49 protein-coding genes, 2 tRNA genes and 1 pseudogene (1 of these 52 running past the window's edge) are annotated in these 57,671 nt (G+C 46.6%); 27 read left to right on the top strand and 25 right to left on the bottom strand.

The annotated features are described in order from the left end of the window. Window positions 1–183 precede the first annotated feature (183 nt). Window positions 184–1,638: a decarboxylating NADP(+)-dependent phosphogluconate dehydrogenase gene (gene gnd, locus QZW47_RS26345; RefSeq protein WP_293133994.1), complete on the bottom strand. Its 1,455-nt coding sequence runs from the start codon at window positions 1,636–1,638 to the stop codon at window positions 184–186. A 289-nt stretch (window positions 1,639–1,927) separates the two neighbouring features. Here gnd and QZW47_RS26350 point away from each other — a divergent pair, with 289 nt between their 5' ends. Continuing rightward, a complete protein-coding gene (locus tag QZW47_RS26350; protein ID WP_293133996.1) occupies window positions 1,928–2,350 on the top strand; it encodes a hypothetical protein in 423 nt (140 codons plus the stop codon). Between the two features lie 614 nt (window positions 2,351–2,964). Here QZW47_RS26350 and QZW47_RS26355 read toward each other — a convergent pair. Beyond that, the gene (locus QZW47_RS26355) at window positions 2,965–3,561 is read right to left on the bottom strand and encodes a Uma2 family endonuclease (RefSeq protein ID WP_293133999.1); all 597 of its coding nucleotides are present in this window, start codon (window positions 3,559–3,561) and stop codon (window positions 2,965–2,967) included. Between the two features lie 476 nt (window positions 3,562–4,037). Then, window positions 4,038–4,217: a hypothetical protein gene (locus tag QZW47_RS26360; protein WP_293134002.1), complete on the bottom strand. Its 180-nt coding sequence runs from the start codon at window positions 4,215–4,217 to the stop codon at window positions 4,038–4,040. A gap of 106 nt (window positions 4,218–4,323) precedes the next feature. Here QZW47_RS26360 and QZW47_RS26365 point away from each other — a divergent pair, with 106 nt between their 5' ends. Together QZW47_RS26365 and QZW47_RS26370 are read left to right on the top strand one after the other, a co-directional pair. Then, on the top strand, window positions 4,324–7,866 hold the full coding sequence (locus QZW47_RS26365) for a CHAT domain-containing tetratricopeptide repeat protein (protein ID WP_293134005.1): 3,543 nt from the start codon (window positions 4,324–4,326) through the stop codon (window positions 7,864–7,866). Window positions 7,867–8,224: 358 nt separating this feature from the next. Next, window positions 8,225–9,805 (top strand): hypothetical protein, encoded by a 1,581-nt coding sequence (locus QZW47_RS26370; RefSeq protein ID WP_293134008.1) that lies wholly within the window; start codon window positions 8,225–8,227, stop codon window positions 9,803–9,805. 96 nt (window positions 9,806–9,901) lie between these two features. Here QZW47_RS26370 and QZW47_RS26375 read toward each other — a convergent pair whose 3' ends face one another. Together QZW47_RS26375 and QZW47_RS26380 are read right to left on the bottom strand one after the other, a co-directional pair. Then, complete coding sequence (locus QZW47_RS26375; RefSeq protein WP_293134011.1) at window positions 9,902–11,767, bottom strand: ABC transporter ATP-binding protein; 1,866 nt, start codon at window positions 11,765–11,767, stop codon at window positions 9,902–9,904. A 319-nt stretch (window positions 11,768–12,086) separates the two neighbouring features. Next, complete coding sequence (locus QZW47_RS26380; protein ID WP_293134014.1) at window positions 12,087–14,465, bottom strand: glycoside hydrolase family 31 protein; 2,379 nt, start codon at window positions 14,463–14,465, stop codon at window positions 12,087–12,089. 508 nt (window positions 14,466–14,973) lie between these two features. Here QZW47_RS26380 and QZW47_RS26385 point away from each other — a divergent pair. The 5 genes and pseudogenes from QZW47_RS26385 (at window position 14,974) to QZW47_RS26405 (ending at window position 21,550) form a co-directional block, all read left to right on the top strand. Then, window positions 14,974–16,128, top strand: coding sequence for an FIST N-terminal domain-containing protein (locus tag QZW47_RS26385; RefSeq protein ID WP_293134017.1), 1,155 nt, complete (start codon window positions 14,974–14,976; stop codon window positions 16,126–16,128). Window positions 16,129–16,324: 196 nt separating this feature from the next. After that, window positions 16,325–17,200, top strand: a pseudogene (locus QZW47_RS26390) (ATP-binding protein); the annotation flags it as partial. Window positions 17,201–17,788: 588 nt separating this feature from the next. Further along, a complete protein-coding gene (locus QZW47_RS26395; protein WP_293134020.1) occupies window positions 17,789–18,391 on the top strand; it encodes a 2OG-Fe(II) oxygenase in 603 nt (200 codons plus the stop codon). Between the two features lie 179 nt (window positions 18,392–18,570). Next, window positions 18,571–18,786 (top strand): hypothetical protein, encoded by a 216-nt coding sequence (locus QZW47_RS26400; RefSeq protein WP_293134023.1) that lies wholly within the window; start codon window positions 18,571–18,573, stop codon window positions 18,784–18,786. A 589-nt stretch (window positions 18,787–19,375) separates the two neighbouring features. Further along, window positions 19,376–21,550, top strand: a complete 2,175-nt coding sequence (locus QZW47_RS26405) for a glutamine synthetase III (protein WP_293134026.1) — start codon at window positions 19,376–19,378, stop codon at window positions 21,548–21,550. Between the two features lie 302 nt (window positions 21,551–21,852). Here QZW47_RS26405 and QZW47_RS26410 read toward each other — a convergent pair whose 3' ends face one another. The 3 genes from QZW47_RS26410 to moaC all read right to left on the bottom strand — a co-directional run bounded on the left by QZW47_RS26410 (window position 21,853) and on the right by moaC (window position 23,087). Beyond that, entirely contained in the window at window positions 21,853–22,155 is a 303-nt protein-coding gene (locus tag QZW47_RS26410) for a DUF3181 family protein (RefSeq protein ID WP_293134029.1), read from the bottom strand. 63 nt (window positions 22,156–22,218) lie between these two features. Further along, on the bottom strand, window positions 22,219–22,476 hold the full coding sequence (locus QZW47_RS26415) for a 2TM domain-containing protein (RefSeq protein ID WP_293134032.1): 258 nt from the start codon (window positions 22,474–22,476) through the stop codon (window positions 22,219–22,221). A gap of 89 nt (window positions 22,477–22,565) precedes the next feature. Further along, window positions 22,566–23,087 (bottom strand): cyclic pyranopterin monophosphate synthase MoaC, encoded by a 522-nt coding sequence (moaC, locus tag QZW47_RS26420; RefSeq protein ID WP_293134035.1) that lies wholly within the window; start codon window positions 23,085–23,087, stop codon window positions 22,566–22,568. A gap of 102 nt (window positions 23,088–23,189) precedes the next feature. Here moaC and QZW47_RS26425 point away from each other — a divergent pair. Further along, window positions 23,190–23,263: transfer RNA gene (locus tag QZW47_RS26425), tRNA-Arg, on the top strand. Window positions 23,264–23,500: 237 nt separating this feature from the next. Then, window positions 23,501–24,673, top strand: coding sequence for an RNA-guided endonuclease TnpB family protein (locus QZW47_RS26430; RefSeq protein WP_293134038.1), 1,173 nt, complete (start codon window positions 23,501–23,503; stop codon window positions 24,671–24,673). Window positions 24,674–24,683: 10 nt separating this feature from the next. Here QZW47_RS26430 and QZW47_RS26435 read toward each other — a convergent pair whose 3' ends face one another. Continuing rightward, the gene (locus QZW47_RS26435) at window positions 24,684–25,952 is read right to left on the bottom strand and encodes an MFS transporter (protein ID WP_293134041.1); all 1,269 of its coding nucleotides are present in this window, start codon (window positions 25,950–25,952) and stop codon (window positions 24,684–24,686) included. Between the two features lie 53 nt (window positions 25,953–26,005). On the opposite strand from QZW47_RS26435, the gene QZW47_RS26440 reads away from it, so the two are divergent. Beyond that, complete coding sequence (locus QZW47_RS26440; protein ID WP_293134044.1) at window positions 26,006–26,407, top strand: hypothetical protein; 402 nt, start codon at window positions 26,006–26,008, stop codon at window positions 26,405–26,407. On the opposite strand, the gene QZW47_RS26445 is transcribed toward QZW47_RS26440, so the two are convergent. From QZW47_RS26445 to QZW47_RS26455, 3 genes are all read right to left on the bottom strand, one after another. Beyond that, window positions 26,368–27,555, bottom strand: a complete 1,188-nt coding sequence (locus tag QZW47_RS26445) for a glycosyltransferase family 4 protein (protein WP_293134047.1) — start codon at window positions 27,553–27,555, stop codon at window positions 26,368–26,370. The two genes, QZW47_RS26440 and QZW47_RS26445, sit on opposite strands and share 40 nt — an antisense overlap. 233 nt (window positions 27,556–27,788) lie before the next feature. Continuing rightward, window positions 27,789–29,477 (bottom strand): DUF2079 domain-containing protein, encoded by a 1,689-nt coding sequence (locus QZW47_RS26450; RefSeq protein ID WP_293134050.1) that lies wholly within the window; start codon window positions 29,475–29,477, stop codon window positions 27,789–27,791. Window positions 29,478–29,533: 56 nt separating this feature from the next. Next, window positions 29,534–30,745 (bottom strand): RNA-guided endonuclease TnpB family protein, encoded by a 1,212-nt coding sequence (locus tag QZW47_RS26455; protein WP_293134053.1) that lies wholly within the window; start codon window positions 30,743–30,745, stop codon window positions 29,534–29,536. A 238-nt stretch (window positions 30,746–30,983) separates the two neighbouring features. Here QZW47_RS26455 and QZW47_RS26460 point away from each other — a divergent pair, with 238 nt between their 5' ends. Beyond that, the gene (locus QZW47_RS26460; RefSeq protein ID WP_293134056.1) at window positions 30,984–32,225 is read left to right on the top strand and encodes a histidine kinase; all 1,242 of its coding nucleotides are present in this window, start codon (window positions 30,984–30,986) and stop codon (window positions 32,223–32,225) included. Between the two features lie 159 nt (window positions 32,226–32,384). Here QZW47_RS26460 and mutT read toward each other — a convergent pair whose 3' ends face one another. The 5 genes from mutT to QZW47_RS26485 all read right to left on the bottom strand — a co-directional run bounded on the left by mutT (window position 32,385) and on the right by QZW47_RS26485 (window position 36,446). Then, window positions 32,385–32,789, bottom strand: coding sequence for an 8-oxo-dGTP diphosphatase MutT (mutT, locus tag QZW47_RS26465; protein ID WP_293134059.1), 405 nt, complete (start codon window positions 32,787–32,789; stop codon window positions 32,385–32,387). Between the two features lie 640 nt (window positions 32,790–33,429). Continuing rightward, window positions 33,430–33,771 (bottom strand): DUF760 domain-containing protein, encoded by a 342-nt coding sequence (locus QZW47_RS26470; RefSeq protein WP_172187001.1) that lies wholly within the window; start codon window positions 33,769–33,771, stop codon window positions 33,430–33,432. A gap of 225 nt (window positions 33,772–33,996) precedes the next feature. Beyond that, window positions 33,997–34,956: an RNA polymerase sigma factor, RpoD/SigA family gene (locus QZW47_RS26475; protein ID WP_293134077.1), complete on the bottom strand. Its 960-nt coding sequence runs from the start codon at window positions 34,954–34,956 to the stop codon at window positions 33,997–33,999. A 557-nt stretch (window positions 34,957–35,513) separates the two neighbouring features. Then, window positions 35,514–36,290 carry an RNA methyltransferase gene (locus QZW47_RS26480; protein WP_293134080.1) on the bottom strand — a complete coding sequence of 259 codons (777 nt, stop codon included), beginning with the start codon at window positions 36,288–36,290 and terminating at the stop codon, window positions 35,514–35,516. 74 nt (window positions 36,291–36,364) lie between these two features. Next, window positions 36,365–36,446 (bottom strand) — tRNA-Leu (locus QZW47_RS26485). A gap of 151 nt (window positions 36,447–36,597) precedes the next feature. On the opposite strand from QZW47_RS26485, the gene QZW47_RS26490 reads away from it, so the two are divergent. Further along, window positions 36,598–37,536: a Uma2 family endonuclease gene (locus QZW47_RS26490; RefSeq protein WP_293134083.1), complete on the top strand. Its 939-nt coding sequence runs from the start codon at window positions 36,598–36,600 to the stop codon at window positions 37,534–37,536. A gap of 261 nt (window positions 37,537–37,797) precedes the next feature. Here QZW47_RS26490 and ald read toward each other — a convergent pair whose 3' ends face one another. Then, window positions 37,798–38,886, bottom strand: a complete 1,089-nt coding sequence (gene ald / locus QZW47_RS26495) for an alanine dehydrogenase (protein ID WP_293134085.1) — start codon at window positions 38,884–38,886, stop codon at window positions 37,798–37,800. A 101-nt stretch (window positions 38,887–38,987) separates the two neighbouring features. Further along, window positions 38,988–39,833, bottom strand: coding sequence for a class I SAM-dependent methyltransferase (locus QZW47_RS26500; RefSeq protein ID WP_293134088.1), 846 nt, complete (start codon window positions 39,831–39,833; stop codon window positions 38,988–38,990). A gap of 345 nt (window positions 39,834–40,178) precedes the next feature. Here QZW47_RS26500 and QZW47_RS26505 point away from each other — a divergent pair, with 345 nt between their 5' ends. The 5 genes from QZW47_RS26505 to QZW47_RS26525 all read left to right on the top strand — a co-directional run bounded on the left by QZW47_RS26505 (window position 40,179) and on the right by QZW47_RS26525 (window position 44,869). Continuing rightward, window positions 40,179–41,714, top strand: a complete 1,536-nt coding sequence (locus tag QZW47_RS26505; RefSeq protein WP_293134091.1) for a DEAD/DEAH box helicase family protein — start codon at window positions 40,179–40,181, stop codon at window positions 41,712–41,714. A gap of 115 nt (window positions 41,715–41,829) precedes the next feature. After that, window positions 41,830–43,044: a DUF790 family protein gene (locus QZW47_RS26510; protein WP_293134093.1), complete on the top strand. Its 1,215-nt coding sequence runs from the start codon at window positions 41,830–41,832 to the stop codon at window positions 43,042–43,044. Between the two features lie 169 nt (window positions 43,045–43,213). After that, a complete protein-coding gene (locus tag QZW47_RS26515) occupies window positions 43,214–43,933 on the top strand; it encodes a DUF2786 domain-containing protein (RefSeq protein ID WP_293134095.1) in 720 nt (239 codons plus the stop codon). Window positions 43,934–43,975: 42 nt separating this feature from the next. Further along, on the top strand, window positions 43,976–44,581 hold the full coding sequence (locus QZW47_RS26520) for a hypothetical protein (RefSeq protein ID WP_293134098.1): 606 nt from the start codon (window positions 43,976–43,978) through the stop codon (window positions 44,579–44,581). Between the two features lie 75 nt (window positions 44,582–44,656). Next, the gene (locus tag QZW47_RS26525) at window positions 44,657–44,869 is read left to right on the top strand and encodes a type II toxin-antitoxin system HicB family antitoxin (RefSeq protein ID WP_293134101.1); all 213 of its coding nucleotides are present in this window, start codon (window positions 44,657–44,659) and stop codon (window positions 44,867–44,869) included. 47 nt (window positions 44,870–44,916) lie between these two features. Here the strand turns inward: QZW47_RS26525 and QZW47_RS26530 are convergent, their stop codons facing one another. From QZW47_RS26530 to QZW47_RS26540, 3 genes are all read right to left on the bottom strand, one after another. After that, window positions 44,917–45,507: a Uma2 family endonuclease gene (locus QZW47_RS26530; protein ID WP_366930935.1), complete on the bottom strand. Its 591-nt coding sequence runs from the start codon at window positions 45,505–45,507 to the stop codon at window positions 44,917–44,919. 223 nt (window positions 45,508–45,730) lie between these two features. Further along, window positions 45,731–46,447: a GUN4 domain-containing protein gene (locus tag QZW47_RS26535; protein ID WP_293134104.1), complete on the bottom strand. Its 717-nt coding sequence runs from the start codon at window positions 46,445–46,447 to the stop codon at window positions 45,731–45,733. A 222-nt stretch (window positions 46,448–46,669) separates the two neighbouring features. Continuing rightward, window positions 46,670–47,242, bottom strand: coding sequence for a hypothetical protein (locus tag QZW47_RS26540; protein WP_293134106.1), 573 nt, complete (start codon window positions 47,240–47,242; stop codon window positions 46,670–46,672). Between the two features lie 27 nt (window positions 47,243–47,269). On the opposite strand from QZW47_RS26540, the gene QZW47_RS26545 reads away from it, so the two are divergent. Further along, window positions 47,270–47,398, top strand: coding sequence for a hypothetical protein (locus tag QZW47_RS26545; protein ID WP_293134108.1), 129 nt, complete (start codon window positions 47,270–47,272; stop codon window positions 47,396–47,398). Window positions 47,399–47,509: 111 nt separating this feature from the next. Here QZW47_RS26545 and QZW47_RS26550 read toward each other — a convergent pair whose 3' ends face one another. Next, window positions 47,510–47,719 carry a hypothetical protein gene (locus QZW47_RS26550; RefSeq protein ID WP_293134110.1) on the bottom strand — a complete coding sequence of 70 codons (210 nt, stop codon included), beginning with the start codon at window positions 47,717–47,719 and terminating at the stop codon, window positions 47,510–47,512. 912 nt (window positions 47,720–48,631) lie between these two features. Here QZW47_RS26550 and QZW47_RS26555 point away from each other — a divergent pair. From QZW47_RS26555 to aroF, 5 genes are all read left to right on the top strand, one after another. After that, window positions 48,632–51,265 carry an AAA-like domain-containing protein gene (locus QZW47_RS26555; protein WP_293134112.1) on the top strand — a complete coding sequence of 878 codons (2,634 nt, stop codon included), beginning with the start codon at window positions 48,632–48,634 and terminating at the stop codon, window positions 51,263–51,265. 279 nt (window positions 51,266–51,544) lie between these two features. After that, window positions 51,545–52,168 (top strand): Holliday junction branch migration protein RuvA, encoded by a 624-nt coding sequence (ruvA, locus tag QZW47_RS26560; RefSeq protein WP_293134115.1) that lies wholly within the window; start codon window positions 51,545–51,547, stop codon window positions 52,166–52,168. A gap of 147 nt (window positions 52,169–52,315) precedes the next feature. Further along, complete coding sequence (rpsO, locus tag QZW47_RS26565; protein WP_293134126.1) at window positions 52,316–52,585, top strand: 30S ribosomal protein S15; 270 nt, start codon at window positions 52,316–52,318, stop codon at window positions 52,583–52,585. A 170-nt stretch (window positions 52,586–52,755) separates the two neighbouring features. After that, a complete protein-coding gene (locus QZW47_RS26570; RefSeq protein WP_293134129.1) occupies window positions 52,756–53,256 on the top strand; it encodes a PAM68 family protein in 501 nt (166 codons plus the stop codon). Window positions 53,257–53,659: 403 nt separating this feature from the next. Next, window positions 53,660–54,721 carry a 3-deoxy-7-phosphoheptulonate synthase gene (gene aroF, locus QZW47_RS26575; protein ID WP_293134132.1) on the top strand — a complete coding sequence of 354 codons (1,062 nt, stop codon included), beginning with the start codon at window positions 53,660–53,662 and terminating at the stop codon, window positions 54,719–54,721. Window positions 54,722–54,917: 196 nt separating this feature from the next. On the opposite strand, the gene QZW47_RS26580 is transcribed toward aroF, so the two are convergent. Continuing rightward, on the bottom strand, window positions 54,918–55,043 hold the full coding sequence (locus QZW47_RS26580; RefSeq protein WP_293134135.1) for a hypothetical protein: 126 nt from the start codon (window positions 55,041–55,043) through the stop codon (window positions 54,918–54,920). A 213-nt stretch (window positions 55,044–55,256) separates the two neighbouring features. Here QZW47_RS26580 and QZW47_RS26585 point away from each other — a divergent pair, with 213 nt between their 5' ends. Together QZW47_RS26585 and QZW47_RS26590 are read left to right on the top strand one after the other, a co-directional pair. After that, window positions 55,257–55,832, top strand: a complete 576-nt coding sequence (locus QZW47_RS26585) for a COP23 domain-containing protein (protein WP_293134138.1) — start codon at window positions 55,257–55,259, stop codon at window positions 55,830–55,832. Window positions 55,833–55,873: 41 nt separating this feature from the next. Continuing rightward, window positions 55,874–56,656 carry a serine protease gene (locus QZW47_RS26590; protein WP_293134141.1) on the top strand — a complete coding sequence of 261 codons (783 nt, stop codon included), beginning with the start codon at window positions 55,874–55,876 and terminating at the stop codon, window positions 56,654–56,656. A 45-nt stretch (window positions 56,657–56,701) separates the two neighbouring features. Here the strand turns inward: QZW47_RS26590 and QZW47_RS26595 are convergent, their stop codons facing one another. Beyond that, window positions 56,702–56,836: a hypothetical protein gene (locus tag QZW47_RS26595; protein WP_293134144.1), complete on the bottom strand. Its 135-nt coding sequence runs from the start codon at window positions 56,834–56,836 to the stop codon at window positions 56,702–56,704. A 354-nt stretch (window positions 56,837–57,190) separates the two neighbouring features. On the opposite strand from QZW47_RS26595, the gene QZW47_RS26600 reads away from it, so the two are divergent. Then, on the top strand, window positions 57,191–57,671 hold the start of the coding sequence (locus QZW47_RS26600; protein WP_293134146.1) for a tetratricopeptide repeat protein. It continues 1,295 nt past the right edge of the window; only the first 481 of its 1,776 coding nucleotides appear in the window; the start codon lies at window positions 57,191–57,193; the stop codon falls past the right edge of the window.

Genomic DNA, 57,671 nt, shown 5'->3' on the forward strand with positions numbered 1-57,671 from the left:
TTATAACATCCGTTTTGGATTGTATCCTTAAAAAGGATGAAGATATCAAGGAGCGGAATGAAGCGAAAGTTTCACGTTCCGTTCTGAAGGAGAGGTAGGGGTAGTGATGCCCCTATCGACTCTACCAGTAAGGTGCGCGCCGCGCACCTTACTTAGGATGAGGTGCGCGGCGCCCTACACAGATTAGTCGGTGGTACCGGTTTGCAGCGACTCTTTAGCAGCCTGCGTCCACTCTGAGTGGAAGAATTCGCCGCGGGGTTTGTCGGTGCGCTCGTAGGTGTGAGCCCCGAAATAATCGCGCTGGGCTTGCGTTAGGTTTTGCGGGAGTCGATCGCGCCGGTAGCTATCGAAGTAGTCCAGCGACGCGCTGAATGCCGGTACTGCGATACCGAGCAGGCTAGCTGTAGACAACACCTCGCGCCAAGCTGTTTGGCGATCGAGAATGCTCTGTTTGAACTCCGGCGCTAACAGCAAATTAGGCAGCGCGGGATCGTCCTTGAAAGCCTTTTTAATCTTGTCCAAAAATCCAGCCCGAATAATACAGCCGCCTTTCCAAATTCGAGAAATTTCACTCAAACTCAAGTCATAACCGTAAGACTTCGAGGCCGCGCTCAACAGCGCCATGCCTTGGGCGTAGGAGCAAATCTTCGAGCAGTAAAGCGCATCCCGAACTTTGTTTACAAACTCTTTAGGATCACCTTCATACTTGGCGGTAGGCCCCGTTAATTGTTCCGAAGCTTTAACGCGCTCTGCTTTGTAAGAAGACATGATTCTCGCATTCACAGCAGCGATAATTGTGGGAATGCTCACGCCCAATTCCAAAGCACTCATTACAGTCCAGCGGCCGGTACCTTTTTGACCGGCGGCGTCCATAATTACCTCAACTAAGGGTTCCTTAGTTTCCGGGTCAATGTATTTGAAAATATTAGCGGTAATTTCAATCAAAAATGAGTTGAGTTCGTCGGTGGTATTCCATTCGGCAAACACTTCCTGCAACTCCTGGCCGCTGAGTCCACCCACGTTTTTTAGCAAATCGTAGGCTTCCGCAATGAGCTGCATATCCCCGTACTCAATGCCGTTGTGCACCATCTTTACATAGTGACCGGCGCCACCTGGGCCGATGAATGTGACGCAGGGGCCATCATCTACTTGAGCTGCAATTTTGGTGAGAATTGGCTCTAGGATGCCGTATGCAGCGTGGGTGCCACCGGGCATCAGGCTAGCACCGTTGAGGGCGCCTTCTTCGCCACCGCTGATGCCCATGCCGACAAATCCTAGTCCGGCTGCTTCTAAGTCTTTGGTGCGGCGTTCGGTGTCGTCGTAGAGGGAGTTACCGCCGTCAATAATCATGTCGCCCGGTGACAGCATGGGTTTGAGCTGGTCGATGACTGCATCTACTGGTTTGCCAGCTTGCACCATGACTAAGATGCGACGCGGGGTTTCGAGGGCATCGACGAATTCTGTGAGAGTCTTGGCGGCGACAATGTTTTTGCCGGGGGCGCGTTTCGCCATGAAGTCGTCGGTTTTGGCTGCTGTGCGGTTGTACACGGCTACGGAGAAGCCTCTGCTTTCGACGTTGAGGGCTAGGTTTTCGCCCATCACTGCTAGACCGATTAAACCAAAATTTTGCTTTGTCATGCTCATAACCCGCTAGTTCCGCTTGAGGATTGATTTGGGAGAGAGGAAAGCGAGGCGGGGTGTAGCGCTTTCCGGTGGACTAAAAGTATTGGACAATAGACCGAGGTGGTTTAGGTTTATTTTTATATTCTCAGAATTGCTGTTTGGTAAATCAGTAGGGTTTTTTTAAGATTTAAGAATTATTAATGACTCGGGCAGGTGATGATAAGGCAGGTATTATGTCGATCGCAGTAACGATAGATACAGATAAGCAGACATTTTGAGAAAAATTTAGGAGATTGTTGTAATTATGGAAGATTTGCAGTATCTCGCGGCATGGGTGAAGGAGCAACACGCTCGCGAGTATATTTTAACTTGGCTGCTGAGTCAACAGGGGCTGTGGTGGTCGGATGGGGAGATTTATCAGGCGGTGTTGCAAAAGTCGGGAAAGCTTTTGAAGGCTTACGTTCAAAAAAGGCAAGCGGGAGAGTTGTTTGAGGGGATTTCTGAGAAGTTGGTGGGAGATGATAATTGGGATGATTTGGTGGTGAGTTTGGGGCGAATTGTTGGTGTGTATCAGGAGGAATTGCTGAAGTTGCAAGAGCGCGATAAGCGGGGGGACGGGCTAAAAAAAAAATTGATTAGCCAATCTGTCAGTGGAGATTCTTTGTCGGTGTTGGAGGTGCAGCAAGCTTTGCCAGATCCTTATGCGGATACGCTGATTGGGAGATAATTTGCTGATTGTGGGCTGCACGCAATCTCAGAAACCGGGTGTCTTCCTATATTTTTCGTACTTAACCGAGATTTGTCGAAGAAACCCGGTTTCTCGCCACTCAACCGAATCTCAGAAACCGGGTTTCTTGCCTTATCTCTCGTACTCAACCGAAAATTGTCGTAGAAACCCGGTTTCTCGCCACGCAGCGACAGAAATTAGAGCACCAAAATCCCAGAAACCGGGTTTCTTCCTATATCTCTCGTGATCAACCGAAAATTGTCGTAGAAACCCGGTTTCTCGCCACCCAGCGACAGAAATTAGAACACCAAAATCCCAGAAACCGGGTTTCTTCCTATATCTCTCGTGATCAACCGAAAATTGTCGTAGAAACCCGGTTTCTCGCCACCCAGCGACAGAAATTAGAACACCAAAATCCCAGAAACCGGGTTTCTTCCTATATCTCTCGTGATCAACCAAAATCTTGATAGAAACCCGGTTTCTCGCCACCCAGCGACAGAAATTAGAGCGCACTTTCCCACAATTGTGCTATAATTTATTGTAGGGAAACGGCACTGCCGTGTCCTTCTCATCTGTACGAAAACGGCATCGCACTGTCCTGACAGGATCGAGATTCAAGGATTGAGAATACGTGTAATATCAAGCAGAAATCCGGGAAGTACATCTTCACCCGAAAGTGTTGGCGGTTGGTCAAAAGAGAAATTAATAACTTCGGCTACATCTTCAGACAACCGATAGATTTCTACTAAAGGCGTTTGCGGGTCAATTAGCCAACCTAAGCGACAGCCGTTAGTTCGATAATACCGCATTTTTGCCCGCAATGTTTCTAGGGAATCACTGGCGGAACGCAATTCAATTACAAAGTGCGGGCACAGGGGAGGAAATTTGCGCTTATCTTCTGCGGATAATGCTTCCCAACGTTCTAGAAGTACCCAAGCAGCATCAGGAGAACGCTTTGCACCATTGGGTAATTTAAAGACGGTGGAAGAGTCAAAGACTTTTCCTAATTGAGTATGACGATTCCACAAATTTAGTTCTAGGTTGATATCCGAATTTCTGATGCCGCTTTCGCCGCCTGTTGGAGGCATAATGATTAGTTCTCCTTCGGGGGTTTGTTCTAATCGCCACTCTTCATTAGCAATGCACAATTGATAAAATTGTTCGTCTGTTAAAGCGACGGCGGCAGGTAGATTGAGGGTTATAGTTTCCATCGTGATATCATCGCCAACGAGGTTGATTTTATTATAGATCGGACTTTGTGACAAGTTTCTCTAAATATCGCCCAAATCCCAGAAACCGGGTTTCTTCTCTTATCTCTCGTACTCAACCAAAATCTTGATAGAAACCCGGTTTCTCGCCACGCAGCGAGAGAATTAGACTTGCACTAATCCCAGAAACCGGGTTTCTTCCCTTATTTCTCGTACTCAACCAAAATCTTGATAGAAACCCGGTTTCTCGCCACGCAGCGAAGGAAATCAGAGCACCAAAATCCCAGAAACCGGGTTTCTTCCGATATCTCTCGTACTCAACCAAAATCTTGATAGAAACCCGGTTTCTCGCCACGCAGCGACAGAAATTAGAACACAATAATCCCAGAAACCGGGTTTCTTCCGATATCTCTCGTACTCAACCAAAATCTTGATAGAAACCCGGTTTCTCGCCACGCAGCGACAGAATTCGACTTGCACTAATCCCAGAAACCGGGTTTCTTCCTAGATTTTTCGTACTCCACCGAGATTTGTCGCAGAAACCCGGTTTCTCGCCACGCAGCGACAGAAATTAGAGCGCCAAAATCCCAGAAACCGGGTTTCTTCCGAGATTTCTGGTACTTAACAGAATTTGTCGCAGAAACCCGGTTTCTCGCCACGCAGCTAATCCCAGATGACCAACGCCCAAACAGATGAGTTCAATCTATAATAAATCTATCGCAATTTAATTCGGCCTTCACCCTTCAACCTTCCCCTAACTCCCCCATGAACTCTGAACGCCAACAAGCCTATCTCAACCTGATTAATCAACTGCTAACCTGTCCCACCGGGGAAGAAGCGGAGGTATTGAAAAGTCACCCGGATTTGCTGGATGATGGCTTGGTGGCGGCTATGCTAGAAGAGGCAGATAATCTGAGGAGATTTGGCATATTAGATAATGCTAATCGGTTGATGAATTGTGCAGGAATATTGCTGGGTAGGAATAACAACTCTTTAGTGTCACTCGCACCAGTCAGCGAAGCAGACAGACTGTTAGATCGAGGAAATCAGCAGTATAATAGCAATCAATTTCGAGAAGCTTTGCAGTCTTACGAACAGGCATTAACTATCTATCAGGAAATCGGCGATCGCCAAGGAGAAGCTAATTCCCTCAACGGTTTGGGTAATGCTTACTATTCCCTAGGGGATTACAATCGGGCGATCGACTTTTACGAACAGTCTTTAGTGATTAATCGGAAAATCGGCGATCGCCAAGGAGAAGCTAATTCCCTCAACGGTTTGGGTAATGCTTACTATTCCCTAGGGGATTACAATCGGGCGATCGACTTTTACGAACAGTCTTTAGTGATTAATCGGAAAATCGGCAATCCCGGGGGAGAAGCTAATTCCCTCAACGGTTTGGGTAATGCTTACTATTCCCTAGGGGATTTCAATCGGGCGATCGACTTTTACGAACAGTCTTTAGTGATTAATCGGAAAATCGGCAATCCCGGGGGAGAAGCTAATTCCCTCAACGGTTTGGGTAATGCTTACTATTCCCTAGGGGATTTCAATCGGGCGATCGACTTTTACGAACAGTCTTTAGTGATTCAACGGAAAATCGGCAATCCCGTGGGAGAAGCTGCTTCCCTCGGCAATTTGGGTAATGCTTACTATTCCCTAGGGGATTACAATCGGGCGATCGACTTTCACGAACAGTCTTTGGTGATTAAACGGAAAATCGGCAATCCCGTGGGAGAAGCTGCTTCCCTCGGCAATTTGGGCACTGCTTACCAATCTCTAGGGGATTACAATCGGGCGATCGACTTTTACTCACAGTCTTTGGTGATTCAACGGAAAGTCACCAATCCCGTGGGAGAAGCTAATTCCCTCAACAATTTGGGTAATGCTTACTATTCCCTAGGGGATTACAATCGGGCGATCGACTTTTACTCACAGTCTTTGGTGATTCAACGGAAAGTCACCAATCCCGTGGGAGAAGCTAATTCCCTCAACAATTTGGGTAATGCTTACTATTCCCTAGGGGATTACAATCGGGCGATCGACTTTTACTCACAGTCTTTGGTGATTCAACGGAAAGTCACCAATCCCGTGGGAGAAGCTAATTCCCTCAACAATTTGGGTAATGCTTACTATTCCCTAGGGGATTACAATCGGGCGATCGACTTTTACTCACAGTCTTTGGTGATTCAACGGAAAATCGGCAATCCCGGGGGAGAAGCTGCTTCCCTCTGCGGTTTGGGCGCTGCTTACAAATCCCTAGGGGATTACAATCGGGCGATCGACTTTCACCAACAGTCTTTGGTGATTCAACGGAAAATCGGCAATCCCGTGGGAGAAGCTACTTCCCTCTGCGGTTTGGGTCTTGCTTACGATTCCCTAGGGGATTACAATCGGGCGATCGACTTTTACTCACAGTCTTTAGTGATTTATCGGGAAATCGGCAATCCCGTGGGAGAGTCGAGTTCACTAAACAATTTAGGCGAAACCCTATTCAAAATAAACCAATTCCCAGAAGCAGAAGAAAAACTCCGCGCCTCAATCAAAATTCACGAAACTCTGCGGTCTAAATTAGTCAACAATGACCACAAAGCATCAATTTTTGAAACCCAAGTAGAGACCTATCGCCTCCTACAACAAGTCCTAGTCGCCCAAGCTAAATTTGACGAAGCCCTAGAAATATCTGAAATGGGTCGCACCCGCGCCTTCGTAGAGTTATTGCAGCAAAACCTATTAACAAAAGATTCAACCGCGAACGAACTCACCAATACATTATCAATTCCCAGAATCCAACAAATCGCCCAACAGAAAAACTCCACAATCGTTGAATATTCGATTATTTTTAAAGACATTTACATCTGGGTAATCCAACCAAACGGCAACATCACCCATCGCGCCGCCAACCTCGAACCCCTCAACCAACAAAACCAATCCCTAGAACAAATTATCCTCAAAACCCGCGTCTCCATCGGAGTCGATGAAATCGATGACAAAAAGAACAAAATTCAGCTACAACCACAGTACAACCGAGACGAAACAGGCGGCTATCCCCTACTAAAAATTCTTTATCAAATCCTCATCGAACCGATCGCAGATTTGCTCCCAACAGACCCCGATTCCCTTGTCATCTTCATCCCCCACTACGAAATATTTCTAGTCCCCTTCACCGCCCTGCAATCCGCCAATAACCGCTACTTAATCGAAGACCATACCATCCTGAGCGCCCCATCCATCCAAGTATTAGAACAAACCAGCGAACACCACCAAAACATCAAAGGATTGAGACAAGCCGCCCTCATAGTCGGCGATCCAACTATTGCGGCCAAATTCCAAGAAAACCCCTACAAACTCCGACAACTATCGAGGGCGAAGGAAGCCGCCGAAGCCATCGCCACAATTTTAGGAACCGCAGCAATTAGCGGAGAAAATGCCACCAAAGCCGCCATATTAGACCAGATGCTAAACACCCGCATCATCCATTTATCCGCCCACGGACTCCTCGACGATTTCCCAGGTTCGGGAATTCCCGGCACGATAATTTTAGCTGCTTCAGGAGATACCGACGACGGCGCACTCAATGCCGCCGAAATCCTGCAATTAAAACTCAATTCCGAACTCGTAGTATTAAGCGCTTGCAGCACAGGCCGCGGTAAAATCACCGGAGATGGAGTCAACGGACTATCGCGCTGCTTCATCCTCGCCGGAGTACCGAGTATCATCATATCTCTGTGGAATATGGGAGCAGTTTCAGCCAAATTACTAATGACTGAATTCTACCAAAATTTAGCACGAGGCGATAACAGAGCAGCGGCATTGCGGCGTGCTATGCTAACAACAAAGGAACGATTTCCCAGTCCGATCGCCTGGGCTGCATTTACGTTAATCGGCGAAACGGAAATTTTATCGTTAGAGACTCAACAAATAGATTTAAGGAAGCTAAAAATGTCACTCCCAGATAATTACACACCGGAAGAGATTGTCAAGGGTTTAACTAAGTTATTGAGAATATCCGAACCGAAGCTATTTGTTAATGATTTGCCTGCGCTTGATGTAAGTTCTACGGATCGTGTCAATACTATAGCAGAAAAAATCAAGGCTTGGTGCGAAACCAGACCGTCTATCGAAGAGAATTTAGAGAACGAAATCGAGCAATGTGGGCCTGGTGGAAACTGTGATGATCCACCGGAAGAAATTGAGAGGGAGTTTATGGAAACTCTGATAGATAATCAGATTAGGCTGGGTTTGTCTCGGCCATCGGTTCCGGTGGTTGAAACAGATGATTCTGCGACGGAATCGGTTGAAGATTGAGGATAAATCAACTAAATCTCAGAAACCGGGTTTCTTCGGATATCTCTCGTGCTCAGCCGAAATTGTGGTAGAAACCCGGTTTCTCGCCACTCAACCGAATCTCAGAAACCGGGTTTCTTCGGATATCTCTCGTGCTCAGCCGAAATTGTGGTAGAAACCCGGTTTCTCGCCACTCAACCGAATCTCAGAAACCGGGTTTCTTCGGATATCTCTCGTGCTCAGCCGAAATTGTGGTAGAAACCCGGTTTCTCGCCACTCAACCGAATCTCAGAAACCGGGTTTCTTCGGATATCTCTCGTGCTCAGCCGAAATTGTGGTAGAAACCCGGTTTCTCGCCACCCAGCGATAGAATTTGATTATGAACGAACCACCGCAAATTAAAAATCCCAGCATCACTCTGTATCCTTTCCACCTGCGAAATGATGGAGACGAAGGCTACCAAGAACAAGCCCAAAATGCCGATCGCATTTGGCAACACCTAGCCGATAATGTCGGCGGAAAATTCGAGTTTCCCGAACTAAAATCCCTGAGAGACAAGCTAATCTGCTACAAAGATGGCAAGTATTACCCAGCGGGCGAAGATGCGAATTTGAGCATTCAAAAGTTACTAAAAAATGGCAAAGGCTTAAATTTTACGCCCCTGATTCAGCCTAATTATCCCAATCTCCGTGGCTCGATTAATACACGAAGGATTAATGATACCTACGCCGCAGATTTGACTTTTTATTATCAAGATGCTACGATTTTAGTTGCTGATTTAAAGCAATTAAATCCCGAAGGTTGCTTGCTCTCGAATCAAATTCAAGCATCCCTGGGACAGACGTTATTCCTGTATGCAGAGCCTGTTGTGTATGATGATTATCGCAGTCTGGCGGATAAATGCGTCCGGGCTTTGGTGGGAGATGGCATCGAAACAGAATTACAAATTACTGGGACTGGAAAGTTATTTGGTAGTCCGATTTTTGAATATGATAATCTTAGCAAAAAGTGTCATGTCTTAATCTGGTTGCAACAGAATCCTGATACTTTGAAGTTTATAACAGGAAATTTTAACTCTTATTTGACGAATCTGCTGTGTGCTCGCAGTAAAACTTTGTTTGTGTACAATCAAGCTAAGGAAAGTTATCGCCTCGGACAACAAATAGCGACTAAGCTAGATAAATTACTGCCAGAATTCACTCAAATAGAGTCGGAACCAAATCGAGAGGTTAAACTCACGAAGTTAAAGAGTTTGTTGGCCCAAATCCGCAGTTTAGTATTTGATTATACTAAGGAGTTGCGGCATTTGCGAGAATTTAGCAATACGATTGACATTAATACTGAAAATTATGAGGAAGCTTATGCTAAAATTAAAGAGTTGTCCGTGGATGGTGACAATCTCCAGTTTTTAGAGAAGTTTCGGAGTTTGTGCGATCGCAAATATCAACGTCAAATCCAAAAAGACTTAAACTACCTGATGGCGAATCAGGATTTGTTCCAGCAGACAATCTCCACAATCCGCGGGATGGTGGCAATCGAACAGGTGGAGTTGAGCCGGGAACAGGCAGAAAGGGAACATCAGCGCGATCGCGAACAGATACAATTGTACCAGCAAAAGGAACAAGAGCAGAAAGACCGCGATCTAGCTCAAATCACACAGGACAAGGAAAGCGAAGATAAAGAGAAAAAGCGCGATCGCCAACTTGAGAATATCATATTTTTTGTCGGAACTGCGATCGGTGGCGGCCAAATCTTTTCAGCAGCCTATCCCCTAATCAAGGATACACCGATTAAATGGCAACCCGATTTTTCCCTCCCGCTTCATCCCTTCACCTCGACGATTATCGGGAGTTTGGTTTTCGGTATACTATTCGGCTTGCTGATATTGCCTATCCTACCGCTGGCGAGAAAAATATTGCCAAAAATTGGGCCGCTGGTAAGGAAAATATTGTCTAGGTAGCAGTGGCTTCAACAATCATAAACCTCTTGCATAAAAAGGGCTCGTAGTGCGGACTTTAGTCCTCCGCATTTTGCGGACTAAAGTCCGCACTACGAACTAAATGTAACTGCTAGCTTGACGGGTGAACATTGAGCAGTAAATTCCGTTGGATGCGATCAATTCGTCGTGAGTTCCGATTTCGGCTATTTTACCATTTTCCATCACCGCGATGCGATCGGCAATTTTGGCCAATCCCAATCTGTGACTGATCACAATCGTGGTTTTCCCGGCGGCGATTTGCCGGAAGATGCTGTAAATTTCGTGTTCTGTCTTGGGATCGAGGGCGGCGGTTGGTTCGTCAAAAATTAGGACTTCGGCTGTAGAAAGGCGCATGAGGGCGCGGGCGATCGCAATTCTTTGCCACTGTCCCCCCGATAAGTCGATGCCGTCTTCTAATTGTTTCCCCAAGGGCGTTTCTAAACCTTGTTCTAAACTGTTGACTTTGGCTGCAATTCCTGCTTCGGAAATCGCTTCGTTAATTGCGGTGTCATCCGAGAGGGAAAGCAAATCGCCGAAACCGACGTTTTCTCGCACGGTGGAGGGGAAGCGGGCGTAATCTTGCATGACTACTGCTATGCGCGATCGCACGTATGCTAGAGAGTACGATCGCAAATCTTGATTGTTCCAGGCGATCGTACCACTTGTGGGGTCATACAGGCGGCCGAGGAGTTTACCGAGAGTCGTTTTACCCGCGCCATTTTCACCGACAAGCACTAGCATTTCACCCGGATGAATGGTTAAGTCGATATTTGCGATCGTGTTTTTTGTGCTACCGGGATAGCAAAAAGATAAATCCTTAATCTCGATACCAATTTTATCTTTTGTGGGGCGGGAATCTTGCCCGCCATCTGGTAAACTAGGCAAGCGAGATGCCACATTCAGCAGCGGAGACTGCAACTCAGGTTTCAGATCCAAAAGTTGAAAAATCGGACTGACGCCGAGGGAAATATCGTACAAATTAGTGTAATTCCCAATCAGTAATTGCAAACTTGTCTCTACTTGGACAATCAAACCAGAATACAGCGCCAAATCTCCTAAAGTGTAGCGCCCTCCCAAAGCTCCCATGACCACATAAACAAATGGCAAGGCTACACCTATTCTACTAAATATCGACCACAAAAGTACAACAATCGCTCCTTTTTTTCGCACTTGCTGCATCTCGCTAAAAAACTGCAAATATTGACCCTGCCAACGTTTTAGCCAAAGTTCCTGCAACCCAAACAAACGCAATTCTTTAGCATATTCTTCCCCTGTCAATACTGTAGCGGATAAGTTCATCTCGCGAGTGATTTTAGCTTGCTTTTTTTGAACTCTCCAGATAAGTTTGAGATATTTTCTTTCAATGTGAATTGAGGGAAGTGATGAAACCACCATCACCACAGGAACCCACCAAGCTATTGATGCAGCCAGGCCGATCGAGGGAATGAATATACAAATTCCCGTGATTGTCATGCTGATGGTGAAGGCTAGTTGCTGTACTTGTTTAACTCCGGTTTTGGCAAGTTCTAATATATTTAATAGTTCGGGGTTTTCAAACAGGGCGATATCGTCGAAATTGGCGACTTTTTCGAGGACTTTTCCTTCAACTCCGCCTTGCACTCGATCGCGCAAAGATGTTGCTGCAAATGAACTCATGGTTTCGATAGAATCGCTGACTAATTTGAGAGTTAAGACTCCGACAATACTCCACAGCAAGATTGGGTGGGAAATCATCAAAGCTAAGGGCTGTGCTGTTCGGGTTTGCGACAGCAGCTTAGATACTTCATCAATGATTAATTTATCTAAAAATAGGACGCCAGATGGTGCAGCACCACGAACGATGTTGAGTATGATTAAATTGCGGAGTTCGATCGGTGCGGCTTTGATTATGACGCCGAGACTGCGGCGCAAAGCTTGGAATGTGGTGATTTGGATGGGTTGCATTATTCAATCGCAATAATTTTATTTGTTCATCTCCTCCTGCTGTATTATAACAGTAGTTGTCGAGTAATATGGTTCACTGACAATTAGACCGCCAGGGATTTAAATCCCTGCCTCATAGCTAAAGTCCTCTAAAGAGGACTGTTGATTAATATTTACAATTTGAGTCTGTTAGCTTCGTTTAAACAGGAGTGCCGCTCAATATGTACAAGATTTATATCAAGTCTGCTAGCCTGTTTATTCAGTCCACTTCAGTGGACTTGAGCTGTGAGACGGGGGTTAAAACCCCCGGCGGGTGAGTGGGAAAGTGGCAAATATCAAACTATCCAAATATCAAACGCCGCACCGTACCATCATCTGTAAATCGCTGTTCACCAATCCCAACAACTTCTACAGTAATTTCGCGCGATGGAATCGCAAATTCCCCCTCCCGTCCCGCAATTTCCACTATTACTTTTCCCCCTTCCAAATACACCTTGTAATTAGTCGTTGCCCAGACACCTTTTTCGTGTTCAAAACTGTGTCCGTCGTCCTCATAAAGCGTCCATTCACCAGTTCCGGGCCAAATTCGCATTTTCAAAGAATCAAGCGGTTGTTCGCTCACAAATTGCCTCACGGGCGCGATCGCAATTATCCCACCGCCCCGCACGTACAACGGCATTTTCTCCAGAGGTGCATCAGCTAAAATGTGCATCGGGCCGTGATAGCATTCACCAGTCCACCAATCAAACCAAGTCCCCTCCGGCAAATACACGGCGCGGTGTTCGACTCCAGGGCGGTAAACGGGTGCAGCCATCAGCGACGGGCCGAGCAATACTTGATCGTAAAGGTGATAAGTTGTACGATCGCGCGGAAAGTGATAAAGTAACGGTCTTAAAATCGGCGTTCCCGCAGTCGCAGCTTCCCAAAACAAGGTGTAAATGTACGGCAAAAGTTGATAGCGCAAATTGATATATTCGCGGCAAATTTTCTCAGTGCGATCGCCAAAAACCCACGGTTCGTGTTGCGCCGTACTCATCGCCGAATGACCGCGCATCAACGGATACAGCATCCCCACCTGCATCCACCGCGCGAACAATTCGGCGGTTGCATTCCCCGCAAAACCGCCGATGTCGCAACCGACAAACGCGACGCCGGAAAGTCCCATGTTACACAGCATCGGTAAGGACATTTCTAAGTGATCCCACAACGATTGATTGTCGCCCATCCACACGGAAGAGTAACGCTGTACGCCCGCAAATCCCGATCGCGTCAGCACAAAAGATCGTAGCGTAGCGGGGCGTAAGCCATCGCCCCCTCGCAGTTTTCGCAACCCCTCAGCACAAGCTTTCGCCATCATCAAGCCGTACAAATTGTGCGTTTCAGCGTGAGTCGTGCGATCGGCTTCCGGGCCCTGTGGTGCATCCAGAGGAAAGCTGATATGTTCGCCACCGTCGCCAAAAGGTCGTTCGGCGATCGCAGGTTCGTTCATGTCGTTCCAAATCCCCGCAATCCCAATCTCTGTCAGGCTTTTGTGCAACTCGCCCCACCACTGGCGCACCTCCGGGCGCAAAAAGTCGGGAAACACCGCTTTGTCCGGCCAAACGTAACCGTGGAAAAGCTTTCCCTCGGCGGTACGGACGAAATAGTCGTTTTCCACACCGCGATCGAATATCTCATAATTTGCTTCCGGTTCGTACTTGACACCGGGATCGACAATCGTGACAACCTTAAAACCGACTGCTTTCAAGTCTGCGATCAGTTTTGCGGGATCGGGGAAACGCTGCGGGCTCCAAGTGAAAACGCGGTAGCCCCGCATATAGTCGATGTCGAGGTGGATGACATCGCAGGGAATTTGACGATCGCGAAATTCCCGCGCCAACTCCCGCACAATGTCCTCTGATTCGTAGCTCCAGCGGCATTGGTGGTATCCCAGCGCCCATTTTGGCGCGAGTGGCATCCGGCCGGTTAGCTGCGTGTAGGTAGCGAGAATTCGGGCGGGTTCGGGGCCGTAGATGATGTAGTAGTCGAGTTCCGGGCCTCTGGTTTCCATCCGCAAAACTCCCGGTTTTTCGGCGCCGATGTCGAATTGACTCCAGAAAGTGGTGTTGAAAAACAGGCCGTAGGCGCGATCGGGATTTAGGGCGATGTAAAATGCGATCGCCTGGTACATTTCATCTGTCTGCGAATTGTAGTCGAGGGCGTCGGTTGTCCAGTTTGTCTTGACTTCGGAGAGTTTGTCCAGCAAGCCCGTGCGTTCGCCGAAACCGTAGAAGTGCTCGTCTGTTTCAATCCGCTTCCAGCCTGCGGTTGCACCCGCGCGCCATCCTAGGGCGCGATCGCAGTCGCTAGCAAAGGGTTTTCCCGATTTGTCAAAGCATTCGATGGAAGTGCGATCGCGCTTTACGGAAACTAATATTTCTGCTGTTTCTATTTCGATTTTTTCCTCGGTTTCTCGCACTTCAAACGGGACAATTTCCCACTCTTCGTCAGGGAGAGTTACTGAGTGCGATGGCTTACGCCCCGCTACGCTACGGTTTGTGAATTCACCCGTTGGGGACATTCGGACTCGAATTAAATTCGGGGCGAGGATGCTGATGTTGAGGGAAGTTTCGCCGCAGTTGAAGTGAATTGTGCGATCGGTATTATTGATAGATTGTACAGGCCCGATAATTGACCAAGGCTGTTCTGTGGTTTGGAGTTTTCCGAAGTATTGTGGCATACACTCTGACTCTAAATATTATCTATTTTGCTGCGAGCAGTTAAGGGTTGTCATCTGGCAAAAGGAAGAACTACAACGATCGATATCTTACTGAGAAGTGCTATAGTTTGCAATTAAAGTTCCTGTAAACGACCAAATTTCTTATGTTTTATTCTACGCAATACTACTGAGAGGATTTTTGAAATATGCTTCGGTTCACGATGATCTCTCCATCTCCGTAGTGTTGAAAAAATTCCCGGAAAACTAAAATTTGGCCGATCGCCCGCCAACACCTGTTCCTATCCCCCATTCCCAAAGTTCAAATAAAAGTGCTATGTGTTCGGGTTTTCAGTTGCTCAGTATGGTAGATTAATTTCACAGGTTTAATACTAACAGGAGTTACGACGCACGGGGAGCCAAAAACCCGTTTTCTCGGTCAATATTTCTCGAAAAAAGCGACTAATTTTGGAAGAAACCGGGTTTTTTGCGTCCAGGACTAGCTAAGCAATAGAATTACTGGAGTAAACTGATGTTAAAAACTGTCGTTGGTCATAGCAACGATCCTGACTCTCTCTCGGCCATAACAGAAGTCCTAGAACAATGTCAGCAATCCCTGTCAGGAGCATCTCCTCAAGCGGGTATATTGTTCTCTGCCATTGACTTTGAACATACTCTCATCTTAAATCAAATTAATCAGACTTATCCAGGAATTGAGCTAATTGGTGGCACAACTGGTGGAGAGATATCGTCTGTTTTAGGGTTTGAACAAGATTCACTCACTCTGATGTTATTTTGTTCGGACAACATCACGATTCGTGCTGGAATTGGACGAGATATTTCCCAGGACTTGAACGCTGCCATTAAAACCGCTATTGTTCAAGCAACAACAGACCATACAGAACCTATAAAACTCTGTATTGCTTTGCCAGAAAGTCTCAGCACCAGTGCCATTTTGATTTTAGATAGCTTGAATCAAGCTTTAGGCGAAAAAGTACCTATTTTTGGCGGACTCACGGCGGACAGGTGGCAGTTCAAACAAACCTATCAGTTCTACAAAACAGAAGTTTATAGCGATGCAATTCCCATTCTCTTATTCTCTGGGTCTATTCTATTTTCTCATAGTGTTGCTAGTGGGTGGAATCCGGTTGGTAAGCGAGGTATAGTTACTAAAGCCTCTCAAAACGTAGTCTACGAAATCGATGGTCAACCAGCTCTAGAGTTTTATCAGCACTATTTGGGAAAAAGGCCACCAGCCCCAGAATATCCCCTAGCGGTGTTTGATATCAATGAAACTCATTACTATTTGCGAGCGACTAACGGAGTTTACGATCCAGCAGTTGGTAGCGTGACCTTTTTTGGGGATGTTCCAGAACAGGCGATCGTTCAAATTGCCGAAGCCACCCATGATAGTATTCTATCTGCATCTCGAACATCAATGATGCAAGCCTTACAAAATTATCCAGGTAAAGAACCTACTGCTGCTATGTATTTTTCCTGTTGCGGTAGGCGACAGATTTTAGGTACTCGCACTAAAGAAGAATATGCACTAACTCAAACCTGTTTGACCAAATCATTGCCGAGTTGTGGCTTTTACACCTATGGCGAAATTTCTCCCTTAGAACAGCAGGGCATCTCCTGTTTTCACAATCAAACATTTATTACTTTGCTACTAGGAGAAGCCTAAGATGGAGTCAGAACAAATAGATGCTCTGGCAATGATTAAGCATCTTGAAAGAGAAAATCGCATTTTGCGAAAAAAGTTAGAGCGCTCGGAGGCAACTTGCCTAGAACTTGAGCAAACAAATCAAAAAAGAGAGTATTTGCTCCGACAAATCATCAATGAGCTAGAAAATTCACAAAAAGAAGTCAAAGAAAAGCGTCAGTTAGAACAGACTTTGATCGAACTTAAACGAACCCAATCCCAACTCATTCATGCTGAAAAGATGTCCAGCTTAGGGCAACTTGTAGCGGGTGTGGCCCATGAAATTAATAATCCCATTAACTTCATCCACGGCAACTTAAGATACCTTGAGGAATATTCTGAAAATCTGCTGAATGTGGTGCAACTCTATCAACAACACTATCCAAATCCGGTGGATGAAATTCAAATCGAAGCCGAAGAGATAGATTTAGAATTCATTCAAGAGGATTTGCCCAAAATGGTATCATCTATGCAAATGGGAACCGATCGCATTCGTAACATTGTGGTATCCCTCCGCAATTTTTCCCGCACCGATGAAACTGATCTAAAACGAGTCAACATCCATGAAGGGCTCGACAGCACTTTGATGATTTTGCAACACCGCCTCAAAGCTTGCTCAGAAAGACCGGAAATTCACGCAATCAAAAACTACGCTGATTTACCGCCAGTCGAGTGCTATCCAGGCCCGCTGAATCAAGTATTTATGAATATTCTGTCCAATGCCATTGATGCCTTGGAAGAGAATAATGCTCACCGGAATTACCAGGAAATTAAAGACAATCCCGGTCAAATTACGATTGCTACGTCTGTAATCGATGCCGAGTGGGTGGAAATTGCGATCGCCGATAACGGTGCGGGCATACCGAAAGAGATCCGACAACGCATTTTCGATCCTTTCTTCACAACTAAACCTGTTGGCAAAGGAACGGGAATGGGAATGTCAATTAGCTATCAAATTGTTACTGAAAAACATGGCGGAAAACTGGATTGTTCCTCTACTATTGGGAAGGGAACAGAGTTTGAAATCAAAATTCCGATCAGACATAAAAAATGACTGTCGTAGCTAAGCTGAAGGAAGAAGTTATTATACTTATTGCATAATTTTTAGCTCGATCGCAAAACGCCACAGTCTCCAGTCTTGTATTTCATCTAACCACAAACCTCAGATACTCGTAGGGAAACGGCACTGCCGCGTCCTGTATTTGGGGCGATCGCAAACTACGATATCATATAGCAGTTGACAGTTGACAGAAGAGCGCGCTCGCGACTTGCCCGCCCGCGAAGTCGAGGGGAGTCGAAGAGTTGACAGAAGAGCGCGCTCGCGACTTGCCCGCCCGCGAAGTCGAGGGGAGTCGAAGAGTTGACAGTTGCAGAGTAAGGAATGAAAATTTAATAACTTGCACAAGTGTGTGGCGTGTCCCGCCCGCCCCTATCACAAGGGCGGGCTCTTCCGCCCACCCCACAATAACAATTAAAATTGTAAGTTATTTAATTTGCGATCCTAAGGAAATCAAACGGTTTCTGCTATGGGCTATAGGCTCTGTTCATGAGGTTATTTATGTCCTCACCGCTGTGGCGATTGCTATACTAGGATTGCGAGCAACGCAGCAATCCCATTTAACCTTGATGATTTTTAAGCGCCTTGAAATACTACAGCCAACATCCTAACGCTTTCTCGATCGACTATCTCAACGACTTACGAGGAGCAATACTCGCCTCACCTTATTTTGCCATCAACAACCTCAACCGCGATTTCATCGGCACAAAAGGCTTTTCCGTAGTATTCCAGCGCGCCCAAATCGCCGAAGTAGAGGGCCGCTTCCCGTTGTTCAAACCCTACTTAGACCGAGCATTACAGCCTGAATGCAACGCTTTTTACCTGAATCCCCTACTGCTGGCTGAAGGTTCCCGCGTCGATCCGCATATCGATCGATCCTTGCGATCGTACTGCAAAACCGTCGAACCTCCCGCAGCCGTCAGCGTATTATACGTACAAGTCCCCCCAAACTTGCAAGGAGGGGAATTGATACTGCGGCGCCACAAACAGCAAGTCGGACAAATTAAACCACAAGCCAATTCACTGATCTATTTTCAAGGAGATTTGACACACTCAGTCAACGCCGTAAAAAGTAGCGGTACTCGCTTAAGTTTGGTTTGCGAACAGTACAGTTTGAGCGCCACAGAATTGCAAGATATTCCGGGATTCACAGTGGAATCTAGGGCGGCAAAAGCAAAAAGCAAGTGAGGTTTATTTGATAATTGATATCAGATATAGCGGTTCTCAAAAAAGTGAGGATAGCCCAATACCCAATGCCCTGTTTGGCCAATGCCCTGTTTGGCCAATGCCCTGTTTGGCCAATGCCCTAGTCAACCGTATTGTGCTACAATTACCAACACGGTTCTTGATGCTATAAAAGCAAGTCTATGACTATTGCGATTTCCCTCAGTCCAGAAATAGAGGCATTGCTTCGCGAAAAAGCCGATCGACAGGGACAAGATATGAGCACAGTAGCCGCGCAAATGCTAACTCGGATCTTGGAATCGGAAACACGAGACGCCCAAGAAGCTATCCAAAGTATCCCATTAGCAGAGCACGTCAGCTTAGAGCCGTCAATTATGGATCGAATAACACGCTGCTGACGCATCCTACCACTCAAATCCTGCGGTTACGTGCGATCGCCCCTTCAGAAAAAACTCAAATTCTGTAGCCTACGATACATTTATTTTCTTAATGATTGTTTACACTTTCCAAGTGTAGATTGTGTAATCTCGATAATTCTCCAAAACCCTAAACAAGTGCGTTGTTTGCTGGACTGCGATTTATCGATCGTCGAACCGTTAAAAACCATAAGTAGTTTTGACCAGAATTAATCGGAATTGACTCGCACAAAATTTTTGAGCTTACCAGGGCGAAAATTAGCTACTAAATCTGTGCAGCGCCGATATCTATCATGTTGACTCAAGTTAGTACAGGCTCCTGTCATCTATTTTATTGCTAATAACTGAAATTCCAACGCATCTATCGAACACTCAATTCTCACCAACACGGACGGCGAAGAGATTCCGCCTCGTTCCTCCAATTTTTGAAAGCCTGCCGAACAAGGCATTCTTCAAAAAGTTAGGTCAGAATAAAAATGTTGGTAAATCCAACATATTCGTCAACGGTTAGACTGGCGCTAACCTATATTTTTTCACAGCTACTCGTCCCCTAATTCACATAAAAATAACCATGAGTGGAAACGAATCGCGCGTTCAAGCAATTTCTCAAATCGTCAACCGCCCAATAACTCCTGCCAAGCCTCCCAAGCGGTTAGAAGAAATGTGGGCAACAGACGTTTTTAGTCTGAGCAAAATGCAAGAAAGCCTGCCCAAAAGCATTTTCAAATCAGTCAAAAACACCGTTCAAACCGGACAAACACTCGACCCTTCCGTAGCCGACGTAGTTGCAGTAGCAATGAAAGATTGGGCAATTTCCAAAGGAGCCCTCTACTACGCCCACGTATTTTACCCGCTAACCAACAGCACCGCCGAAAAACACGACGGTTTCATCTCCGTCCAAAGCGACGGCTCCGTCATCTCAGAATTTGCAGGTAAACTGCTAGTACAAGGCGAACCCGACGGTTCCTCCTTCCCCAACGGCGGAATTCGCTCCACCGCAGCAGCTCGCGGATACACAGCATGGGATGTCACCAGCCCCGCCTATGTCATGGAAACAGACAACGGCATGACATTGTGCATTCCCACTGTTTTCATCTCCTGGACAGGTGAAGCCCTAGACAAGAAAACCCCGCTTTTGCGCTCCATTGCTGCCATGAACAAAGCAGCAACCAGAGTCTTAAAACTGTTAGGAAATACCGAAGTTGCTCCGGTAAACTCTAGTTGCGGTGCCGAGCAAGAATACTTCCTCATAGATTCCAACTTCGCCAACAGCCGCCCCGACTTACTATTAGCAGGTCGCACCCTGTTCGGCAAACCTCCCGCCAAAGGTCAGCAATTTGACGACCACTATTTTGGAGCAATTCCAGAGCGCGTTCAAGTCTTCATGCAAGAAGTAGAAGAAAGAATGTACCGCCTGGGAATTCCTGCGAAAACCCGCCACAACGAAGTAGCTCCCGGCCAGTTTGAAATTGCACCATTTTTTGAAGCAGCAAACGTCGCCAGCGATCACCAACAATTAACCATGACAATTCTTCGTAACACTGCGAAGAAACATGGTTTTATGTGCTTGCTGCACGAGAAGCCTTTCGCAGGCATCAACGGTTCCGGCAAACACGTCAACTGGTCAGTCGGTAACGCCACCCAAGGCAACTTGTTAGACCCCGGCGATACACCGCACTCCAACATACAGTTCCTAGTGTTTTGTGGCGCTGTGATTCGCGGCGTACACAAATACGGCCCATTGTTGCGCGCGGTAGTTGCAACTGCTAGCAACGACCATCGTTTGGGTGCCAACGAAGCTCCACCAGCCATTATCTCCGTCTATTTGGGCTCGCAATTAGAAGATATCTTCGAGCAAATTAGCAAGGGAGGAATTCAAGGTTCTCAAGGTCGGGGAATCATGAATTTAGGCGTAGAAACACTGCCTATTTTCGTAAAAGATGCTGGTGACAGAAACCGGACTTCGCCCTTTGCCTTTACAGGAAACCGCTTTGAATTCCGTGCAGTAGGTTCTGGTCAATCTGTTTCCGGCCCGCTGGTGGCAATGAATACAATTCTCGCCGATTCTTTGGACTGGGTTGCTAACAAACTAGAAAGCGATTTGGCGAAGGGAACTGACTTGAATGCTGCCATCCAAATAGTCCTGAAAGAAGTCATGGACGAGCATGGCGCTGTGGTATTTGGCGGCAACGGCTATTCTGAAGAATGGCACAAAATGGCCGTTGAAGAACGCGGTTTAGCCAACTTGCGGACTACCGCCGATGCTTTGCCCGTGTTGAAGGCAGAATACATTGAGGACTTGTTTGAAAAGACAGGCGTTCTGACTCCGGTTGAATTGGAAAGCCGTTATGACGTGTATGCAGAGCAGTATTTGCTGGCTATTGAAGTCGAAGCAAAACTGGTCGGAAGCATGGCCAAAACCATGATTTATCCGGCCGCAGTGAGCTATTTGTCGGATCTTTCCAGCACGATTGCTGGCTTGAAAGAGATTGGCATTGAACTGGAAAAAGCAACTGCTCAAACAGTCGCGACGCTGGTTAAGTCGATGATGGATACTGCGAGCAAGTTGAGTGATGCTTTGAGCAAGCACGATTTTGCTACGACTGAAGAGCATATGCAGTATGCTTCGCAAACCATTCGTCCTTTGATGGATGAGGTTCGCCAATATGCTGATGCTTTGGAAGCTGAAGTGGCTGATGATTTGTGGCCTCTGCCTACTTATCAAGAAATGCTGTTTATTAAGTAATAGCAAGTTCGGTTAATTTCTGTAGGGACGCGGCACTGCCGTGTCCTTATTTTTTTGATAAATTGCAAGTTGGGTCATTTATAGCAGTTCGAGATATCATAGGAGGTATTGACCGGCTCGATGTTTCATGTAATTTTAACCGCCTGGTCTTCAAGCTGCGAGCAGGGGGTGAAAGTTTGGCTATTATACGGTTTGGGCAGCTCGGTTTTGTGATCTCAAACTTATTGCTTGAGATTGGGCTGCCCAAACAAAAAAGGCGAGCAATGCCCGCCTTATTTGTGTTTCAAAACCAGTCCTGTACTTTACATTTTGCGCTGAAATTCTTCAAGCACATCCATCAAATGAACTCTCGACTGCATGGGAATCAAATCTGCCAGCGGCACTTCTCGCTTGCCACCGCCCAACTTGACTGAAATGCCTTGCAAAACTTGTCCAACTCTGTCATCATCTGCGTCGCCATCTTCCAGCATTGGGTAAAGTTGTTCGGCAACAACGGTATGCAGGTGGGCATCACGGAGATACAAATGCCACTTGGCAACGTCAATGTAGACATTTTCGCCAATTTCTGCGGCTAAGGATTCGATCGCCAGCGTAGTATTAGGCATATAAAAAAGCAGAAGGTTATTTGTTATCAATCACAAGAGCTAACAAATCGCCGATAACTGCCTTCAGCCAGAATCTTTGGTGAGGGGCGAATAATCGGCGATCGCAAAAATGAAAATCGCGTGGGCCAAAACTACTAGAGCCCATGCACCCGTTACTGTAACTGCCCAAGGCCAATCAGCCTTTTGCAAATTTTGAACAAACCACAAACCAGAATTTGTAGCAGAAAAAAGACCGACGTGGATCGCAAAATTCATGCGATCGTCTAAGCGGCGGTACTCTGGATCGTTGCGATCGGGTTTGCGGGGCCAACGAGGAGGCATAGTTTTTCACTCTTTTGTTAGTAGTTCTCTGCCTATTTTAATCATAAGTGCAGCTTTTTGAATTCTGCCTCTCTCTCAAGACAGGAAATCTAGGCATCTAAATTTTGATAATCCCCCGACTTGCCGCCGCTTTTGCTTACCAGATAAATCGATTCAATGACGATCGACTTTTCTAAAGCCTTCGCCATATCGTACAAAGTCAGCGCCGCCACCGAAACCGCCGTCAGCGCCTCCATTTCCACCCCAGTTTCCCCCTTAATTTTCACCGTCGCCCGAATTTGATACCCCGGTAACTCAGCATCCGGTATCACCTGCACTTCCACGCTGCTAATCGGCAGAGGATGACACAGAGGAATCAGATTCGCCGTCTGCTTGGCCGCCATAATTCCAGCCAACCGGGCAGTGCCTAACACATCCCCCTTCGGCGCATTCCCCGCTTCGATCGCAGCCAACGTCTCCGGTAGCATCCGCACCCGCGCCTGGGCCACAGCTTGCCGTACAGTTGCCACTTTCGCCGAAACATCCACCATTTGGGCTTCCCCGCTGCGATCGAGGTGAGTTAGCTGCGCGCGATCGGACTCTTGAGAAAAACTTTGCGAAAGGTCTTGCATTATTTTGAGAATGGTGTTAATGTTAGATTCTGTGCGGGACAGAGATTGTTCAATCTTAGATTAAATCTAAAATTTCAACTCTTAAAGTAACAGGAAAAATAGGGGCTTGTAGCTTAGTTGGATAGAGTGCATGGCTACGAACCATGAGGTCGGGGGTTCGAATCCCTCCAAGCCCATTATCAAAAGCGACGCATCCTACAGTAATTTGTAGGGTGCGTTGTTGTTTAAAATTGCCAATCTTCTGGTGGAATGGGCATCTTTCCCGTCCCCAAAATCGATTTTTCTGGTGGGATGGGCATCTTGCCCATCCCAAACTCTTACTCATCAAAAAAATGGGTCTGAAACCCCGTCCTTCTAGGACGGCTTTATATTGGAATTTACATTTTCACAAAATAGATGCTATAATGTGAAGTATGACACAGAAAGCATTCAAGTACCGATTCTATCCAACTCAGTCGCAAGAAAACTTGCTGAGAAGAACGATGGGCTGTGCTCGTTTGGTTTACAACAAAGCCCTTGCTCTTAGAACAGAGGCTTGGTATGAAAGACAAGAACGAGTCGGATACACTGAAACTTCTGCGATGTTGACTGAGTGGAAAAAACAAGAAGACTTGCAATTTCTCAATGAAGTTAGCTGTGTGCCAGTACAACAAGGTTTGAGGCATCTACAAACTGCCTTTACCAACTTCTTTGCGGGTCGGGCGAAATACCCCAACTTCAAGAAAAAGCATAATGGTGGCAATGCAGAATTCACTAAATCTGCTTTTAAGTGGAAAAACGGCCAAGTCTACTTGGCCAAATGTACTGAGCCGTTGCCTATTCGATGGAGTCGGGAGATTCCAAAAAATACTGAGCCATCTACTATTACAGTAAAACTTGCACCCTCTGGAAGATGGACTGTTTCCCTTTTGGTTGACATTGAAATTGAAGCATTGCCTGAATCTCCTAATCAGATTGGCTTAGATTTGGGCATTACTAGCTTGATTGCCATGAGTAATGGTGAAAAGGTTGCCAATCCTAAAGGCTTTAAGGCTAAACGCCACAAGCTGCGTCAAGCTCAAAAAGCGTTGAGTCGCAAGAAAAAAGGCTCTAATAATCGGCACAAAGCTAGACTTAAAGTTGCTAGAGTTCATGCAGAAATTAGCGATGCTAGAAAAGATTTTCTTCACAAACTGACAACTCAACTGGTGCGTGAAAACCAAACCATCGCCGTTGAGGATTTGGCTGTGAAGAATATGGTCAAAAACCACAAACTTGCCCTTGCTATCAGTGATGCTAGTTGGGGGGAATTGGTCAGGCAACTTGAATACAAGTGCGGCTGGTATGGTCGTACTTTTGTCAAGATTGACCGATGGTTTCCTAGCTCTAAGAGGTGTGGGCTTTGTGGTCACGTTGTAGAAAAGTTGCCTTTGAATGTCCGAGAGTGGAAATGTCCTAAGTGTGGAACTAACCATGATCGAGATATCAACGCAGCAAGGAATATTTTGGCGGCAGGACTTGCCGTGTCAGTCTGTGGAGCGACTGTAAGACCTGAACAGAGTAAATCTGTGAAGGCTAGTGCTAGGAAGCAGAAACCTAAGTTGTGAGTCTTAGGAATCACCGTGCCTTCAGGTCGGTGAGGATGTCAATCAAAGCATAAACATCTTTGCCGCGCCCGATCGCAAATTTCAGCGAATGAGACAAATTCTTGCTAGACAAAGTAACAAAAATCAGCAAAGCCAAGCCAGCCAATCCCGCCGCCAAGCCAAACATATTTCTGTAGCCCACAAGTTCCGCAACAAAACCCAAACTCGGGCCAGCCAACGCAATCCCCAAATCAAACCCGCCAATACAAATCGAAAACAATCGACCCCTTTCATGAGGTTCGCACCTGTCCGACATCAGCGTCACCATCATCGGCATAACAGTACCGCCTGCCACACCTTCAATCAAAGCTGCGATCAAAAAAGCACCACTGCTGTTAGCAAAATATAACAATAACATAGACAACGCGTAACAAATTAAACCGCCAGAAATAAACAAACCGCGGCCGTATTTATCCGAAGCCCGCCCCGTAACCAACCGCAAACTGAAACTGGCGACAGCCGCCGTAGAATAAAACAATCCCGGATTCAGATTAACCTTAGTTTCTTGGATAAACAAAGGCATAAAAGTGCTCAAAGTTCCGAATACCAAACCAACCAGCAATAACACCAAAGCCGGAATCCGCACCCGGGGATTCCACAGCATTTGCCAGTATTTTTGGCTATTTTTGTCCTCAGATAGCGAGTCAGACTTTGTTAACTCAGCAAAATTAGGTTCCGCAACTTTGCTGGTAAAAAATAAAGCTGTTGTGGCGAAAGCCGCCGACATCGCAAACAAAGCAGGATAACCAATCCCAGCTTGCACAAATCCGCCAAGCGCTGGGCCAAAGGCCAAACCAATCGGCGCTGCTAAACTCATGTAACCGATTAATTCGCCCCGCTTTCTTGGTGGCGACAAATCTGTGACCAAAGCGCTGTAAGCTGTGGTAAAAGCAGCGATGCTAATGCCGTGAAAAGCTCGGAAAAATAACAGTAAGGGGACAGACTTTGCGAATAGGTAGGCGATCGGCGCAAGTGCAGCCACTGAGACGCCTAGCAGCAAAACTTGTTTTCGCCCCCGACTGTCGGCTATTTTACCCAACTGCGGCCTCGACAGCAAAAGCCCGATCGCAAACGCCCCCATCACAAAGCCAATCTGCTGTTTGCTACCGCCCACCGATTGAACGTACAGAGGCAAAGTTGGCAGCAGCGAAGCCAAACTACACCAGAATAGCAACCCTGCGGTAAATAAAGTCAGCAAGCTGCGTTTGAGTTGAGGTTCGATGTCCCTAAAAATATTCAAGATGCAAATTCCCTTTGTATAGCAGTGGACAGTTGACAGTTGACAGTTGACAGTTGCATAACGGGAATCAAACCATTGATTCCGTACCGGTATCGTCTCTATTCATTCCGGTTATTTATGTCCTCACCGATGTGGCGGTTGCTATATTTTATGATTACCAATTACCAATTACCAACTATCAACTGCCAATTACCAATTACCAATTACCAACTATCAACTGCCAATTACCAATTACCAACTATCAACTATCAACTATCAACTGTCAACTGTCAACTGTCAACTGCCAACTGTCAACTGTCAACTGTCAACTGTCAACTGTCAACTGTCAACTGTCAACTGTCAACTGTCAACTGTCAACTGTCAACTGTCAACTGCCAACTGTCAACTGTCAACTGTCAACTATCAACTGTGAGTTTCACCAATCAACCTCGGCCCTTTCCTCCACCACTCGCTGATAAACCCACTCAGTTTCCATCGCCAACTTCGGCCAACTAAAGCGGCGTTCCAAATCCTCATAAGCATTGTCAACCAACCACCGCCCATAACCCGGATTTTTCAACACCTCCAAAATCCCCCAAGCCAAAGAATCCCGATTGTTCGCCTCAGTAACAACACCAGTTTTAGTATGCTGAACTACCTCCGGTAAGCCGCCCGCATTCGACACCACCACAGGCACCCTCGCAGCAAAGCTTTCTAACGCTACAATCCCAAAAGGTTCGTAAAGACTGGGGAAAACCGCGCAGTCAGCCACCGTCTGGAATTTGTCGAGATGTTCCTCAAACATGAAGCCTGTAAAATAACACTTATTCCAGATTCCTAAATTCCAAGCCATAACTTTGAGATGGTCTGTATTGCCACCACCAACAATGACAATTTTTGCGTTACCCCCCATTTCCCTAATTACTTGAGGTGCCGCATTGAGAAATACAGCAATGCCTTTTTCATAGCTAATTCTGCCTACATAATAAACTATTTTTTCGTGATCGGTTGCGAAAAGGCGGCGGAAATTCATCGCAGCAAACTCGTTTCTGCGCGGCTTTTTTTCCGGTCTGATTCCGTTGTAAATTACCTCAATTTTGTTCCACGGAGTTGATAGTACAAGTTCGGCTTCTCGCCGCATATAATCGCTGCAAACAATTACCCGCCAAGCGTTGTAAGCGAGGTCGTTTTCCTTGGCGTTAATGTAGCGCTGCCCGTCATTGTGGATGCCGTTGAAGCGCCCGTATTCGGTGGCGTGGATGGTGGCAATTAGCGGTACTTTAAAGGTATGCTTGAGGGCGATCGCCGCATCTCCCACCAACCAATCGTGAGCGTGGATGATATCAAAGGGGCCTTCCTCCAGCATTAGTTTGCCGCCTTGGTGGCCCATGCTTTGGTTGAGGTTGGCTACCCAGTGAAAAAAGTCCTTGGCGTGTCCCACTACGACGCGATGCACTTGTATTCCTTCCACCACTTCGTACATCGGCGCATGACCGAACTCTACTGTAATTAGGTGAATCGAGTGCCCCAACTTCACCAATTCTGGATACAGTTCCGATACGTGGCGGGCGATACCGCCTACTATTCTGGGAGGAAACTCCCATGCCAATACCAAAATTTTCATTTGTGTCCCCTCCAAAGAATTTATATATCTTAATGTTTATTGTTGACTACTTTCTTGTATAATCCACACCCTAAAATGTTAGCCGATCGCAAATTTATGCCCGAGGGCTGACTTTTGGCAGCCACAAGAAGGGAAAATTATGCAAAAACCGGGTTTTGGCAAGAATTGCTCGATCGCCCGGTTTCTGGAATATTGGGACTGCACCCACAGTTTCGGGCGATCGGCGTACCCGATTACCCTTGCTTCAAAATCGGTGCCAACTGGCGACGAAAACTAGCCCAAGCAGACGCCGATTCAGAGTTTGACACAGCACCTTTCCGCATCAAAATCGCGCCGTCTTCAAAGCCAACAATCCCGTACTCTCCAGACTTGGATATTCGATCGATCTGCGGTACGATTTGCTGCAACTGTCCCCGTTCCCTGCTAAACGCAGCCTGATACTGCTGCAACTGCCACATATCGGCAATTACATAATCCATCTTCACTGCCTCTCCCGCATCATTCCGCAGTTCAAACATCGGAAACCGGAGAATTTCCCGGCGGCTTGACAAAATCGGCACAATAGTATTCGTTGCAGCCACGCTAGCATTAGCAGGAATTTGAGCTAATAGTGGCCGCACTTGAGAGACGTGCTGCCACTGTTTGACTAGAGGAACCTGCACCCAAGGAGCGATCGCATCAGGCAAAATAAACGAAAAAGTCCGATTAGGATTAGACGTGAAGGTAAAAAATAGCGACAAGCAGATGCAAAACGCCCAAAAGCGGCGAAACCGTGAAGACGAAGGGAAAGGAAATATCGCATTCGGAAAACGCAAAATAGTTTGTTCTCCCCTCCTAATTCTATCTTCTTCCTGTTGACGGCTCGCCCACCACAGGATTGCCCCGTAAAAGAGCCCCGGAACCACAGTCATCGCATAGCGAATATTAATGGCCAGCACCGACTCTCCTTTAGCTAAAAATAGCTTCAGCAGTGGGAAGCCTGCGATCGTCCAAGAAGCGGGTGCTACGGCAGGAACCAAAGCCAACGGCAACCACTGCCCCAAGAGGTATCTAATCTTACCAAAAAACGGCGTAAATAGCTCATTTAGCAACCGCCCGGGATTGCTAACCATTCCCCAAAGAATTTCTAGCGTTGAAGCTTCATCTCCATCAGCATACTGACCGAAGCGTTCCATCATAAACCGCTGGGAAATATCAGCAGAAAACAAAGGCATAATCAGATTAGTCAGGACGATCGTGTAAGCAAAACTGAGAATGCAGACAGCCAAACCAGTCCGAGGGTAGCGCCGGCTCAAAATCATGTAAGCCCCCACGCCAAACAAAACAATGCCCGAATCTTCCCGCACGGCCAAAATTAAAGTTGCCAGAATCCCAAACAGCGGCCACCAGCGCTTCTCCATCGCCAGCAGCAAGCCGAAGACATAAAGCGGAATTTGACAAACATCGTGAAAATTGCCCAAAGTCGGGCCGATAACCGCGTTAGCTGCATAATAGCTCACCACAATTGTCGCCGACAGTCGCGGCTCTAGATAGTGTCTAGCGAGAGCGTAGAGAACCAAACCCGCCGCCGTAATTAAAGTTACCTGCAACACCGTCAAAGTGATAGGCGAGGGGAACAGCGAGTAAATTGGCAGCCACACCATCAGCGCCGGAGTGAAATGCTGCCCCAACCGGTAGTAAGATACAGACGGGAGCTGATTTTGGTGAACCACGTTAGTGGACAAAGCCGAAGACAGGGAACTCTCAAACAAGTGACCCCGAGTGCCGTTCCAAAAAAGTTGATTGAAAATGCCTTGGTCGTAAGTAGCGTAAAGGCTGTAGTAGCGGTGCAGCGTCAGCAACAGGCACAGCACAAAAAAGGCGATCGCCACTTTCACTACTACCTGTAGCGACTCATTTTTCTTCCATCTCAAAAATGTCATGGGCCCGCCGTAATGAAATCATCGGACAATAGCGTAAATCTAAAGTAAGTAGTGAACTACTCATCAGCAAGCGGAGTACCACTATGCTGGGAGCTTCCAGTCTCAACGGGAATTGCATCCGACAAGACCGAAGGCTTGCCACCACGACTTACATTCCCTCCACTGGCAGAAGCACTGGTTCCCAATGCCCAAATCCGCAAGGCTTCATCCCTAATGTTTTTTGCCGCATTGATATCTCTATCATTGCAACTTCCGCACTTATGGCAATTCCAATGGCGAACATTCAAAGGCATGGACGATACTTTATGGAGGCAATTATTGCAAGTTTTAGAACTCGGAAAAAATCTGTCGATCTCGATATACAATTTTCCGACTTTTTTAGCTTTATACTTGAGCATTGTCCCAAACATTCCCCATCCAGCATCACTAATTTCTTTAGCTAGACAGTGATTTCTTACCATACCCTTGATGTTGAGATTTTCTACTGCAATAACTTGGTTTTCGTTGACTATCTTGCGGGATAGCTTGTGCAGAAAATCTTCGCGCACTCTCTTGATTTTAGAGTGAACTTTAGCCACTAATCTTCTAGCTTTATTTCTCCGATTACTCCCTTTTTCTTTACGGCTGAGTTTTTGTTGTTTACGCTTCAGATTGCGACTGTGTTGTTTGAGGTGCTTAGGATTAGCATATTTACTGCCATCGCTAGTCACGCAAAAATCTATCAGCCCAACATCTAAGCCGATCGCCTTACCATTAGCTCTCCCTTCTGGTGTTTCTTGTCCATCATCAACTAAGACACAAGCATAGTAGTTCCCATCTGTATTCTTGGAGATAGTAACTGTTTTTATAGTACCTTCAATTTTCCGATGAATTCGACAATGGACTTCCCCAATGATGGGAAGTTTGATGCTGCTATCACCTAGTTTGACATTCTGAGGATAACTAATTGACTGTCTACCATGCTTCGATTTGAAGCTAGGATATCCAGCGCGTTTATCAAAGAAGTTTTTATAAGCAGTGGAGAGGTTTAGAGCCACCACTTGTAGGCACTGAGAATAGGCATTAGACAACCAAGGATATTCCTTTTTGAGATGAGGGAGCAAGCCTTGGATAGCACCTCTAGTCAGCCCTTTTCCCGTATTTTGATAAGTTTCTTGGCACAGATTCAAGCTATAATTCCAGAACCATCGACAACAACCAAAAGCACCAGCAAAATATATCTGCTGCTCAGTTGTCGGATAGATTCGGAGTTTATGAGCTTGGTACATTATCGAAAAGTTAGGTTAGTGATAACTATCATAGCACGATACTTGGGCAAAACCAAGGAATTTGCTCGTTTCCTCATACGCCGCCTCAAAGAGTGAGAGCTGCATGAAGAGTCAATTTGTTCGGCGCAATCGACGGGCTTCGCTCGCCTTTCATCCCGCCGAAGACACGGAGTAACGATGTAGCGGGAGAATTCCCGTCTGTCCAGTTAAAGTAGAAGTGAAATAACTCGGCTCGGCAATGGTCAATTATTTTCACCCGATCGAAAAGCTCAACAGCGTCCATCCAACATCCGGCACCAGCGACACCGACTGTTCTCCCGAACAGCCGGCTTCTTCCGCACCGCTTTTACAGCTTTTGCTGTTCGTAGACAAGCGTCCCTCTTCCAGGGAACTGAACAGACACATCCGCAAGTCCCTACAGGATTTGAAGGCAGAGTGCGACTTTGAGCTTCAAGTCATCGACGTAGGAGAACAACCGGATTTAGCCGAACACTTTAAACTTGTAGCCACTCCCTCGCTGCTCAAAATTCATCCCGAGCCCAGACAAACTCTCGCCGGCAGCAATTTGATCGCCCAACTCGAACACTGGTGGCCCCGCTGGCAGCGTTCTGTAGAAGAATACGCAGCTCAGCAGCAGTCTGCCCCTGCTTTGACGGCAGCAGCTTTGGCCGACCCAAAACCGATCTATTCGGTTGCTTGCGCCACTGAACTGGTGCAGCTTGCCGATGAAGTTTTTCGGCTCAAACAGGAAAAAGAACACCTGCAAGAGCAGTTGCAGTTGAAAGACAGGATTATTGCGATGCTGGCTCACGACTTACGCAATCCCTTGACAGCCGCATCTTTGGCATTGGAGACTTTGGAGTCAAATCAAAAGGTGAAGGAGGGGCAAAAGTCCCGTTTGACACCGACTCTGGCGGCTCATTTGATGAAACAAGCCCGCCGCCAAATTAGAATTGTCGATCGCATGATTACAGATATCCTGGAAGCAGCACGCGGTACCAACGCTCAACTGCACATTCAAACAAAAAAAATCGAGCTCAGGCCGATTTGTCAAGACGTAATCCTGCAATTTCAAGACAAATTTCAGGCCAAAAGTCTCAACTTAGAAACAGACATTCCCGCAGATTTGCCTTTGGTTTATGCCGATCCCGATCGCATCAAACAAGTCATCGTCAACCTGCTTGACAACGCCAGCAAGTACACGCCAGACGGAGGAACTGTTAGTCTTTCAATTCTCCACCGCACGGCTTACAAAGTTCAAGTCAGCATTTGCAACAGCGGCCCGGGAATTCCCGAAGAAAACTGCGCGAGAATTTTTGAAGACAGTTATCGCTTGCAGCGAGATAAATCTACAGACGGTTACGGCATTGGACTGTCCCTATGTCAAGGCATCATCCGCGCCCACTACGGTCAAATTTGGGTAGACTCGGTACCCGATCGCGGCAGTTGTTTTCACTTTACACTGCCCGTTCAAAAATAGTTGACAGTTGGCAGTTAACAGTTGTCAGTTGTCAGTTGACAGTAGCAACCGCGCCAGACGGTTAGGACGTTCTTAATTGCTAAAACCCTTGCTTTTATTCCTTTTATTGCTTCTTCCTTCTTCCGACTTCCATCGGACTTCTTCCTTCTGCTATACAGTTCAAATTGAGCGCAGTGCAGCGATAATCTGTTCGTTTGCCTTGGGAAAAGTAAATTGGTCAATTTCGTCGAGTGTCACCCAGCGAATTTCATCACATTCGATCGTTTGCGGTTCCCCGCTGACGTAACGGCAGTGGTGCACGTAGAGTCTCACTGTAAATTTAGTGTAGTCGTGGTCAATTGTAATCAAGCGATCGCCCACTTCTACCACAATCCCCAATTCCTCCATAATTTCCCGCTGTATGCAGCCTTCGATGGTCTCCCCAGGCTCTATTTTACCGCCCGGAAACTCCCAAAAACCGCCATGCAGTCCGTGTTGTCGGCGCTTGTCAATCAAAATTTGTTGTCGATCGTTCCAGATTGCAGCAACGCCGATAACTTTGTGGGGCACAGGAGTAAGAGACATATTAATTAGTCAGTTGTCAGTTGTCAGTTGTCAGTTGACAGAAGAGCGCGCTCGCGACTTGCCCGCCCGCGAAGTCGAGGGGAGTCGAAGAGTTGTCAGTTGACAGAAGAGCGCGCTCGCGACTTGCCCGCCCGCGAAGTCGAGGGGAGTCGAAGAGTTGTCAGTTGACAGAAGAGCGCGCTCGCGACTTGCCCGCCCGCGAAGTCGAGGGGAGTCGAAGAGTTGTCAGTTGTCATTTGTCATTGGTCACTCCTAGACGCACTGCAAATTTCGTATTTACCAAGCTTTGTTCCCCAACTGCGGGCTGTAACGACTTATTTCTCTGAAAAACATGGTGGATAGCCACCCGTGCGAGCTGTTGGTAATTTGCCATTAATCATTCAATCATGTTATCAATTTTATTAATAAACAACAAGTGATAAATAATACTATTCCCTAACTTTAGCGCTACAAATTTTCGTGTTCGGTTTCCTTCCCGGAATCCTCAATCTTCAATCTTCAATTTCATAAAATCTTCAATCTTCAATTTCATAAAATCTTCAATCTTCAATCTTCAATCTAAAATCTAAAATCTAAAATCTAAAGCCCCCATCTTCCGAAGGGGGCTTGACAATTGTACGAGTTAAATGTTAATAATCAACTAATCATCCGAGCCGTGTCTCTCACTAGCTTGGATGGACTTTTCAAAAGTCATGCGCTGTTCGGCATTTTTCAGAAAATAGCCACTAATCATAGCCGAGGCGAGCAATCTCCCCAAATGTTCGCGACTGGTAGTAACTGTCACCCCGAAGTGTTCCGAAGGTAAATTCCCTAAAAGCCCGACAATATTTCGCTCCATTACTTGAAACACTTCGTGAGAAGTCGGCTTAGACAACTGAGAAACAGTGTCGGGAGCCATTGACTGCACGTATTGCCATAATAAATTAGCATTTTCTCCGTCTTCTTCAAAGAATTCAGGGGATTTATTAGATGAGTTGCTCACGAGTACCTCCGTTTCAGAGACAGCTTGTTATTTTAGACGCGGGCGGTTAAATTAAATAACCCTTATCCGATCGCTGCTGATGTTTATTACTAAGTAATTACCAATGTAGCAGGACAGTCCTAGCAACCAAGTGGGCACAACCGAATTAAAGGCGGCGGTTTTTACGATTTTAGATGGGGAATTGTGCGATCGGGTTGTTGCTCGATCGCACAATCCCCCATCTAGCTAGCTGGCGAGATAATCGTTGATATCTTGCTTGCGCTTGCGGAGTTTGGTTAAAGCTTCCCGTTCAATTTGTCGCACCCGTTCCCGACTGATGTTGAGACGATCGCCGATTTTGGCCAAAGTTAAGGTTTGCCCATCTTCTAAACCGAACCGCAAGGCGAGGACTTCTCGCTGTTGCTGAGTCAGTTCCGCCATCAGGTGGTCTAAGTCAGTCCGCAACGAAGATTGCAGCGCAAAATCTTCTGGGGTAGTGCCCGTATCTTCCAACAAATCACCCAACTCAGTATCTTGATTGTCTCCCACGCGCAAGTCCAGGGAAAGTGGTAGGCGCGCGCGATCGAGATATTCGCGAATTTGCTTGGGAGTCAAATCTAACTCTGACGCCAATTCAGCAGCAGTAGCAGCGCGGCCGAGCTGTTGAGCTAGCTGGCGCTGAGCCTTTTTAATTTTGTTGAGTTTTTCGGTAATGTGGATCGGTAAGCGGATAGTGCGGCCTTTTTCGGCGATCGCCCGCGTAATTGCCTGACGAATCCACCAGTAAGCATAGGTTGAAAATCTGTAGCCCTTAGTCGGGTCAAATTTTTCTACTCCCCGCTGCATCCCGATCGTACCTTCCTGAATTAGGTCAAGTAAATCTACATTGCGCTTGATATATTTTTTAGCAACAGACACTACCAGGCGCAGGTTAGCTTCCACCATTTGGCGCTTGGCCCTTTCCCCGTGGTCGATCGTCCGCTGCAACTGTGCCTCAGACAGCCCGACTGTCTGTGCCCATTCAGCCGCTGTCGGGTCGCGGCCTAACTCTTCGGCTAAAATATTTTTTTCTTGGTGCAGTGCGGTTGAGCGCTGTACCTGTTTCCCGTAGAGTATTTCTTGCTCGTGAGTCAACAGGGGAACGCGGCCAATTTCCCGCAAGTAAGCGCGAACAGAATCTGTATCTGAGGACTTAAGAGTTTTCATGAGCTTTTCCCGCTGAGGATCTGTGCCTCTAAAGGTTTGCGGCGTAGCAAACCCCTAGCTTTAGCTGGGAAGGAAAGCGGGCGGGGACTTGCGCTTTTCTTCCATTTAAAGAGGCTTAGTTTTATCGTAGCTAGCTGCTACTCCCAGTCAGCACCCTCTCAGGTTAGGTTTTGGTTGGGCGTGCACAATGCTACATTATGTTAAGAATCTTAACATTTCTGAGAGCAGTTGGCTACACTTCTTTACATTTATTTCATGGAAGCCCGATCTGCTTTGCTATGAGAGTACCCGGAAATTACTTTCGCAGTTGCATCGCGTTAAACAAAATGCCCTAAATTTGTGAGAGGGAGAGAGGGAGAGGGGGAGTTGACCAGGGACAGGAAAGCAGTTGGCAGTTGACAGAAGAGCGCGCTCGCGAAGTCGAAGAGTTGACAGTTGACTGATATCCTGGACGATCGATTACCATAACAAAAACCGTTCGTAGTGTGGACTTTAGTCCGCTCTTGTTTTGCGGACTAAAGTCCACACTACGAACCAATCCGATCTATGATTAATGACTAATGACTTCTTTGCCGTTGAGCTTCGTACAAGATGAGGGCGGCGGCGATCGACACATTGAGAGATTCTACGCCGCGAGTCAGGGGGATTTGGATTTGTCGATCGGCTAAACTTCTCAATTCGGCTGACAACCCAGAACCTTCGTTGCCCAAAACGATCAGAGTCGGCACTCGCAAATCAACTTCCCAATAAGTTAAACTGGCGTCGGCGACGGTTGCTAAAATTTGCAGTCCCCGATTTTTATACCCGGAGACTTCGGCGGTTAAATCTGGAGTGACTGCTATTGGCAGTTTAAACCAAGCTCCGGCGGAGGCGCGCAACACCTTAGGATGGTCTACATCGGCGCTGTCGGCGCTCAGCAACAAACCGTCGGCATTAGCAGCAGCAGCCGTGCGGACGATCGCTCCCAAGTTGCCGGGATCTTGGATGGTTTCTAAGGCTATGCCTAATGTTGAGATTTCTGCGGGGGCTGTGGCGGTGCGAGGTGCGGTGGCGATAATGCCGTCGGGTTGGACTGTAGTGGCGATCGACTCTAAGACTTTGGCACTGACTAATTCTGTGCGATCGGCTAAACTAACAATTTGCTCCCACAGTTTCTCGTGCTGATCCAGCCATTCGGGAGTACAGCAAACCGTTGCTAGGCAATGTTTCGCCGCGCAAGCCTCCTCCAGCAAATGCGTCCCTTCGAGTAAAAATAATTGTTGATCCCTGCGTCCCTTCGAGCTGTGCAGCCTGCGGACTTCTTTAACTAGGGGATTTTGAATACTTGTAATCATTGTTTAATTCAGCAGAGCGAATGGGGTTAATTGCCTGTATCGGGTTAACCCCAAACTTTTGTCTGCCTTGGGAATGCGGAACCCGGGACTTGAACCCGGAAGGCTTGCACCACATGAACCTGAATCATGCGCGTCTACCAATTCCGCCAGTTCCGCATTGGTCACGAATCACTACTGTGCCCTATCTCCGCCAATTTGTCAAGTGTTTTTTGCTATTAAATTTTAATTCGGGGATGCGAGTAATATAAATGCCCCATGCCCGTGATGTTAAAATTGTTGTGGCAGATAGTTCTCACCTCGGCTACCTATGTCTGAGCCATTAACCCTCGATCCGAGTCAGTTGCCAGATATTAGCAACTTAGTTTTAGAAGACGATACTCCTTTGGACAGCTTCATCAACGAAAAACAGCAGCGACTGCTGACAACGGTTTTATATAGCGGTGGCGATACGGGCATTACTGTTCCCTTTATTGCGGCGGCAAATGTTGGTTTGTTCAGCAGCATACGTCAACCGGGCATCGCCCCGGATGTTTTTCTCAGTATCAATATTACTGGTGCTGAGGATTGGTGGGAAAGACAAGTGCGATCGTATTTATTTTGGGAATTTGGCAAACCTCCCGAAATTGCGATCGAAATTGTTTCGCCCACTCCGGGAAACGAATTGGGTAGCAAGTTAATCGACTACGCTCGAATGCGAATCCCGTATTATGTAGTCTACGATCCGCTACGCGAGTTGAGAGGTAGTACGCTGCGAGTCTTTGAATTGCAGAATCAATTTTACGTTCCCAAAACTGATGCTTGGTTTCCCGAAGTCGGTTTGGGACTAACTCTGTGGGAAGGTGAATTTGAAAATGTTAATGGTACTTGGTTGCGCTGGTGCTATGCTAGTGGCGCTCCGATTCCTACGGGCGACGAACTAGCGGCACAGAAAGATGCTGAGTTATCTCAAAAAGATGCTGAGTTATCTCAAAAAGATGCTGAGTTATCTCAAAAAGATGCTGAGTTATCTCAAAAAGATGCTGAGTTATCTCAAAAAGATGCTGAGTTACTGGAGGAACAAGCGCGCACTAAACGAGCATTGATCCAGGTGATCGAACTCGGTTTGAGACTGAAATTTGGAGACGAAGGATTGGTGCTGCTTGATGAAATTTCGGCAATTTCTGATGTTGCTGTTTTGCAGGCGATCGCATCCGATATGCTAGCAGCTAATAACCTAGATGAAATCCGCCAAGTTTATCAACCATAATCTTACCATTAATTTAGTAGGGTGCGTCAGAATAGCCTTAGTTTATTAATCGAAAAGCTACGAGCTGACCGAAAGCACAGGGGATTTAAGCCCCCACCTTTAGGTGGATTGTTTTTAGGCTGGGGCTTAAATCCCCTGCCTAAAAACTTCACTGTCAACTGTCAACTGTCAACTCTTCGACTCCCCTCGACTTCGCTCGGGGCAAGTCGCTCGGGGCAAGCTGTCAACTGTCAACTGTTAAGCACCCTACAGGATTTATGTTTAATCGGCTAAATCTGGGAAAACCTCGCGCACGGCTGGATGCACTAATCGGTGATTCTGCACGTTCAATCCCTTTGCTAAACTCGGATTCATTTCCAAAGCTTTAATTCCGTGATTGGCCAATTGCAAAACATAAGGCAAAGTGCTGTTATTCAAAGCTTGAGTCGCAGTCCAAGGCACGGCACCGGGCATATTTGGTACGCCGTAATGCACAACTCCTTCCTCAACATAGGTAGGTTTTGTGTGAGAAGTTACTCGCAAAGTTTCCACGCAGCCGCCTTGATCGACGGCTACGTCAACAATCACAGAACCGGGCTGCATTTTGGCAACAAATTTGCGAGAAACTAGCACCGGAGCTTTTTTGCCCAAGACTAAAACTGCGCCAATTAATAAATCGGCATCCGGGATAACGGTTTCAATTTGCAAAGGACTGCTGTAGAGATATTCTACTCTGGAACCGAACAGAGTTTCTAGATAAGCGAGTCGATCGACATTTACATCTAAAATCTGCACTCTAGCGCCCATTCCCACAGCGATGCGGGCTGCTTCCGTGCCGACGATTCCGCCGCCCAAAATTACAACTTTGCCCGGTCTTACCCCCGGTACGCCTCCCAAAAGTACACCTCTGCCACCTTGCTGTCGTTCCAAAAACCGAGCACCGAACTGCACAGCCAAACGTCCTGCAATAATGCTCATCGGGGTTAGCAGGGGCAATTTCCTGTCGGGGAGTTCGACGGTTTCGTAGGCGATGGCTTGGACTCCGCTGCTGATTAAGTGCTCGGTTAATGTGCGATCGGCAGCAAGATGCAAATATGTAAATAGCAACTGCTCTTTTTGAATCAGCGGATACTCAGCAGGTAGGGGTTCCTTAACTTTAACAATTAGTTGGCGGTTCCAGACATCTGAAGCTTTTGAGACAATCTTCGCCCCGGCTTGAAGGTAGTCCTCGTCGGCGAAACCGGCCCCAGCACCAGCATTGGTTTCGACGAAAACGGTGTGGCCTTTGTCCGAACAAGCCCGGACACTTGTTGGGCTGAGCCCAACTCGAAACTCCAAATCCTTGATTTCCTTGGGGACACCTATTTCCATCTATACCTCTAAATCAGGCTTATGTCGATCGAATTTAACGCAAAAATCAGTCCTAGCGGGACAATACCATTGGAGATTTTAGATTTCCCCATCCGGCTGGGCTAGGAGAATATTTGTTTAATTTTCAGCCATTGCGATCGCAATTTCCAAAATTTATCATTTTCCATAAAGTCGATCGCGCTTCTGGCCTGCTCCAACTCTAACTCAAGCTGTTGCATCCGAGCTTGCGAACTCTGCAATTGGGACTTAGCCTCCTGCAACTGAATTCGCACCTCTTTTTCCCCGGTATTTTTCTTAAGCGCTATATCGTGATAGCCTAGGAACTGAAGCGCTAGAAATACGATTTCCCAGTCGTTGGCAATACAAAACTCATTTACCGCTTTCGCCACACCATAGGGCATGATCTCACATACCGACCAATTCGTATAATCGTTAAAAATCATCATCCCGTCGGGCTTGACTTTAGGATAACCTTGCTGAATATCTTTGCAGACACCTTCATAGGCGTGATCGGCATCGATATAAATCCAGTCGAAATATTCATCAGAAAAGCTGCTTAAAATTGTCGAAGAATCGCCTTCATGAAGCTCGACATTTCCCTGTTCTATTCCCTTGCTTAACAGACTGTTTTCTTTTTGACTTAACTCTTGTTTAAACAAATCCAAACTATAATCTATGAGGTGCAGCTTTTGAGGCTTAGTAACAGCGAGAATTTTTTCAGCAAAGCGCCCGTATTGAGTACCTACCTCAGCCACCACACTATTTTTGGGCAGATATTCCAACATCTTAGCCCGACTTTCAACCAAACGACAATTCTTAACGTGACAATCTTGAAGGATGGGGGAAGAAAGCAGGAAGGGATTTTGATTAAAATTGCTCCATTTTTCGTTATCCCAGCCCTGGGTGGCTTCTAAAAAATTTTGTTTGTATTTGATAAAGTCAAACATACTCTTCTGAGAATAAGTGAACTTGGAGCCTTGCAAAAAAAATAAAAACAGGTTCGTAGTAAGGACTTCAGTCCTTTCTTTTCAGGTTTGTAGTAAGGACTTAAGTCCTTTCTTGCCAACTCAGCAGGAAGGACTAAAGTCCCTACTACAAACTTTTAACAGTGTGGCAAACTTATCCGATCAAAAATGGTAAAAATCTCAACCAACAGCCCGTAACAGTATAAAGTAGATTGTGGTTCTATAGATTTGCTAAAAAAAAACTAACTTATAGAGAGTCTGCTGTCAATATATTTGATCGATCGCCTATAATTTAACAGGCTTGCACTCAGCGCGTCTCTAAAACAAATGCCCCGCATACCTACATTAACATTCGATCGCGGAACGCTATTGCTGCACCCGCCGCCCAAAGGCAGAGACTGGGCGGACTTTGCCACGTGGGACGATCGCGTGGAAAAATTTCGGATTCGAGCCATTCACTACCGCCCGCTGGTAGAATCTTTGCAAGCAGATTGTACCAACTTCACCGACGAAGCCAGGGGATACGAACTACTCGAACTCGTGCCCAGCGTCGAAATGCAGCCTTACCAGCATCAACAAGAAGCCCTCGCAGCTTGGCAAGAAGCCGGAAGTCAAGGAGTAGTAGTCCTCCCCACCGCTTCCGGCAAAACTTACTTGGCACAATTAGCCATGCAAGTCACCGGGCGGAGTACATTAGTCGTAGTACCAACTCTCGATTTAATGCACCAGTGGTACGCTAATTTAAAAGCAGCTTTTCCCGACATCGAAGTCGGATTGTTGGGTGGAGGTTCGCGAGACAAAACGCCAATTTTAGTCGCAACCTATGATAGCGCCAGCATTCACGTCGAAACCTTGGGGAATAAATACGGCTTGCTGGTGTTTGACGAATGCCACCATTTACCAACGGACTTTTATCGAGTAATATCAGAATATGCGATCGCGCCTTTTCGACTCGGACTGACAGCAACACCCGATCGCACAGATGGCCGTCACAGCGACTTACACTTCCTCATCGGGCCTACAGTATACAGCAAAAAACCCGAAGATTTAGCAGGCGACGCCTTAGCCGACCATAAAATAGTTCAGATTATGGTCAAACTGTCAAAAGAAGAAACCGAGCGCTACAGCGAAGCCATGAACATTCGCAACGACTTCTTAAAACAATCCAACATCAAAATATCCAGCCTCGAAGGATGGAAACAGTTTATCATGGCCAGCGCGCGATCGCCATTAGGAAGACGCGCCATGATAGCCCACCGCCAAGCCAAAGAAATCGCCCTTTGTACCGAAGGGAAACTGCGAATCTTAGCCCAAATATTAGCCGAACACTCTCCCCAGCGCACCTTAATCTTCACAGGAGACAACGCCACAGTCTACCGAATTTCCCAAGAATTTCTCATCCCCACAATCACCCACCAAACTCCAGTCAAAGAAAGACACGAAATCCTCGATAAATTTCGCAGCGGCGAATACAAAACCCTCGTAGCCTCCCACGTCCTCAACGAAGGAGTTGATGTACCAGACGCCAGAATTGCTATCATATTATCTGGTACCGGAAGCGAACGCGAATACATCCAGAGATTAGGTAGAGTTCTCCGCAAAAGTAGCGATGTAAACAAGTTAGCGATTCTCTACGAAGTTGTCACCGAAGACACTAGCGAAGAAAGAACATCCCAGCGACGGCGAGGCGGAATGCAAATTCAAAAAGCCCCACCGCAAACACAAATAGAACCGCCACCAACCGAACATCCGAAATTAGAAATTGTCAAACCAACACCCATTTACGGAGTCAACCGAGAGACAACAAAAAAAGTCGCAGAAACACCTGCAAAATGGGGAGATGATGATGACATTCCCTGGTAGCCAGCCTAAATTCTTCCTTCGATCAACTGTTAACTGTTAACTGTTAACTGTCAATGAGGGCGGGCACGGGGGCACCGCCCCTACCAACTGTCCACTGTCAACTATCAACTGTCAAATGTTACCAACCGATTTACTAAGCCACCGCCAAAACGGCGAATCAATCATTCCCTTGCGCCTCAAGATAGATGCGAAAAACTTAGAAGCAGCTACCGAAATGATTGATTGCTTCCAAAGTGCGATCGGCAAAACCCAAGGCGAACTCGACGGACGCTTGCTAGAATTAGAAGGCGACAGCCCCGACTATCGGCTCAAACGGGGATTAGCGCACCTGCTAAAAGGCGGTTTCAGCACCTTAGAAGTCGTCAGCCCCCTAGAACCACTAGAGTTGAGACAGCGAGTATTTGCCTTGTCAGCGCGATCGACACCCAGCCCACAATCCACCCAAACAACCCTCGAAACAGTAGCCACAGAGCTCAGCCAAGACTTAACCAGAGAAGTTTCTCCCCACGAAATCAGTAAAGGTTTATACGCCGATTTAAACGAAAACAAAATCCTCACCCAATTCGACGCACCCACTCCCGAAAACCTGCTTCATAAATACAATCTTTCCCAAGTCCAAGGCATATTTTACCGAGCAAGTCAAGTCCAACTAACAGCCCACCGCAACGATCCCGGAGAATACAAACTCCTATTTAGGTATTTAAAATTATTTCAATTAATGACCTACATCGAAGGCGATGCAGACCACGGTTTCACCCTCACAATAGACGGGCCTACAAGCTTATTCAAACCCAGCACCCGGTACGGCTTAGCCCTCGCCAAAATGCTCCCCGCACTCCTACACGTCACCAAGTGGAGTATGCACTCAACCCTGCAAACCAAAGATACTTTTAGCGGGGTAATAAAAATAGGTAAATTCACACTTAATTCCGACTGCGGTTTAGTCAGCCACTATCCCCCCGGCAAACCCTATGATAGTATGCTAGAAGCAGCATTTGCTAACCGATGGGATAGCCTAAAAACCGAGTGGAAACTAGAACGAGAAGTAGACTTAATCCCTATTCCCGGCAGCGTGATGATTCCCGACTTTCGGTTAGTGCATCCCGACGGGCGAGTGTTTATATTAGAAATAGTTGGCTATTGGCGGCCGGAGTATTTACAAAAGAAATTTGCACAAGTACAGAAGTCTGGATGTGATAATTTGATATTAGCAATTTCCGAACGACTGAACTTAGAAAAAGCCGGAGTTAACATCAAAGATGTGCCAGCAAAAATCGTCTGGTTTAAAGATAAATTAGCGCCCAAATCCGTCCTAGAAGTCCTAGAATAGTATACCAATCAGTAGCAAAATTCTTTCTATTCTCTCTTCCTCTGCGCCCTCTGCGCCCTCTGCGGTTAAAAAAAAATCCTAAAAATACGATCGCACATTCCCAACTCTAGTAAAATATCAACATCCCCAAATCTACCACCGCCTACCCTCACCCACAACCCATCGAAAAATGGCAGACACAAGTATTGTCGAAAAAATCAAAAAACTCCTAGCCCTCGCCACCTCATCCAACGAAAACGAATCGACAGCAGCCGCCGCCAAAGCTTCCGTTTTACTAGCCCAGTATAATCTTAGCCTCTCCGATTTAGGCCCGAATCACCAAGAAGAGATTGACGAAAGCGGAGTCGAGACAACATCCAAATTTGTCACTTGGAAAATGATCCTGTTTTCCGGGATTGCTGAAGCTAACGGTTGTACGGGTATGCGGAACAATTATAGTGGTAGTATGTTTTTGGTGGGAAGCTCTACAAATCTGATTGTTTGCAAGCACCTTTATGAGTATTTGAGTTCTGCGATCGAGAAACGGGCGAAATATCGCAAGGGAAGCGGCCGGGGATTGGCGTATCTGAATGCTTTTCGGGTGGGATGCGCGACAAGGTTGAGACAACGATTGCTGGAACAAAAGCGGGAGATGGAGGAGTCGGGGATTCCGGGATCGGCTGATACGGCGGCTACTCCTGCTATTGTAGTGCGATCGATGTTTGAAAAGAACCAACAGGCGATCGAGGATTATTTACAGAGTCGAGGGGTTAAAGTTAAAACGAGAACAGATTCTCAAGTCAGTAGCGAAGCTGGTTTTAATTCTGGCTATGAAGTGGGCGACAAAATTAGTTTGAATCAACAGGTGCATCCTGACAAAGAACAAAAACAACTCTATGAATCTCTGTGAATTTAAATATAGTTAGCTATTAAAATTATACTGTTAATCCCTATGCCCTACAGTTCTTTCACCACAATCGGTAAAGTCAAGGAAGCGTTTAATCTAACCACTGTAGAAGCAGTTCGTTTTTTGCCTGATATTGACCCAATTACCCCCTCTCAAACACTGACTGCCTTTTTAGAAGAAAGCCTGCCTTTAGCCTCATCCGCGAGCGAAAAAGCTCGTTCAGAAGGAATTATTTACCCTGTCTTGTTAGAAGCAAGACGAATTTTACAGCGGCGAGTCAGCTTATTTTCGGGAGAAGATTTCACAGTAGACGAATCAATAGGATTGAACGGAATGTGTGATTTTCTTTTTAGTCTTTCCGAAGAAATACTAGAAATTGAAGCACCGGCAATCATCATTATAGAGGCAAAAAAAGCTGATCTCAGAACAGGATTTGGGCAATGTATTGCAGAAATGGTGGCTGCACAAAAATTTAATGAGGCAAAGCAAAAACCGATTCTGATAATTTACGGTGTGGTAAGCAATGGCACTCAGTGGCGATTCCTCAAACTTGAAGGGCAAATAGTAACAATCGACTTGATGGATTATCCACTTCCTCCTGTCGAGCAAATTTTGGGTTTTTTGGTATGGATGCTGCGCCAAGGTAGCTAACTTATTTTAAAGCAAAAGCGTATCAAGTCAAACAAGTTCGCACCGTAATTTTGAACTATCAACTCGGAGGACAAGATGCAGATTAAGTATGAACTGATTATTTACTGGAGTGAATTCGATCGAGCCTTCATTGTCGAAGTTCCCGAACTATCGGGTTGTACCGCAGATGGTGAAACCTATCAGGAAGCCGTGCAAAATGTAGAAGTCGTGATTCAAGAATGGATTGAAACTGCACAAGAATTAGGACGCGCTATCCCAGAACCTAAAGGTCGATTGCTGTTTGCATGAATTGTTAATTGGCAAAATTTGATTCTGATTGAGTAGAAACCTTGCCCTCAATCAATCAACTGGGCCTCTTCAAAAATCTGTCGAGTCGTCAACTCTAAACCCGGCAACAACTCATCCACAATTGCCATACGATCAGTATAAACCTCACTAGAACCATCAGGGAAAAAGCTCCTAATTAAAATCAATTCTGGATCTATAACCCAAACTCGCGGAACACCCGCTGCCAAATAATCCTTCGCCTTCTCTTCAAATTCCTTCATACTTTGATCGGGAGAGATAATCTCAATTACCAATTCAGGAATTGCAGGACAAGCTTCATTGTGCCGCCAATTTTTCGGCAGACGTTCATAGGAAATATACGTCAAATCAGGAACGGGTGCCCAATCTTTACCCTGACGCTTTAATAGAATTGCCCATTCCGGAAGAACTCGCCCGCGACTTTTGCACCATGTACCCATTAGGTGACATAAAGCAAACTGTAAAGTCGAATGAAAAAATTTTGGAGACACTTTAGGAACTGCTTCACCATCTACAAACTCATAATATATGTCTCCGTCGGGCAAAGCTAAAAATTCTTCTAATGTGAGTTTGGTTCCGATGCTTACCATGACTCGTGCCCCTCTCGCTAATTCATTCAAATATCAATTATACAAAATTTCCCAACTTTCCTAAAAAAAGACCCGGCGGTTGAAACCGCGGCTATACAAACAAAACCCGCACTTCGACAAGCTCAGCGACCACCTCCGCGGGTTGAAGAATAGGCGATAAAAATCACGTTTTACATGATTCTCTTGAGTCCGCGGAGGCGGACATTGTTTGACAAGACGCGGTTTCAACCGCCGTCGGATCTTCGTTTGTGTCTTACTTCACCCAAGCCCGATGAGCCATCAAAGCCGAAAACGGCTGCACTCCCCGCAACTGATTTGACAGCGGCAAATGACCCCTCGGCGCGCTCAAATCCCAAATAAACTCTTGCGGGTAGCGCGTCCAATTATTGCCTTTCTTCCAGCCAATTAACGGCCACAATTTATCCCAATTCTTCCCCGAACTCAGCCAAATTTCTCGCTGCACCGAAAAGCCAAATTTGTTTTCCGAATGAACTTTCCACAAAGTATTCATTGTTTGCAAATCCGCGATCGGCAAACTCTCAACTTGGGTAAAATACAGCCACTTTCTTTGCAAAGCTGTTTCCCCCGCCAATTCACAAAGCTTGTCTAAAGTCAAGCGATCGGCTTCTTGAAATTCCTGTAGCGCCAATAATTGTTGCAGCGGAGTGTAATCAATCTTAGAGTCCGATCGCAATTGCACAACTCCCGTCGGAAAATTCGCTTGCAAAAACTCCCTCACTCTCGCAGAGTCAGCACTATAAAGAATTTGGTAAGCCTTACCCATTACCGCTGTCGGTTCCTCCGACTTGCGCTCTAATAAAAATTCCATCAATACGTCCCAACCCGCATCTGCTATGTGTTGTTGCAGCAGTTGCAGTTGAGTTTTTTCTGAACCTGACCTCAACTGTGAGCGGAGTTCGGCTGTATCGGCCGCTGTGTCTAATGGAGAAGTAGAAATCGAGTCAGTCATGAGCAACTATCAGCTATCAGTTATCAGCTATTAGCTGAAGCCCTGGTTTTCCCCCATTGTACAATGCTACTGACTCGGATTTACTTCTGGTGTACCCCGATGGTTGTGCCCAATGTCGCGATCGCGCCAGACACCCCCCTTCTTTACCAATGATAGCGATCGCCAATAGCTTTACCCTCAGATTTTGGCGATCGCTCCCATGTACAAGAGTTTTTCTTAACCCTAATCGTCCACGATGGAAACCCATGCAGAGAACGAAGGCGGAAAAAAGTTGATGTCATATTCCGAGTCTTCCCACTCTTGCACCCACAGCGGTACAACGCCGGGGCGAGGAGTTTCCGCAAAGATCCGTTCCTTAGACTCGATCGTATGAAATAGCTGTTTCAAAGTATCTCCCCGATCCAAAGCGGAGCTGAGGATGTCATCTAAGTCAGGATCGACCCGTTTGACGCGGTTTTTGTCCTCATCCAGCCACAGAAGTTTCAAAGACTTCAGATCCCTCGGACTGAGAATGCTCTTGTAGTAGACGCGCTTGAGAGTCGCTACGGGCTCCAACGAGCGTTCGATCCGGCGAATTTGCTGAACTCGCAGGTAGTGCCATTCGGCTAAACGCTTGCGCTCCGAAGGTGCGAGAGTTTCCTTCCCCGTTGCGTGTTTGTAGTCATAGTTAACCAAACTGCAAGCCATGTTTGCCAGCAGGTGAATTAACTGTTTTTCTTTGGGTGTCGCCTGACGCCGTTCCTGGGTTCTTGTCAATACGCGTTGTCTGCGGGTAGTTTCGAGAATATTTTCCATTGGGTTTTTATGAGATGAAATACGATTGTGCCAGATCCGAATCCCGAACATCAGAAGGTAAGGAAGTTGACAGGCGGGGAAACTCCACCCACAGACTTGCCTTACCTGTTTATTTTCCCATTCACCGTTCTGACTTCAACCCCTTGGATGACGTAGACTGATATACGGAGGAAGTTTTCCTCCCCCCGCGATCGCCAAGGCGGTTGCGACAACAAACACACCACCACCCCCACCACCGCAGCGCTAGGGAACCACTGAGAGCGCCAATTATTTCCTGCCTTTACCCGTTTTCACTTCTTCCTGCTCCCCATCTTCATTCGTTCCAGTGTAGTTAAAGTCGGGACGACTCTCCCCCGCAGTCAAACTGCTGGCTGATGAAGCTTGTGGGACGATCGCATTCGCACGGGCGCTCCCTGTCTGGAAAAAGCCAATGCTACCTGAGGCGATTACCGCTAATACTAAGATGCTGTTTTTCATGTTCGATGACCCTGATTTGAGTAGATAGACACCTTTTGGCTAACCCGATCTCTCAGAAGTGGGTTGATGCAATAGCCCACTTGTCTTCTGATAAATCTGCCTGCCATAATCAATTCAGACAGGCACACCCGCTTGCGATCGGAAACGCCGGAAGTGACGTGTTACTAATGTCCACGATCATCCACCAACCAGAATTTTTTGGGTAGTGGAGCGAAAGCCATCAGGGCGTCGATCCATCAGGGAGTTATGCCATCAGGGTGCTCATCCATCGGGTAGTTAAGTCATCAGGGCGCATCTTCTATAAATTAGCCACAGACTTCACTTTTATAGTTTGGTCAATGGCTGGTGGCGTACTGACAGCGCCTTTAAGAATTAAACTTTTTGTGGATTTATCCCCAAAAGTTTGTCCTTAATTGTCCCCGCGCTTGCGGAAGTCCGGGGATTGTCAGCAGCATGGAATTCCATGCAATCTAAGTCAACTAAAAAAACGCAGATTAACGATATCTCCCACTCAAGCAGTCCTCAGCCAAACGCTGGGGTTTTTTATTGGCGCCGGTTGCTAAGCCTTGAATTTCGGCCTCCGCCAGCAGGCAGAGCCGGCACAACGTTGACGGCGCTGCGGTTATGAATTTCCCTGACAACATCATACCACCGGGTGAATTTTAAAGTATTATTGTAAAAAAATGTGAACAAACTCGGATGTAGGCGTTCTCAATTGCTTTGAGTCAAAATTTAAATGATTGTGCGTTGCAAAGATACAGTAAAGATTGATATGGATAAAGGTGAGTTAGCAGACAATAGAGAAAGAAGCACAAAAATTTTCCACAAGAGTAACCGAGCAATAATAATTATTTCAATGTGTAACATTTCGATCGCACAGCACAGAGGCGCAGCATCTTGATGAATTCGCAGATGACAACATTCGTCAACTCAACCTACCAATATCAAGTCGGAGGATATTTGCCTGCCGGTGCGCCCACCTATGTCAGGCGATCGGCAGACAGCGAACTCTACCAAGGACTCAAAGCCGGACAATTCTGCTACGTGTTGAGTGCGCCGCAAATGGGAAAGTCCAGCCTGCTAGTGCAAACGGCAAAAAGGTTGCAAGCAGAAGGTATAGCTTTTGCCGCCGTCAACCTCAAAAGCATTAGCAGCCCAGAAATCACCCTCGAAAAATGGTATGGCGCGATCGTGTACCGCATGGCCAGCAGCTTGCGCCTCACAAACAAGTTTGACGCCATCAAGTGGTGGAACGATCGCGAACTGCTATCGCCGGTGCAGCGATTCGAGATATTTATCGAAAAAGTTTTGCTCAAGTCAATTCGGCAAAATTTAGTCATTTTGATAGATGACATTGACAGCACCAGCAGTCTAAATTTCAGTACCAGCGATTTTTTTGCCTCGATCCGCGGCTGTTACTCCAAGCGAGCAGAACAACCAGAATACGATCGCCTAACTTTTGCCGTTTTCGGAGTAGCAGCCCCGTCAGAATTGATCCGAGATCCAAGCCGCAACCCTTTTAATATTGGACGAGCGATTAATCTCAGTCGATTGCAACTGCACGAAAGTTTGCCGCTAGCCAAAGGATTGGCACTCAAAGCTTTTCGCCCCCAAAAAGTGCTGCAAGCAATATTAGCTTGGACGGGCGGTCAACCATTTCTGACTCAAAAGCTTTGCTACTTGCTACTGGAATACGGGCCGTTTATTGGCAGAAATTGCGAAGCCCAGCAGGTAAAAAGACTGCTCAAACACAGAATTATTAAAGATTGGGAAGAACAAGACGAACCCCAACATTTGACAGCTATTCGCGATCGCCTTGAACACAGCCGCTGCGACTTCACCAAACTGTTAACGCTCTACCAGCAAATTTTGCAGCCGCCCGACCCAGAAAAACCGGGACAAAAGCCGGGAGTACCTGCCGATTACTCTCCCGAACAAATCGAATTGCAACTGTCAGGACTCGTAGTTAAATCTCAGGGTCAATTAATAGTTGCTAACCAACTTTATCAATCAGTTTTAAATCAGTTCTGGGTGGAAAAAGAACTGGGAAATTTGGCTCCGTACCGCGAGGCGCTGGCAGCATGGCTGGCTTCTGATCGCCAAGATGAATCGCAGTTACTCACCGGAGAAAGCTTGCAGTCAGCTTTGGATTGGGCGGCAAATAAACAATTAAGCCAAGAACACTATTGGTTCTTGAATCCCGGAACTTTTGAGGAACAACCGACAGTCGCCGTCGCAGAAGTGGCACAGAGCATTCCAGACACCGATGCAGACAGCAGTATTCTCACCCCGCCCTCAGATACCCTGCCAATTGGCAGCAACGAACAGAGATTGTACGATCACATTGTCTCCTGCGTGGACACAGAATCCCCCGCACAGGTAATCGAGCGTTTCCGCAAGCTATTTATCGACGGTATGGGCTATCCCGATCGCGAAATTGAAGCAACTTTGTACAGTATAATCTCCGTCAAGCGATCGGATCGCGAGTTTAAATATATCCTCCACCGCTGCTGCTACATCCCCATCAACCGCTGGCAATTGCACTCACATAACAAATTGGCGATCGCCAATTTAGTAGCTTTATTTAAACAAACTTCTCCTCGATTCGGGATGGAATTTTACATAGTCAAGCGCTTGCAAGAACAAATAGCATTCTTTACTAAAAGTGAAGAATTCCAAACCCTAGAGCGCTTAGTAAAAGCCGTAGAGCAAGAACCACAACCGCAGAAACAAGATAGTCATTCTCCCTTGGGCGAATTGATTTGTCGGTATCCTTATTTGTACGGTCATTCTCTGCTGAGCAAGGACAGCATTGAGGAAGACCAGCAAACAATCAAAAAATTGGAAATTCAACGACAGCGACAATTTGAAAATAATTTGTCTCAATATTTAAATTATTTGGTAGAGCCGAGAAATACAGAAATAGGAATTGTGCAGTCGGCGCCAAATCCAACTCTTTTGAACGATGCGGAACTGCACTTTGCTGTTAGGGAATTTGCCGGGAAAGTAGAAGGCGATCGCAGTTACAAAGAATCAGCTCAATTTTTCCTGAGAGACGCCAGACAAACCCCATCTTACAGCGCCTTTAAACAAGATTTATATGAATACTTAATATCCTCAGTTGAAGCAGAATACGGTGGGCGTCAATTTAATGACCGCCTGTACAAGCATATCAAAAATACCTTGCCAGAAAACGACTCGGTGAAATTAAATAATATATTGTTAGCTCGGACTTGCAACCAACTGTTTAACTTCCTAGTAGTGGAAAATTCCCAACATCCCAGCCACTACGTTTTTTACGATTTGGTGTACAACCTCGGCCCCAGCCGGACAATGGGTTTACTCCTGAAAATCGTACTGCTTTCGGGCAAAGTAAAACCCGAGTTGGAAAAGCGATTTTCTATTTTATTCAATCACTATGAAGGTAAAGTTTCTGATGAAGTTATGTGGTTTGTAAAATCATTAGAAAATTTAAATGTGGCTTTTGTGATTAATTTTAGCAATTCGGATTTGTCTTTGGTTAAACATCATCTTATTTTGAATTGAAAAATAACGATGAACTGTAAGCTGTCGCGCATTGAAATTACATATTCGGTACGCTGCTCGGAGCAACGTACCACTCATTGTTTGATTGATTTTTCATACACAATTTAAATGTAGAACAGCTTATTGTATTGAAATGATGTATTCTAGGGTGCGTCAGGCATCAAGATTGGTGATAGTATTTTTAGCTTTTGGTCAGAGGCACACTACCCAAACAATCAGTCGTATAAATGCTTAACAGCTTAGCCATAGAGAAGTAATATTATACTAAGTAAAAACAATATGATCGGCTATCTCAAAGGCACAGTCGCCAATATCGCCAAAGGCAGCAACCGCGTTATGCTGACTCTCGAAGTCAATGGAATTGGCTATGAAATCCAAATTTTGCCCCGCGTGACTGGTCAATTACCAGTATCCGGCGAAGTCGCCCAAATATTTACCCACCAGCAAGTTAAGGAAGACCAAATCGTATTGTACGGTTTTGGCAGCACGGCAGAACGCGATTTGTTTCGGCAGTTGACGAGTGTTAGCGGTGTGGGTGCTCAACTGGCGATCGCCCTTCTCGACACTCTAGGAATGCAAGATTTAGTTCAGGCGATCGTCGGCGGTAACACTCGCATCCTCGCCAAAACCCCCGGCGTGGGCACAAAAACCGCCGAACGCCTCGCCCTGGAACTCAAAAGCAAACTCTCGGAATGGAGACAGGAAGCTGGTTTGACAACTTCCGTCGCCGCCGGAGTTCCCGCAGCGATTCAAGAAGAAGTGGAGATGATTCTGCTGGCGATGGGATACACTCCGGCGGAAGTTTTGCAAGCGCTGCAAACTCTCAGTCAAGACAGTAACTTGTCAAACAAAGGTAATGCCGATGATTGGATACGCGAGGCGATCGCCTATTTAAGCCGATAATGCCAGCTAATCAAGCAATCCGGGCATAAAATCCCCAATTATGCCCCACAAACCAACCCATCCTTGGGAAAAATTTGCTCCTTCACCGTTCTGCTGTGATACTATATGGGATTGTGACAATCGTACAAAAAAAACTAAACTCAATTCATGGCTCTTACACAACAGCGCAAACAAGAAATCATGGGCGATTTTCAAACCCATGAAACCGACACAGGTTCAGCAGATGTCCAAATCGCCATGCTGAGCGATCGCATCAGCAAACTCAGCGCCCACCTGAAAATCAACCAAAAAGACTTCGCCTCCCGGCGCGGTTTGATGATGATGATCAGCCGCCGCAAGCGCCTGCTGGCCTACCTGCAAAAGGAAAATGTCGATCGCTACAAAGCATTAATTGCCCGTTTAGGCATTCGCGGCTAAACAGCCAAGCGAAAATTTGCGACAATATTCAAGAATCTTGGACAAACGCCAGCAGGATTTACGCACCGATCGCCAATCAGTTTCAAACCGTTGATTAACCATCAGAGTTGCGTAAACCCTCGCCAAGATTTATTGAATAATTGTTCGAGATTTCAGGTTAAACAAAAAATATGTCCTCCGAACCACCCACCCAGCGCTTACCGTTTGAACCCGCCTCAAATCGGAAAAAAACGCCTAAAAAGCCCCCAGAAACCGACGCAAAGCTAGTCACAGAAGAACCAAAACCAGACAAGCAGCCCAAAGCCACAAAAACAGGCCCGCAGGCGCGATCGAGCAAAACAGACCCGCAGGCGCAATCCATCCCAGAAGTAGTCAGCAAACGCATGATATCCCGCATCGCGGTATTCTGCGGCGTACCGACAATCCTGGGAATTTCCACATTTTTTATCAGTTATTTGATCGTCAGCAAAGGCTTGTTTGACTTGCCCAACACAGCAGTATTGTTAGTAAGCATGGGCTGTTTTGGTCTAGGCGTACTGGGATTAAGCTACGGAGTTCTCTCGGCTTCTTGGGATGAAGACAATTCAGGAAGCACTCTGGGATGGGAAGAATTTAATACCAATTTTGGACGGATGCGAGAAGCGTGGCGCGCCGGTAAACCAAAAAGTTAGAATCTCGATTTAAGAGAAGACGGCGGTTGAAACCGCGGCGACACAAACAATGTCCGCACTTCGACAAGCTCAGCGACCACCTCCGCGGACTAAGAGAGACGGCGGTTTTAACCGCCTTTGTCTTCAACCCGCGGAGGCGGGTTTTGTCTATGTAGACGCGGTTTCAACCGCCGAGTCTTTCATCAGACGGCGGTTGAAACCGCGGCGACACAAACGATGTCAGCCGGACGCCGACTAAGAGAGGATACCGCCTTTGTCTTCAACCCGCGGAGGCGGGTTTTGTCTGTGTAGACGCGGTTTCAACCGCCGAGTCTTCTTTAGCTCGATCGCACGGCATCTATTTTTCTCACTACATCCATGTCATAATGCGTGTCTTAGCGCAACAGACGAAGGGAAAAAAAATATGATTATTGTCATGAAAGCCGGCACTCCAGCAGCCGAGATCGATCGACTAGACGAAGAACTCCGCACTAACTGGGGTTTGACACCAGAAAAAATCGTCGGGCGTTACAAAACCGTCATGGGTTTAGTCGGCGATACTGTCGAGCTCGAACCCATGCAACTCCGCGAAATGAGCACCTGGATTGAGGAAGTGCTGCGCGTCGAAAAACCCTACAAACGCGCTTCTCTGGAATACCGCCAAGGAGAACCCACCGAAGTACCCGTCGCTACTCCATTGGGAACTGTGATGATTGGTCTAAATCATCCGATCGCAGTCGTAGCAGGCCCTTGCTCGGTCGAAAACGAAGAAATGATTGTTGAGACGGCAATGCGCGTCAAAGCTGCTGGCGCTCAATTTTTGCGCGGTGGAGCCTACAAACCGAGAACTTCTCCCTATGCTTTCCAAGGACACGGCGAGAGTGCTTTGGGACTGCTGGCGGCGGCGCGGGAAGCTAGCGGTTTGGGAATTATTACCGAAGTTATGGATGCGGCGGACTTAAGTGCGATCGTAGAAGTAGCCGACGTAATCCAAGTCGGAGCACGCAATATGCAGAACTTCTCGCTGTTGAAGAAAGTCGGAGCTCAAGACAAACCGATTTTGCTGAAGCGCGGCATTTCCGCCACCATTGAAGAATGGTTGATGGCTGCTGAGTATATCATGGCTGCGGGCAATCCGAACGTGATTTTGTGCGAGCGCGGAATTCGCGGGTATGACAGGCAGTATACGCGGAATACGCTAGATTTGTCGGCGGTTCCAGTGCTGCGAACCCTGACTCACTTACCAATTATGGTTGACCCCAGTCACGGGACTGGTTGGGCGCAGTTTGTGCCTTCGATGGCGTTTGCGTCGATCGCCTCCGGTACAGATTCGCTGATGATAGAAGTGCACCCGAATCCGAAAAAAGCTTTGTCTGACGGGCCGCAATCGTTAACACCGGATCAGTTCGACAAGTTGATGGAAGAATTGGCTGTAATTGGCAAAGTCATGAAACGTTGGCCGCAACCGGTGCCAGTTTTGGCGTAGAAATATCAATCAGTAGGCGATTAGTCTAAAAAAACCGTAGTATCTACAAAATACTACGGTTTTTTTGCGCTTACCATTTACTCATTGAGTTATATCCTGTTCGTAGTGCGGACTTCAGTCCGCAGCCAAGCAAGCGGACTGAAGTCCGCACTACGAACGAACCGTTTGTATGACGAGTAATCGACAGGATATGATATTAGCGATCGCTTCGATCTAAGATTGTTTCAATTTGACTCTTTACTTGTTCAAGTTCCCGACGTTTGTCAGCCAGCCAAACTTTTTGGGCTTCGCATTCTGCTTGATTTTGCCGATAATCGCGCATTTCTTCTTCCTATTCTCACAAATTCTCCTACTACAGCAACATAGCTTTTGAATTCGCACAGCGCAACATTTCTACCGCAGTTGTGATATCTTTTTAAGTACAACAAAATTTTAATTCCCAAGAATCAGCTATTCCCAAAAGACCCCAGACTCACCCACAAGGGAAGTATAGGAGTCTCAATCAATCTACTTTCTTCCTCCTACGCTAATTGCCATGCTCCTAAAAGCCCAATCTTTTCTCTCATTGCTGACTGGGTTAGCTATTTCACTAGGATTGGTGACAACACTTTCTCAATCCACCGCCGCTCAAAATCGGACATCCGACAACAATACGTTTTTTTGCGGTACCAGCAACGGTCAACCCGCAACCCTCGTGCGCGGCGCAAGAAGAAATTTCCCGCTAATTCGCTGGACAGATAACTCTTTTCCTCCGCCTTGGAATGCCCAGCAACGCTGCGAGGAGATTTCTCAAAGATTGCAGCGGTTTCACGATAACCAAGTCCTCAATTATATTGCTGCTAAAATGTGGGCCGGTCAACCCGTATTGTGTATTACCAGTGTCCGAAATGGCCCGTGTCGGCCAGACGGACTGTTAGTAACTCTCAAACCAGGAACAGACTTGCAGCGGACTTTCCAACGGCTGAGGAACAATCTTGAAGGAGGAGCCGATCGCACGCCTCTCGAACTCAGTGGCAATGAAGCAATTACTTACATGAATGGCGAAGCTTACCTCGATATTAGCAAATTGCTGCCAGAAGAAGATGAAGCACCGCCCAGAATCTTGAAATAGCGATCGTGTACCGCAGCAAACCCCGATGGAGGCAAATTCTGATGTTAATTGCCTATTTGGGCGGTTTAATTATTCCCGTACCCGCATCAGCACCCAATGCCAGTGTATTAGTAGCACAGCAGCCAGCTCAACTTTCTGTCAAAGAAATCGAACAATTAGCAATGTCGATCGCAGTTAAAGTGCGATCGAAAGATATCCTAGGTTCGGGAATTTTGATTCGCAAGCATGGCAATGTTTATACAGTGCTAACAAACGATCACGTACTCCTAGCAGGCGATCCGCCCTACAGCATAGAAACGCCCGATCGCAAAATCCATCCAGCAGTTAAAATCGCGGCAACTTCTCTCAACGGCAAAGACTTAGCTGTATTGCAATTTCGCAGCGACGGTACTAATTATGCGATCGCATCCTTCGGCCCGGCCCCAGCAGTTGCCGATCAGGTATTTGCTGCCGGATTTCCCTTTATAGGCGAAACATCTAACCATCCCATTTCTGCCTTGAGCAAAAGTGGATTTGTCTTTAAAACCGGTCGGGTTTCCTTAATCTTAGACAAACCTTTACAGAAGGGATATCGGATTGGATATACAAACGATTTAGAAAAAGGCATGAGTGGAGGGCCGCTGCTAAATAGTCGCGGCGAAGTAGTCGCAGTCAACGGCATCCACGCAGAACCGATTTTAGATACTGCTTACACTTATCAAGACGGTTCCCAGCCCAGCGCCTCCCTGCGGCAGGAGATGCGGCGCTACAGTTGGGGAATTCCGATCGAGAATTTGGTACAGTTAGTGCGATCGCCCTTGACTAATCTCAACCGCTTCTCATAGCCCGCGTATCATCAGGACTTTCGTTGTATAGAAACCATTTGAGATCTATTCTGCGTAAATCTCAGAAACCGGGTTTCTCTCGGTATTTCTCGTCATCCAACCCAAAAACTCGTAGAAACCCGGTTTCTTGCCCCGGACGTAAATCTCAGAAACCGTGTTAATCTCAGTATTTCTCGTCACCCAACCCAAAAACTCAAAGATCTCAAATAGGTTCTATAGAAGCGAATTCATTCGCCCAAAACACGTAATTTTCAACCCAAAAATAATAGCAATTGTCAAAAACATTGTCACATAAAAATTAGATAATATCATCCGTAGGGAAACGGCATTGCCGTGTCCGGCGGGAAGTAGGGAAACGGCATTGCCGTGTCCGGCGGGGAATTATGCTATAAACAAATAATCTCTCTAGAATTACTCGTAGGGTGCGTCGCCATGAAAAATCCGTAACTAAATATCGACAATCTCATAGCGACGCACCTGTGCCATCCCTCACAGAAAAACTTATTGTGTAGCATTTTATAAAAATTGTATCATATGAGAAATATAACAATGAATTTCCCCCACAAACTCCCAGCAGCCATCACCGGAGCAATAATTATCCTTGCCCAACCTCAATTGGCAGCCGCCCAATTATCCCCCCAGCAACTCGAAGCAATTGGCAGAGAAATCACCGTTCGGATCGACGGAAACGGTGGCGGTTCAGGAGTAATTATTGACCGCAAAGATAACACTTACTTCGTCCTCACCAACCATCACGTAGTCAGATATCCAGACCGCTATGAAATCCAAACCTCAGACGGCAGTCGCTATCCGGCTTACAAAATGCAAGAATTACCCGGATTTGATTTAGCATTAATCCAGTTTCAGAGTAATAAAAACTATCGTGTTGCCGAGCTAGGAAATTCCGATCAATTAACCGGAGGAGCAAAGGTTTACGCCACCGGCTTTCCCGTACCAAGCCCTGGAAGAGAACAGCGCAGCTATCAGTTTGCGGCGGGGCAGTTTCAGCGTGACC

The sequence above is a fragment of the Microcoleus sp. bin38.metabat.b11b12b14.051 genome (assembly GCF_013299165.1).
GTDB lineage: Bacteria > Cyanobacteriota > Cyanobacteriia > Cyanobacteriales > Microcoleaceae > Microcoleus.

Excerpts from the sequence above, each read along its gene's own strand:
- QZW47_RS26380 (WP_293134014.1), bottom strand. The coding sequence starts at position 14,465 with ATGCCACAATACTTCGGAAAACTCCAAACCACAGAACAGCCTTGGTCA.
- QZW47_RS26430 (WP_293134038.1), top strand. The coding sequence starts at position 23,501 with ATGACACAGAAAGCATTCAAGTACCGATTCTATCCAACTCAGTCGCAA.
- QZW47_RS26405 (WP_293134026.1), top strand. The coding sequence starts at position 19,376 with ATGAGTGGAAACGAATCGCGCGTTCAAGCAATTTCTCAAATCGTCAAC.
- QZW47_RS26375 (WP_293134011.1), bottom strand. The coding sequence starts at position 11,767 with ATGCAACCCATCCAAATCACCACATTCCAAGCTTTGCGCCGCAGTCTC.
- QZW47_RS26355 (WP_293133999.1), bottom strand. The coding sequence starts at position 3,561 with ATGGAAACTATAACCCTCAATCTACCTGCCGCCGTCGCTTTAACAGAC.
- QZW47_RS26520 (WP_293134098.1), top strand. The coding sequence starts at position 43,976 with ATGCCCTACAGTTCTTTCACCACAATCGGTAAAGTCAAGGAAGCGTTT.
- QZW47_RS26585 (WP_293134138.1), top strand. The coding sequence starts at position 55,257 with ATGCTCCTAAAAGCCCAATCTTTTCTCTCATTGCTGACTGGGTTAGCT.
- QZW47_RS26475 (WP_293134077.1), bottom strand. The coding sequence starts at position 34,956 with ATGAAAACTCTTAAGTCCTCAGATACAGATTCTGTTCGCGCTTACTTG.
- QZW47_RS26590 (WP_293134141.1), top strand. The coding sequence starts at position 55,874 with ATGTTAATTGCCTATTTGGGCGGTTTAATTATTCCCGTACCCGCATCA.
- QZW47_RS26525 (WP_293134101.1), top strand. The coding sequence starts at position 44,657 with ATGCAGATTAAGTATGAACTGATTATTTACTGGAGTGAATTCGATCGA.
- gnd (WP_293133994.1), bottom strand. The coding sequence starts at position 1,638 with ATGACAAAGCAAAATTTTGGTTTAATCGGTCTAGCAGTGATGGGCGAA.
- mutT (WP_293134059.1), bottom strand. The coding sequence starts at position 32,789 with ATGTCTCTTACTCCTGTGCCCCACAAAGTTATCGGCGTTGCTGCAATC.
- QZW47_RS26535 (WP_293134104.1), bottom strand. The coding sequence starts at position 46,447 with ATGACTGACTCGATTTCTACTTCTCCATTAGACACAGCGGCCGATACA.
- QZW47_RS26455 (WP_293134053.1), bottom strand. The coding sequence starts at position 30,745 with ATGTACCAAGCTCATAAACTCCGAATCTATCCGACAACTGAGCAGCAG.
- QZW47_RS26490 (WP_293134083.1), top strand. The coding sequence starts at position 36,598 with ATGTCTGAGCCATTAACCCTCGATCCGAGTCAGTTGCCAGATATTAGC.
- moaC (WP_293134035.1), bottom strand. The coding sequence starts at position 23,087 with ATGCAAGACCTTTCGCAAAGTTTTTCTCAAGAGTCCGATCGCGCGCAG.
- QZW47_RS26350 (WP_293133996.1), top strand. The coding sequence starts at position 1,928 with ATGGAAGATTTGCAGTATCTCGCGGCATGGGTGAAGGAGCAACACGCT.
- QZW47_RS26515 (WP_293134095.1), top strand. The coding sequence starts at position 43,214 with ATGGCAGACACAAGTATTGTCGAAAAAATCAAAAAACTCCTAGCCCTC.
- QZW47_RS26570 (WP_293134129.1), top strand. The coding sequence starts at position 52,756 with ATGTCCTCCGAACCACCCACCCAGCGCTTACCGTTTGAACCCGCCTCA.
- QZW47_RS26415 (WP_293134032.1), bottom strand. The coding sequence starts at position 22,476 with ATGCCTCCTCGTTGGCCCCGCAAACCCGATCGCAACGATCCAGAGTAC.
- QZW47_RS26385 (WP_293134017.1), top strand. The coding sequence starts at position 14,974 with ATGTTAAAAACTGTCGTTGGTCATAGCAACGATCCTGACTCTCTCTCG.
- QZW47_RS26505 (WP_293134091.1), top strand. The coding sequence starts at position 40,179 with ATGCCCCGCATACCTACATTAACATTCGATCGCGGAACGCTATTGCTG.
- aroF (WP_293134132.1), top strand. The coding sequence starts at position 53,660 with ATGATTATTGTCATGAAAGCCGGCACTCCAGCAGCCGAGATCGATCGA.
- QZW47_RS26540 (WP_293134106.1), bottom strand. The coding sequence starts at position 47,242 with ATGGAAAATATTCTCGAAACTACCCGCAGACAACGCGTATTGACAAGA.
- QZW47_RS26365 (WP_293134005.1), top strand. The coding sequence starts at position 4,324 with ATGAACTCTGAACGCCAACAAGCCTATCTCAACCTGATTAATCAACTG.
- QZW47_RS26550 (WP_293134110.1), bottom strand. The coding sequence starts at position 47,719 with ATGAAAAACAGCATCTTAGTATTAGCGGTAATCGCCTCAGGTAGCATT.
- QZW47_RS26370 (WP_293134008.1), top strand. The coding sequence starts at position 8,225 with ATGAACGAACCACCGCAAATTAAAAATCCCAGCATCACTCTGTATCCT.
- ald (WP_293134085.1), bottom strand. The coding sequence starts at position 38,886 with ATGGAAATAGGTGTCCCCAAGGAAATCAAGGATTTGGAGTTTCGAGTT.
- QZW47_RS26445 (WP_293134047.1), bottom strand. The coding sequence starts at position 27,555 with ATGAAAATTTTGGTATTGGCATGGGAGTTTCCTCCCAGAATAGTAGGC.
- QZW47_RS26460 (WP_293134056.1), top strand. The coding sequence starts at position 30,984 with ATGGTCAATTATTTTCACCCGATCGAAAAGCTCAACAGCGTCCATCCA.
- QZW47_RS26580 (WP_293134135.1), bottom strand. The coding sequence starts at position 55,043 with ATGCGCGATTATCGGCAAAATCAAGCAGAATGCGAAGCCCAAAAAGTT.
- QZW47_RS26400 (WP_293134023.1), top strand. The coding sequence starts at position 18,571 with ATGACTATTGCGATTTCCCTCAGTCCAGAAATAGAGGCATTGCTTCGC.
- rpsO (WP_293134126.1), top strand. The coding sequence starts at position 52,316 with ATGGCTCTTACACAACAGCGCAAACAAGAAATCATGGGCGATTTTCAA.
- QZW47_RS26500 (WP_293134088.1), bottom strand. The coding sequence starts at position 39,833 with ATGTTTGACTTTATCAAATACAAACAAAATTTTTTAGAAGCCACCCAG.
- QZW47_RS26555 (WP_293134112.1), top strand. The coding sequence starts at position 48,632 with ATGACAACATTCGTCAACTCAACCTACCAATATCAAGTCGGAGGATAT.
- QZW47_RS26450 (WP_293134050.1), bottom strand. The coding sequence starts at position 29,477 with ATGACATTTTTGAGATGGAAGAAAAATGAGTCGCTACAGGTAGTAGTG.
- ruvA (WP_293134115.1), top strand. The coding sequence starts at position 51,545 with ATGATCGGCTATCTCAAAGGCACAGTCGCCAATATCGCCAAAGGCAGC.
- QZW47_RS26480 (WP_293134080.1), bottom strand. The coding sequence starts at position 36,290 with ATGATTACAAGTATTCAAAATCCCCTAGTTAAAGAAGTCCGCAGGCTG.
- QZW47_RS26410 (WP_293134029.1), bottom strand. The coding sequence starts at position 22,155 with ATGCCTAATACTACGCTGGCGATCGAATCCTTAGCCGCAGAAATTGGC.
- QZW47_RS26510 (WP_293134093.1), top strand. The coding sequence starts at position 41,830 with ATGTTACCAACCGATTTACTAAGCCACCGCCAAAACGGCGAATCAATC.